The sequence below is a fragment of the Saccharopolyspora sp. NPDC049357 genome, assembly GCF_040677225.1.
In the GTDB taxonomy this organism is placed as follows: Bacteria; Actinomycetota; Actinomycetes; order Mycobacteriales; family Pseudonocardiaceae; genus Saccharopolyspora.
This window is the reverse complement of record NZ_JBFAQJ010000005.1, coordinates 112,527-169,480: the sequence shown is the minus strand read 5'-3', so window position 1 is coordinate 169,480 and position 56,954 is coordinate 112,527. Positions and strand designations below refer to the sequence as shown.

Below are 56,954 nucleotides of genomic sequence, written 5' to 3'. Positions count from 1 at the left end.
TCGGCGGCAAGGACAAGCTCGTCGCCGCCTACCTCTCCCAGCGCGATGAGCAGTGGCGGGCCGACTGGGAAGCGGCCATCGCCGAGGCCGACGACCCCCTGCTGGCCCTGTTCGACGCCCTGGAGCGGTGGTGGACCACCACCGGCCACCGCCGCGGTTGCGCGCACGTGGACGCGGCGGTGGAGCTCACCGACCCGGATCACCCAGCGCTCGCCGTCATCGCCGAGCACAAGCACCACCTGCTCCACCGGCTCACCGAAATCGCCGCCGCCGAGGGCTTTTCAGCCCCCGGAGAGATCGCCGCGGACCTCCTCCTGGTCTACGAGGGCACCCTCAGCGCACTCCTGCTGAACATCACCCCCGACCCGTTCACGCAGGCCCGGCGCCTCGCCGCAGCACGCACCTCGCGCTGAGGCGACGCGGATTCCTACCGGCTCCTCACCCGGACACACGCGTGACCAAATTATTGAAAACGGTTATCGTTGTTACTTGAGAGGTCGTACCCGGATGAGGAGGACGTCGAGATGGAGTCCGTGACCAGTGCGGTGGGATTCACCGCGGTGCTGTGCGACGACTGCCAGGGGCTTCCGGTTCTCGATGCGCTGCGGGAGACCGTGCGCCGGACTCCGCACGGAGTGCTGGTGCGCGCGCCTTGTCAGCTCGGGAAGCTCTGGTGCAGTGCGCGGACCAAGGCGTCCGGGGCCAGCGGGACGGTCGTCCTGGTGCAGCCGTGCGACGTGGAGCGGCGGCCCACCGGACCCGTGATCCCCGTCGGCCCGATCCGAACCCGGACCGACCTGGCGGCGCTCACCGGCTGGATGACGGCCACGCCGCTCACCGCGGACTCGCTGCCCGCGCGGCTGCGCACGCGCGTTCCCAGTGCTCAAGCCCGGAACAACTGAGGGGAGGGGACGGCATCGATCCGACGCCGTCCCCTCCCCCGTTTCGCGTCAGTGACCAGCCAGGGGCGTGGCGATCTCGTTCGGCGCATGGGGGAGCGCGCCCGTCGCGGTCCTCTGGCCGGAAGCGATGTCGATCGCGTGGATCTCCCGCTTGGCCGGATCGGTCACGTACGCCGTGCCACCGCGGACGAACAGCGCCGGCCGCGGCTGCTGCCACTCCAGCGGCTCCTCCCACTGGCCGATCACCGGGATGCTGCGAACCACGCGGGCCTGGACCGGGTCGATCACGTGCAGCTGACCGTCGGTGCCCAGCACCAGCGCCTCACCGGCCGGGCCGCGCCCCAGCGAGCGGAAGGTGTAGCTGGTGCCGAGGTCGACCAGCTTCAGCGAGGAGTTCGCGGTGTCGACCAGTGCGATCTGCTGCGGGCGTTCGAGTTCCGCGTGCTCGTCCTGCTTGTAGTCGCCGAGCACGACCGGCGAGTGCTCGCTGCCCGCCTGGTTGCCGATCCGCCCGTACGGCGTCGGGCTGGTGATCTTGGTGATCGCGCCGTCGCGGTAGACCAGCGCGCCGTTCTCGCAGCCGATGACCACGGCCTCGCCCTGCGCGACGGCCTCGCCGTGCACGCCGGGGCAGTCCTCGTTCCGGGTGATCTCGTGGCGGTGCTCGTCGAGGACCGCGATGCCGGTGCGGTCCTCCTCGTTGCCCAGCGACAGCACCATCTGGCCGTTGGACAGCTCGATCGCGACGCCGTGGTGGGCTTCGGCGGCCGTGTGCTTGTCGGTGGCCGGCTTTCCAGCAGCGAGCTCGGCGGTGTCGAACGAGGTCACCTCACCCGTCCCGTCGGCGAACAGCACCGTGCGACCGGCGTTGCGCACCACGTGACCCGGCTTGGGCGCCGGGAACTGCACGTCGGTGAGCTGGGCGCGCACGGCGTTGAGCGCCTGGAAACCCGTCGAGGTCGACACCATGACGTGCTCGGCGTCGCCGGCCGGGTTCAGCCGGTTGAAGCCCGGCAGCGGAATGTCCTCGGCCACGGCCAAGGTCTTCCCGTCGAGCACCAGGACACCGCCGTCGTAGGTGGTCACGATCGGGTCGGGCACGGCGGGGCCGGGCGCGGTGGCCTGCTGAGCGCCGGAACCGCACGCGGTCAGGGCCAGCGCGATCGTGGCGACGGCCACCGGTAAGCGAACCGGTTTCAACATGGTTTTCTCTCCTTCTCCGAGGGTGATCAAGCGCCGAGCCCGGAGGCGATGGCCTCGGTGTTCGCGCGGGTCATCTCCAGGTAGGTGGTGGCGCCCCCGCCCGGCTCGCTCAGCGATTCGGTGAACAGCGGTTTCACGCGGACGTCGAGGCCGGCCTGCTCGGCCAGCACCCGCGCCAGCCGGTCCGGCTGCGAGGAATCGGCGAAGATCGTGCGCACGTTCGCGCGACGGACGGCGTCGGCCAGCGACGACAGGTCGGAAGCACTGGGCGAGGCCAGCGTCGTGCCGCTGGGGATCACGGCCCCGATCACCTCGAACCCGTAGCGGTGGGCGAGGTAGCCGAACACGTGGTGGTTGGTGACGAGCTTGCGCCGCTCGGGCGGAATGCGCTCGAACCGCTGCGCCGCCTCGGATTCGACCGCCAGCACCTGCTGCCGGTACTGCGCGGCGCGGGTCCTCACCGCCGCCGCGTCGATGCCGTCGACGTGGGCCACGACCTGGTCGGCGATCAGGTCGACGGCGCGGGCGACTCGCGACGGGTCGGTCCAGAAGTGCGGATCCGGTTGGGAGTCCGGTCCGGCGATCTTCAGCGGGTCGACGTGCTCGGCGACCGCGAAGGCCGGAGCGCCTTCCGCGACCGCGGCCTGGACGTTGTGCTGCACGCCCTCTTCCAGGCCGAGTCCGTTGTGCACCACGAGGTCGGCCTGTTCGAGTTCGGCGGCCTGCTGCGCGGAGATCCCGAACGAGTGCGGGTCGGCTCCGGGCGTCATCAGCACCGACACCGGGACTCCGTCGCCGACGATCTGCCGCGTGATGTCGCCGAGGATGTTGGTCGTCACGACCACGCTGGGCCGCTGCTGCGCCCCGGCGGAGCAGGCGGTGAGGGTCAGCAGTGCGGTGATCAGCGCGAGGACCGCGCGCGTTGCGGTGCGCTTCATCGGCCGGTCTCCACCACGTGCGCGGCCTGTCCGCCCAGCCGGAAGCTGCGGGCGATGCGCAAGCCGTCGTTGTAGTCGATCTCGTGCACCGTTCCCGCGGCCACGTCGTTGACGTACGCCCGCGACGTGTCGACCTGGATGCTCGGCGGCGGACCGCCGGGCGGGATGATCTGGTTGCGGGCGATCTCCGTGCCGTCCTCCCGGTAGGCGCGCATCGTCCCGTCGGTGCCGACGGCGAGCAGCGACCCGCCCGCACCGACGGCGTTGACCGCCGCCACCGGTCCCGTGGGCACGTGCTTCCAGGACCGCTTCGACAGGTCCAGCAGCCACGCGCCGTCCTCGCCCGCCAGCGCGGCCAGGGTGTCGCTGCCGGGACGCTGGTGGAACTCGCCGGCGCGAGGTGCCGCGCCCGGCGGGTAGGCGATCTTCTCGCCGCGGAACGGCCCGTCGTCGGCGGTGACGAGCAGCGCTCCGTCGGCGCACCCGAACACCACGCCGCGACGCGTCACCGCGGTTCCGGCGGGTTCGGGGCACGACTCGGGGATCCGGGCGGTTTCGGCACCGGCGCGGTCCAGGACGCGCACCGCGTCGCCGGACGTGGCGAGGACGTGCTGCTCGAAGGGCACGGCGACGGTCCCCGGTTCGACGCGCAGGTCGGCCGCGCGCTCGATCCGGCCCTTCTCCAGCGGTTCTCGGTTCAGCAGCACCGTCGCGCCGTCGGCACCGGACAGCGCGACCACCGCCTTGTCGCTCTGCGCCTGCACCGGTGTGGCGAGCGGGACCTCCCCCAGCTCGCGGATCTCCGCGCGGTAGTGGTGGATGTGGTCGCCGTGATCGACCGTCCACGCGCCGCTGTCGACGACGTGCACCGAATCCGCGTCCGACACGAAGCCGAAGCGGCCGTCGGTGACGACGTCCCGGATTCCCGGAACGGGCTGGAGGTCCCGGGTTTCCTCGGTGAGCAGGTCCAGCACGCGCAGCGCTCCCCCGCTCTCCGCGACGATCAGCCGGGACTGCGCTTCGGCGGTCTCCTCGGCACCTTCGACGTAGCCGTGCGGCACCGGTGGCGGCGGCGGTGGTGGCTGCGAGCAGGCACCGAGCACGAGCGCGCCCAGTGCGATCGAGAACAGTTGTAATCGGCGACGTTTCACGCGACCGGCTCCTCCGTCTTCGAGACGTTCTCTGTTCGGGTGGTCAGCGCCCGCCCCCGGTCGCGCAGCGCGGACAGCAGGGCGGACAGGAAGAACAGCGCGACCGAGGTGGCGGCGATGCTGGCCCCGGCGGCGGTCCCCCAGTGCCACGAGGCGAGCAGCCCGAGCACCGTCGAGGCGGCGCCGAAAGCCGCGGCACCGGCCATCACCAGCGGAACCCGGTCGGCCCACAGGGTCGCGGCGGCGGGCGGGGCGATCAGCAGGCCGAAGACCAGCAGGGTGCCGACGACCTGGAAGCACATCACCATCGCCAGCGTCACCAGCCCGGTCATCAGCAGACCGGCCAGGCGCGGGCGCATTCCCAGCGTGTGGGCCTTGCGCGGGTCGAAGGTCAGCGCCAGGAGAGGACGGTAGGCGGCGACCGACACCACGACCGCGACCACCAGGGCGACCGCCAGCCGCACCAGGTCGCCGTCGGTCACGGCGAGCACGTCGCCGAACAGGAAGCCGGTCAGGTCCACGGCGAAGGACTTCGAGTGCGACACGACGATCACACCGGTCGCCAGCATCCCCACGAACAGCAGCCCGATGCCGGTGTCGCGCGACAGCCACCGCGACCGGTCCAGCACCGACACCCCGGCGGCCATCGCGCCGGCGCTCAACGCGGCTCCCAGCAGCAGATCTCCGCCCAGCACGGACGCGATCGCCACGCCCGGCAACATGCCGTGGGACATCGCGTCGGTCAGGAAGGCCATGCCCCGCAGCACGACCCAGGTCCCGGCCAGGGCGCAGATCACCGACACGAGCACACCGGCCCACAGCGCGCGCTCCACGAAGGAGACCCCGAACGGGACGAATAGCCAATCCATGACGGACAACCTATAATGGAAATGATTGTCGTTCTCATCATCGTGGCGTGACTTCGCCCACTGACCCGGAGAGGAAATCGTGAGCAGCGTGCCGCGAACCGCCGTCGCACTCCGCCGTTTGAAAGCTGGCCACCAGGGAAAACAGGTGCTCGACATCGAGTCGGCGGAGATCCCGGCAGCCCGGTGGACCGCCGTGGTGGGCCCCAACGGCGCGGGCAAGTCCACACTGCTGGCCGCGCTCGCCGGCACGTTGTCCAGCAGCGGTGTGCAGCGCAAGGACTACGAGGGGCGACCGGCGTTCGTGCCGCAGCACAGCGCGATCCCGGAAGCCCTGCCCTGCACGGTCTTCGACGCCGTGGCGATGGGCCGGTGGGCCGAGCGCGGACCGTGGCGCAGGCTCAACGCGGCGGACCGCGCGGCCATCGATGACGCGATGGACCGACTGGAGGTGAGGCGTCTGGCCGAGCAACGCATGAGCGCGCTCTCCGGCGGTCAGCGGCAGCGCGTCCTGGTCGCGCAAGGACTCGCCCAGCACGCGGAACTGCTGCTGCTCGACGAACCCGACGCGGGCGCCGACCCGAAGGCCCGCGGTCTCATCACCGACGCCGTCCGGGCCGAGACGCGATCCGGCCGCACGGTCGTCCAGGTGTCGCACGACCTCGCCGAAGCGCGCCAGGCCGACCACTGCGTCCTGCTGCACCGAGGCAGCGTCCACGCGGCGGGAACCCCGGACGAAGTCCTCACCCCCGCCACGATCAACGAGGTCTGGTCGCCCTCCTGACCAGTGCGCACCGTCGAGCCGAGCAGCCGCGGACGACGATCAAGACTTCTGGGCGCGTGTGAAGTCCTCCAGCCAGGCGTAGTTGGGGGCGGCCTCACCGTTGGGTTCGGGCTGCACGGTCGCGGAGGCGTAGAGGCTGTTGAGCAGCCACGGGGTGCTCTTCGCATCGAAATCGTCCCCGGACATGGCCGCGTCCTGGCCGATTCCGTAGGTGGCCACGGCGAGTTTCCCGGTGGCGCGGAACTTCGCCATCTGCTCGCTGAGGTAGTGCTTGTTGTCCTCGAACCACGGGCTTTCGCGCAGCAGGTCGTACCATCGCTGCTTCGGGAAAGGCTGCTTCAGCGCGTTGCGGATGACCTGCCAGACCTCGGTGCCCGCCGGAACCCCGTACTTCTCGGCGTAGGCGGCCGGGATCTTGTCGGTGAGGTGGTTCTTCCACAGCTGCACCAGGGAGAACTCGGTGACGAGGAACTTCTTGTCGCCGAGCTCGGGCAGCACGTAGTCGAGGTACGCCTGGGCACCGTCGGGCTCGTCGACGTGCGGGTGGATGTCGGTGCCCTCGATCTCGGGCGTGTCGCGGACGTACTTCATCCAGCGATCGGTACCGCTGTTGATCCACTCGTCGGGCTGGTCGAGGTGGTTCAGCGAACCCATGTAGAGGACCGTCTTGCACCCCTCGGGGAAGTTCTTCGCCCGGTAGTCGATGACGTGCTCGGCCACGGTCTCGTAGAAGTCGTTGATCGCGCCGTTGGTCCAATCAGCCTTCGGGCATTCGATGAACGGCTCGTTGCCGATGACGAGAACGTCGACCTCGCCCATCACCTCGGGCAGCACTTTGTCGACCCTGGCCAGGTCCTTTTTCATCTCCTCGGTACCCGGGCGGGGAATTCTGTCGTGCGAACGCGGAAAATAGGGGAACTTCAGCGAGAGCACGGCACCGTACTTGCGATCCACCGCCTCCAGCAGGGTTTTGATCGCCCGGTTGTCGGCCGGGGCCCCCTCGTCGAGGTCGGGCATGGCCGCGAAGCCGCGCACCCAGGTCGCCTCGGCGCGCTCCAGCCCTGCCCAGGTCATGATGCTCGGGTCACCGTTGAAGTTCGCCCCGAGAACACCGGTGGGGGAGCTCAACCGCGCGGCACCGGCGGCCTGGTCGGTGGCCGGCCGCGCGCTGCAGGACGCCGCGCCGAAAGCGGCGGCACCGGCCGCTGCCGACAATTGGAGCAGTCGCCGTCGCGAAAAGGAACTCATGCGTCCACGTATACGCGACGTCCACTTCGCTCACTCGCCATTCCGAAAAGCGCAGGCATGATCGATACCACGTCGACTTGACGATCGAATGCCGCCGAAGCAGGATTCCCGATCACCATCCGAAATCGAACACAGGAGTTGACTCGGGTGAAACTGCATCGTTCAAGCAGCGTGCTGGGCGCCGCGCTGCTGGTCACCGCGGGCGCGGTCGTGCCCGTCGCGGGCGCCGCCCCGGCCGAGCCGCCTTCGCGCTGCGCGAGCGACGACACGTGGGAGATGTCGACCGACCGGTTCGACCCCGCCTACACCGCGCACGCCTTCGTGGGCAACGGATACCTCTCGCAACGCGTGCCGCCGACCGGGGCCGGCTACGCCGCCACCGGCGAGAAGACCGGGTTCCCGCTCGAAACCCCTCGCTACGACGGCGCTTTCGTCACCGGCCTCTACGGTGAAGGTCCCAGTTCGCAGACCGACGTGCCCAGGCACGCCATCGCGGCCATCCCGACCTGGTCGTCCCTGACCGTCCGCGCGGGCGAGCACACCTTCTCGCCGCAGACGCCGCCGGAGCAGATCTCCCACTTCCGCCAGTCGCTGAACGTCCAGTGCGGTGTCGTGTCGACGTCGCTGACCTGGACCGCACCGGACGGCAAGGTCACCGACCTCACCTACGACGTCGTGGCCGACCGGACCAACCCGCACGTCGGAGCCGTCCGCGCGCGGGTCGCTCCGCGCTGGTCGGGACAGGTCGAGGTGGCCGGTGCGATCGAGGGCGCGGGCGCCCGCCGGATGCACCCGACCGCGGGCAAGGCCGAGGGCGAGACCGTGCGCGTCGGTTTCGAGACCGACGGCGTCGGCGCTCGCGGCACCGTCGCGTCCACGCTGGTCGGACCCGACGACGTGCGCACGACCTCCCAGCAGCGCGTCGACGGCCTCGACGCCGAGCAGAAGGTCGGCCTCGAGGCGCAGCGGGGCGAGACCTACGAGTTCGGCAAGTTCGTCGGCGTCGACACCGCGCTGACCACGCCGGATCACGAGGCCGCCGCCGTCAGGGCCTCGCAGGAAGCCGCCGAGCGCGGTTGGGACGACCTCTTCGACGCCCACACCGCGGCGTGGAACGAGCTGTGGGAGAGCGACATCCGCGTCACGGACCGCCCGGACCTGCAGAAGTCGTTGCGCTCCAGCAAGTACGCGATCCTGTCGAGCATCCGCGAAGGACAGGACACCAGCGTCGCCCCCGCAGGGCTGAGCAGCGACAACTACGCGGGCCTGAACTTCTGGGACACCGAGCTGTGGATGTACCCGAGCCTTCTGCTGCAGCACCCCGACATCGCCAAGTCGGTGGTGGCCTACCGCGAGAAGACGCTGCCCGCCGCGCGTGCCAACGCGCGGTCCATCGGCCAGCAGGGCGCGTTCTACCCGTGGACCAGCGCCGACAGCGGTGACCTGCAGAAGGACTGCCACAGCTGGGATCCGCCGCACTGCCTGACCCAGAACCACCTGCAGAGCGACGTCGCGCTGTCCACCTGGCAGTACTACCTGGCCACCGGCGACCGGGCGTGGCTGCGGGAGCACGGCTGGCCGGTGTTGCGCGGCGTGGCCGAGTACTGGGCCGGGCGCGTGACTCCCAACGCCGACGGCACCTTCTCGATCAACAACGTCGCAGGCCCGGACGAGTACAGCAACGGCGTCAACGACGGGGTGTTCACCAACGCGGGCGCGGCCACCGCGCTGCGGCACGCCACCGAGGCCGCTCAGGTCCTCGGCGAACCCGCTCCCCCGGAGTGGAACGCCATCGCCGACTCGGTGCGGATGCCCTTCGACCAGCAGGCGCAGGTGTTCCGGCAGTACGACGGGTACGCGGGTCAGCGGATCAAGCAGGCCGACGCGGTCCTGCTGCAGTACCCGCTGGAGTGGCCGATGCCCGAGCACGTCGCGCAGAACACGCTCGACTACTACGCGCCGCGCACCGACCCCGACGGGCCGGCGATGACCGACTCCGCGCACGCCATCGACGCCGCCGCCATCGGCGAACCCGGCTGCGCGACCAACACCTACCTCGACCGGTCGATCCGGCCGTTCGAGAAGGACCCGTTCGCCCAGTTCTCCGAGGCGCGCGGCGAGCGGGCCGGTGAAGGGGCGGGCGCTCCGACGTTCAACTTCCTCACCGGTGCCGGCGGCTACACGCAGGTCTTCACCCACGGGCTGACGGGCATGCGCTGGCGCGGCGACAAGGTCGTCCTCGACCCGACGCTGCCGCCGCAGCTCGGCGAGGGCGTCGAGCTGACCGGGCTGAAGTGGCAGGGCCGCACGTTCGACGTCCGCATCGGCGGTCACCAGACGACGGTGCTCCTGCGCAGCGGTGACCCGTTCACCGTGCAGGCCCCGAACGGCGAGCACGTGGTCAGCGAGGCGCAGCCGCTGATGCTCAAGACCCGCAGGCCGGACCTGACGCCGACCGACAACCTGGCGCGCTGCAAGTCGGCGGAGGCCACCAGCGAGGAGCCCGGTCGCTACGCCGAAGCAGCCGTCGACGGCAACGCGGCCACGCCGTGGCACCTCAACGGCCCGCAGGGCTCGGCCACCGTCGACCTCGGCGCAGCGCAGCGGATCTCGCAGATCACGCCGCGCTGGAGCGAGATCGCCCCGAGCTCGCACCGCCTGCTGACCTCGGTCGACGGCCGCACGTTCACCGAGGTCCCGGCGGAGCTGCCGGAGGGCCACCTGGCCCGCTACGTCCGAGTCGAGCTCACCGGCCCGGAGAGCCCGGAGCACACCGGAGTCTCGGAACTCGAGGTGCGCTGAGCGGGGACCCACCCCGTGGGTGCCACCGGCGGAGGCCTCCCTCCGCCGGTGGCACCACGAACAGCCCGCGCGCGGCCGTGCACGAATTGGCGAGGAGGAGTGCGCGGATTGGTGATCGGGTGGGCTGTTCAGGCGGTTGTACTGGCCGTGACGACGGAGTCACGGAGGTATCAATGCCGATCACCACCCGCACATCCATCATTCGCCAAGTCCCCGGGACCTACGAGACGGTCGAGGTCGAGCTCGACGATCCGAGGCAGGGCGAAGTGACCGTCAAGCTGGCGGCGTCGGGGTTGTGCCATTCCGACGACCACGTCGCCACCGGTGACGTGCCGGTCGGCGTCCACCCCTACGCAGGCGGTCACGAGGGCGCCGGGGTCGTGACCGCGGTCGGGCCGAACACCCCCGCTTTCGAGGTCGGCGACCACGTCGTGTTCTCCTTCCTGCCCGCCTGCGGCAGGTGCGAGTTCTGCGCGCGCGGCCTGTCGAACCTGTGCGACCTGGGCGCATCGCTGCTCACCGGTGCGCGCGCCGACGACCCGTCGAGCTTCCGGATGCACCTCGACGGCGAGCCGGTCGGCCAGCAGTGCGGCATCTCGACGTTCAGCGAGCACACCACGGTGTCGATCGACTCCGTGGTGAAGATCGACAAGAGCATCCCGCTGCGCTCCGCCGCGCTGGTCGGCTGCGGCGTGCCCACCGGCTGGGGTTCGGCGGTGCGGTCGGCGAACACCCAACCCGGCGACACCGTGATCGTGATGGGCATCGGCGGCATCGGCGTCAACGCGCTGCAGGGCGCGGCGCACTCCGGGGCGACGACGATCATCGCCGTGGATCCGGTTGCCGCCAAGGCGGATTGGGCCAAGCAGTTCGGTGCCACCCACTTCTTCACCGGCATCGACGAGGCCGCGGAGCACGCTCGGTCGGTCACCAACGGCCAGGGAGCCGACGCCACGATCATCACCATCGGCGTCGTGCGGGGCGAGCACATCGGCGAGGCGCTGGCCTCGATCCGGAAGGCGGGCACGGTCGTGGTGACCGGGCTGGGCGACATCACCGCCGTCGGTGCGCCCATCGCGCTCGGCGACCTGACGCTGATGCAGAAGCGGCTGCAGGGATCGCTGTTCGGCGAGTCCAACCCGCGCCGCGACATCCCGAACCTGCTGCGCATGTACCAGAACGGCCAGCTCAAGCTCGACGAACTGGTGACCAAGGCCTACACGCTCGACCAGGTCGCCGAGGCGTACGAGGACATGCACGCGGGCCGGAACCTGCGCGGCGTCATCGTCTTCGACTGAAAGCCCTTCTGATGAGCGGCTTGCTCGGCGGTGCGGGTAGCGGAACCTCAGCGGCCCTCTGGGGCCCGCACCTGGAACAGCTGCTACCGCCGCGGACTGAAGCGGATCAAGAGTCCCGAGGAGTTCCCCTTGCGCACTGACATGTTCATCAACGGGAAGTGGACCGGTGGCGACGGCACCACGTTCCCGACGCACAACCCGGCGAACGGCGAGATCATCGCCGAGCTACCGGAGGCGACGGCGTCCGATGTGGACACCGCGGTCGAGGCCGCTCGGGCGGCGTTCGGGTCGCCGGAGTGGGCCGGGTTGCTGCCCGCCCAGCGCGCCCGGCTGCTGTTCAAGGCCGCTGACCTGCTCGAAGAGCGGGCCGACGAGTTCGCCCGGCTGGAGACCACCGACCAGGGCCAGCCGCTGGCGATCAGCGCCGGGTTCTCGGTGCCCAACGCCGTGGAGCACCTGCGGTACTACGCGGGCTGGACCACCAAGATCACCGGTGTCACCACTCCCCTGTCGGTCCCCGACGTCGACCACCGCACCCGGCGCGAACCCCTGGGCGTGTGCGGGCTGATCACGCCGTGGAACTTCCCGCTGATGATCCTGGTCTGGAAGCTCGCCCCGGCCCTGGCCACCGGCAACACGGTGGTCGTCAAACCTGCCGAGCAGACCCCGCTGACCGCCCTGCTGCTGGCGGAGGTCCTGGAGCAGGCCGGGTTTCCGGCGGGCGTGGTCAACGTCGTCACCGGCGGCTCGGAGGCGGGCAAGGCGCTGGTGCGCCACCCCGGGGTCGCCAAGATCTCCTTCACCGGGTCCACCGCTGTCGGCCGGGAGATCGGCGCGGAGGCCGGTCGCGCGTTGAAGAAGGTGTCCCTGGAGCTGGGCGGCAAGGCGCCGAGCATCATCGCCGCCGACGCCGACATCGACGCGGTCATCGAGGGCAACCTGATGTCCGGCCTGCTCAACTCCGGTCAGGTGTGCGCGGCCGCGACCCGCTACTACGTCGACAGCAGCCGCGCCGACGAGTTCGCGGAGAAGATGGCCGGCGCGGCAGGTTCCATGCAGCTGGGACCCGGGCTCGACGAGTCGACGCAGTTGGGACCGGTGGCGTCGCTGGAGCAGCTGGAGCAGATCCAGCGCTACGTGGACATCGGCAAGTCCGAGGGCGCGCGGCTGCTCACCGGTGGCAGTCGTGCCGAGGGGCACCTTGCCAACGGCTACTTCTTCGAGCCGACGGTGTTCGGCGGGGTCGGCCAGGACATGCGGATCGCCCGCGAGGAGATCTTCGGGCCGGTGCTCACCGTGCTGCCCTACGACGACCCGGAGGAGCTGGCGCCGCGCGCCAACGACACCGAGTACGGGCTCGCCGCCTACATCTGGAGCCACGACATCGGCACCGCGAACCGGCTCGCGCACCAGGTCAAGGCGGGCACGGTGTGGATCAACATGCCACCGCTGCTGGACGCGGGTGCCCCGTGGGGCGGGATGAAGTCCTCCGGCTCCGGCCGGGAGATGGGCTGGGACGCGATCGAGGCCTTCACCGAGGTCAAGAGCATCTGGACCAGCCTGGCGTGAGGGGGTGTCCGGCGGGCGGCTACCGCGTCGCCCGCCGGATCTCCGCGGCGGTCAACCCGAACTCGGCCTTGAGCGCACGGCTGAGGTGGGTGGCGTCGAGGACGCCCCAGCGGGCGGCGATCGCGGCGGCGGTGCGGTCGGCCAGCGCCGGGTCGGCGAGGTCGCGGCGGATGCGTTCCAACCGCTGCCTGCGGATCCACGCCGACAGCGTCATCGACCGCCCGGCGAACAGCTTGTGCAGGTAGCGCACGGAAACGTGATGTGCGCGCGCTACGGATTCCACCGTGAGACCCGGTTCGGCGAGGCGGGCGAGGCAGTGCGCCAGCACGCGGTCGGCGAAGTCCTCGCCGGGCTCCGGGCGCAGTTCGGCGAGCTCGGAGATGACCATCGACACCAGCGCGTCGGTGAGGTGCCTGCCCGCGTCTCCGCTGAAACCGGCGGTGTCCTCGCCCAGCACGTCGGTCATGGTGCGGAAGAACCCGCCGACCACTCGCTGCACGCCGCGCGAGGTGGGCACCGCGACGGCGCTGCGCGTGGCGAGGGTGTCGACGTGCCCGCCGAGCAGGGACTTCGGGACGGCGACCACGGTGATGTCGTAGGGGTCGGGGAAGTTCAGCTGGTAGGGCCGGTCGGTGTCGTAGTTGACCAGGTCGCCGGGCGTGAGCACGCAGCGCCTGCCGTCCTGCTCGACCTCGCCGCGACCCGCGGTGAGCATGGTGACCTTCACCAGCTCGCGGTCGCCCGAGCCGATCAGCCGGGGCGTGCGCCGCACCTGGCAGGGCGCGCACTTGATGCGGGTGACGGCCACGTCACCCGCGGAGGTGGCGCGCAGCGAGCTCCGGAACGGTCCCGGCCGCAGCGGCCGGATGCGCAACGGGGCGAAGACCGTCGAAGCCGAGGCCTCGAACGACTCGATTTCCTCGTCCAAGCTGACCGACGCCATTGTCCGTCCTTACCGATCGTTCAGTAACGGCAAACCATACGTCCCGACCAGCACCGATCGCAACGATTCCCCACTCCGAGTCCCGGTCGCGGCAGTACGCCGAGTCCGGAGGCGGGGACCTGGAGGATCCGGAAAACTCCGGTAATCGGGGACCGGAATACGGGAGTAATCCGTCCACCTCGGTCAAGAACCGGCACTGGCGGGAGAACGATCCGAGCTGGTTTAGTACCTGCCTCCGAACTGCGTGCGTGGCGACGCATCAGGAGCGGTGCGCGGATGGCGTCTCAGGGGCCGCCACCCGCACCATCACGCAGGACGACCTCGGAGACATTCCCTCGACGTCGAGGAGGCGCTCATGGCTTTGCCGCCGGTCGCGTTCGCGACTGAATCCGTGCTGGCGTGGCAGCGGGTGGTGTCGTCCTCGTTCGTGCCGCTGGTCGTCGACGACCTCAGCGACGGCCGGTTCGCCGCCACCATCCGGGGCAGGGTCATCGACGGGGTGTTCTTCTCCCGCCTGAAGGTCACCCCGCACGAGGTGCACCGGACTCCGGCGCTCATCGACGCCTCGCACAGGCTGTTCTACAAGGTGACGCTGATGCTGGAGGGCACCGCCGAGCTCGTGCAGGACGCCCGGACGGCGCTGATGCCGCCCGGCAGCGTCAGCGTCTACGACACCGCGGCCCTACGACCTGCGATTCCCCGACCCGATCGACGCCGTGGTGCTCATGCTCCCGCGCGATCTGATCGACCCCAGCCCCGAGCACGTCCGCGCGATCACGGCGACCTCGCTGGGCCCGGAGGAGTCGCTGACCAGGCTCGTCACTCCCCTGCTGACCGAGATCTCCAGCGACTTCGCCTCCCTGGAGGGACCGGCCTCGGCGCGGGTGGTGCGCACCGCTGTGGAGCTGATCTCCGCGCTGCTGAGCACCGCCGCGCTCGCGCGCACCGACGACCACGACCGGGAGCACCTGTCGCTGATGCTGCGCATCCGCGAGCACATCCTCAACAGCCTCGGCGACAGCGAGCTCAGCCCGGACAGCGTCGCGCGCGCCGTGTTCATCTCCACCAGGCACCTGCACGGGCTGTTCCAGCAGCAGGGCACCACCGTGTCGGCGTGGATCCGCGAGCAGCGGCTGGCGGCGATCCGCCGGGAGCTGAGCGATCCCCTGCACGCGCACCGGCCGATCTCGGAGATCGCGACCTGCTGGGGTTACCCGGACGCCTCGCACTTCTCGCGGACCTTCCGCCAGCACGTCGGCGTGGCGCCCAGCGCCTATCGCCGCGCCGCGCTGGAACGGGCGCGGCGCGGCAGCGCGGATCAGCGGCTGACGACCGGGTAGTCGAGCACGACGGCGCCGCCGGTGGCGTAGTTCGGCACGTCGGCCTGCACGGCCTCGCCTTCCGGCGACGCCAGCGCCGCTGCCATCGTCTCGGCGTCGGGGAAGTCGGCCTCGAACACCGCGAAGTACGGGCTCTCCGGCTCGGCGTGGACGTTCAAGGAGTACCGGAAGTCCAGCATTCCCGGCAGCTTCGCCGCCAGCGGGATGTGCGTGCCCTCGTAGTGGGCCTCGAACGCCGCCGGATCGGTCGGGTGCGGGTAGAGGACCAGAAGTTTGTGCATCAGGAGGCCTTTCCATCGGTGGGGTCGGTGCCGAGCGCGGCGTGCCGGGCGATCGCGGCGTCCACGCGTTCCGGGGTGGCGACCATGTCGCCGTTGCGGTGCGGGTAGCTGAAGTTCTCGGTGAACTCGTCGCACAGCGTGCGCATCTGCGACATCGCGCCGAGCAGCTTCTGCAGGTGCGGCGGCGTCGGTGTGGCGATCATGGTGTTGACCCAGGTGCTGAGGCCGTCGACGCGTTCGCGGCGGCGCAGCGCGACCTTCTGCGCGAAGCGCTCGTCGACCACCCCGTCCTCGATGATGGCGTCGGCCGCGACCTGCGCTTCGAAGGAGGCCGAGTTGGCGCCCTGCCCGGTCACCGGATCCACGGTGGAGTGCGCGTCTCCCAGCGCCAGCACCACGGTTCCGTCCGGCAGCAACCGGTAGTCCTCGCGGACGACCGGGCGGACCGCGCCTTGCAGGATGTCCCCCGGGCGCATCAGCTTGAACCGCGCCTCGTCGATGCGCTCGTGAACCGTCGGGTGGTGCTCCTTGAGCTTGTCCAGCGTCAGCCGGCGGTAGGCCTCGGGATCGTCGGCTTCCTTCTGCGTCATCAGCGCTTCCAGGTCGCCGCCCGGGACGTTCTCGCACAGCAGCGCGCTGGCCCAGCCGTCGAAGGTGGTGATCGGCAGGTCCAGGAGTTCGCCGTGGCCGGGCGAGATGCTCATCGTGACCGCGCGCGGTTCGGTCTGCGCGACGCCGTCCCAGAAGCCCACCGCCAGGTGCCGCTGCGGCTTGGCGTAGGGCGACACGTCCGGGCGTTCGCCGAAGTACTCGGCGAAGGAGCGCTTCCCTGCGGCGACCACGATCAGGTCGTGGTGGCGGGCGAGCTGCTCGAAGTCGCCGGGTTCGACGGAGCGCTGCTCGATGGTGCCGCCGCGCTCCTCGTACTCGGCCATCAGGCGCGGCAGGTAGATCCGGTAGTCCAGGACGCGCGAGGGCCGCAGGAAGTCACCGCGGAACACCGGCGGACCGTCCGGGACGTTCAGGTGGTGGTAGTGGACCTGGTAGCCGTACTCCTCGACCGGCCAGAAGTTCACGCCCATGGCGTTCTCGCGGGCGATGGTGGGCGCGTGGTGCGAGACGCTGTTCTGCGGCCGCCCCGACGCCACCTGCTCGGCGGTCTGATTGGTGTAGATCCGGGTGGTGACCCCGGCCTGCTGGAGCAGCAGGGCGAGGTGCAGGCCCGCGGTCCCTGCTCCGATGATTCCGATGTTCGGCATCTGCGTCTCCTCGTTGAGGCGTGCCCGGTCACGGTCATCGTGGCCCGCCGCGGGCGGTCGCGGGCGGTGCCGCGAGCCGGTGTTCGCTGAGGTGCAGGTCTGCTGCGCTGAGGGTCAAGTGCCCGCCCCGACACTGCCGGAGGAGGGCTGCGCGGCGCTGTCCACCGAGCGCACGGCTCTGTGCAGCCGGAGCACGGCGTCGTGCGGCCGTTGCTGGTGCTCGGGGCCGATCCTAACGTCGATCGGTACCGGAGCGGCTCGTTCCGCGACGCCGATGTCCAGGAGCGACGCGGGAGTCCGCACCGCAGAGCAGAGCGACCGCGCAACAGTTCTCAGGGAGCGATCGACGATGACCGCAACTTCGGCCCAGTCCCGGAATCAGGTGTTGCGCGGTTGCCTGGGGCGGTTCGCCACCGGCGTCGCCGTGGTGACCTTCGACGGCTTCGCCGACGGGACGGCGAAGCGGCACGGGCTGACGATCAACTCCTTCACCTCGGTATCGCTGGACCCGCCGCTGGTGCTGGTCGCGATCCAGCGCTCGGTCCGGGCGCACGCGCTGCTGCACGGGAGGCCGTTCGCCGTCAACGTCCTCGGAGCCGAGCAGCGCGGTCTCGCCACGCACTTCGCGGGCAGGCCCCACGCCGACCCCGACTGGGTCGAGGGTGCCCACGCACCTCGCCTCGCCGGGTCGGTCTCCTGGTTCGAGTGCACCCCGTGGAGCGAGCACGACGGCGGCGACCACACCCTCTTCCTCGGCAAGGTCGAGCGCTTCGGCCACCGTCCGGGTCCCTGCCTCGGCTTCGCCGACGGCTCCTTCATCACCATCCCGGAAACCACCCCCTGACCGACGTTCCCGCTCCGGAGGTCCCCGATTTCCACTGAAGTCGGGGACCCGAATTCAATGGAAATCAGGTGTCCGATTTCCACTGAAATCCGGTTCAGGGTGACGGGACCGCCCGTTCGGGGTGCGTCGTCGGGTGACGCGTGATGATGGCGTTGAAGAACGCGGCTAGGTCGTCGCGGGCGTCGAGGGGCAGGACGTGGGAGACGTAGTGGTCCGGGCGGACCACGACCAGCGCTCCTCCCCGGCTGATGTTCCGGGCGAAGATGTCGTCCGCCGGGTCGGCCGCGTAGACCTTCTCGTAGTCGATGATCTCGAAGGGGCCGACCTCGGGCTTGTAGGCGGCGGGGACTCGGCCGAGATCGATCTCGGTGTGCGGCTGCTGGTAGACGACCTTGACGTCGAAGCAGGCGTCGACGTCGCGGTCCGCCGGGGTGTGGGACAGCACGGGCGAGTCCGGATCCGTGGTGATCCACTCGGCGAAGTCGGTGACCTGGGACGGTTCTCCCGGGCCGGGCCGGTCGGCGAAGACGTAGATGCGCCAGCGGCCGTCGGCCCGGTGGTGGTGGCCGAGGTGGACCGGGTTGCCGTCGCAGACCCGGGTCACGGGGTGGGACTTGAACCGCTTGCCGATCGGGAATCCCGCGGCCAGGTCCTGGTGCGCGGCCTCGGCGGTGATCATCGACGGCTGGTACTGCGTCATGAGACCGGCCGGGAACTCCGCGGTCTTGACGTAGAAGTCCTCCAGCTCGGTCGGGTCGGAGAGCTCCTCGGGCTTGGCGGCCATCAGCTTCGACCAGCGGCGGTCGAAGTCGATGAGGTTCTGGGCGATGACCTGGCGCTCGGCGGAGTAGGTGTCCAGCAGCGCGGGGTCCGCGCGGCCGTCGAGGACGTGCGCGACCTTCCAGGCGATGTTCCAGCCGTCCTGCATCGAGACGTTCATGCCCTGACCTGCTTTGGCGCTGTGGGTGTGGCAGGCGTCGCCGGTGATGAACACGCGCGGGTGCCGCACGCCCACGAGTTCGGCGGGCACGTCGTCGAACTTGTCGGTCAACCGGTGCCCGACCTCGTAGACGCTGCGCCACGCCACGTGCTTCACCGTCAGCGTGTACGGGTGCAGGATCCGGTTGGCGCGCGCCTCGACCTCCTCCTGCGTGGTCTCGCGGACCTTGCCGTGATCGGCCTCGGAGATCTCGCCGAGGTCGACGTACATCCGGAACAGGTGGTTTCCCTCGCGCGGGATGTGCAGGATGCTGCCGCCGTCGTGGGACTGGATGGCGCACTTGGTGCGGATGTCGGGGAAGTCGGTCTCGGCCAGCACGTCCATCACGCCCCAGGCGTGGTTGGCCCGGTCACCGACCAGTTCCCGGCCGATCGACTCCCGCACACCGCTGCGCGCGCCGTCGCACCCGATCACGTACTGGGCGCGGACGGTGCGTTCGGACCCCTCGTCGGGCCCGGCCGTCCGGCGCAGCCGCACGTTCACGCCGTCGTCGTCGACGTCGAGACCGATGAACTCCCACCCGTAGTCCGGTTCCAACCGGCCGGGGGCGTTGCGGGCGGCCTCGGCGAAGTAGTCCAGCACGCGGGCCTGGTTGACGATCAGGTGCGGGAACTCGCTGATGCCGGTCGGGTCGTCGGGCGCACGCGCGGCGCGCACGATGTTCTCCGGGTGTTCCGGATCGGGCTTCCAGAAGGCCATTTCGGTGATCCGGTAGGCCTCCTCGGTGATCCGCCCGGCGAAGCCGAACGCCTGGAAGGTCTCGACGCTGCGAGCCTGGATCCCGTCGGCCTGACCGACTTCCAGCCGTCCCGGCCGACGTTCGACCAGCCGGGCCGTGATGTTCGGGAACTGCGCCAGCTGCGCGGCGGCGATCATGCCGGCCGGGCCGCTGCCCACGATGAGAACGTCGACCTCACCCGGCAGCTCCTCGGGGCGGTTGAGACCCACGCCGGCTGCGGGCTGAACTCGCGGGTCACCGGAAACGTATCCGTGGTGGTGGAACTGCAACGCGCTCTCCTCACTCCGTCGTGAGTTCAGCGGCTTCCCCGCTCAGAGCGAGGTGCCGAGTTTGAATCCCTTGTCCTCGTCGCCCTTGCGCGTGTAGGAGAAGCCGTCGGCTCCCACCGTCACGGCCATCTCGCTGCTGTCGGTGCGCTCCTGGAGGGGCTGGGGGTTGCCGTCGAGGTCCAGGACCGGGGAGGCCTCGGTGTACCAGGACGGCACGACCGGGTTGCCCCACCAGTCGCGGCGCTGGTTGTCGTGGACGTCCCAGGTCACGACGGGGTTGTCGGGGTCGCCGGTGTAGTAGTCCTGGGTGTAGATCTCGACCCGGTGCCCGTCGGGGTCCCGGATGTAGAGGTAGAACGCGTTGGACACGCCGTGGCGTCCCGGGCCGCGCTCGATGACGTCGGAGAGTCGCAGCGCGCCGAGCTTGTCGCAGATCGACAGGATGTTGTGCTTCTCGTGCGTGGCGAAGGCGATGTGGTGAAGCCGCGGACCGTCGCCGCCGGTCAGGGCGGTGTCGTGGACGGTGTCCTTGCGCCGCAACCAGGCCGCGTAGGTGGTCCCCTCGGCGTCCTTGATGTCCTCGGTGACGCGGAAACCCAAGTCCTCCAGGTATTCCCGTCCTTTCGGCACGTCGGGGGTGACCTGGTTGAAGTGGTCCAGGCGCACCAGCGCACCTGGGGTGTGGAGGTCGTAGCGCCAGGCCAGCCGCTCGACGTGGGCGACCTCGTGGAAGAACTCGTACGGGAACCCGAGCGGGTCGGTGACCCGGACCGAGTCACCGATGCCCTTGGCGAAGCCGTTTCCGCGGCGTTCTGTGCGGTAGCCGCGCGCGGCGAACCACTCCTCGGCCCGGTCCACGTCCTGCGGGGTCCGCACGCGGTAGGCGAAGGCCGCCGCGGCGGCCACCGGTCCCTTGCGCAGCACCAGGTTGTGGTGGATGAACTCCTCCAGCGTGCGGAGGTAGATCGTCTCGTCGTCCTCCTCGGTGACCACCAGGCCGAGGACGTCGACGTAGAACTCCCGCGCCCTGGCCAGGTCGGTGACCACCAGGTCGAGGTACGCGCAGCGCAGGATGTCCGGCGGGGTGAGGTCGGCACTCATCGTTGAACGCTCCTTCACTTCAGTCGTCAGGCGCCGAACTTCGGGGTGTGCACGGGGGCCAGCGAGATGTGCATGGCCTGCTGGTCGGAGTAGAAGTCCAGCGACCGGTAACCGCCCTCGTGCCCGAGCCCGGAGGCCTTCACGCCGCCGAACGGGGTGCGCAGGTCGCGAACGTTGTGCGAGTTCAGCCAGACCATCCCGGCGTCCACGCGCTGCCCGAAGGTGTGCGCGCGCTCCAGGTTCGCCGTCCACACGTAGGCGGCGAGCCCGTACTTGACGTTGTTGGCCAGCCGCAGCGCTTCCTCGTCGGTGTCGAACGGGGTGATCGCCACGACCGGGCCGAAGATCTCCTCCTGGAAGATCCGCGCGGTGGGCGGCACGTCCACGAACACCGTCGGCGCCACGTAGTTGCCCGATTCAAGGCCCTCCGGGCGTCCGCCACCGGCGGCGAGCGTCGCCTCGGTCTTGCCGATCTCGATGTAGCCGGTGACCTTCTCGTAGTGCTCGGGGTGCACCAGCGCACCGACCTCGGTGGCCGGATCGTGCGGATCGCCCACCTTGACGTTCTTCGCCCGCTCGACGTACCGGCGTACGAACTCGTCGTAGATGCCGCGCTCCACCAGGATTCGGCTCCCGGCGGTGCAGCGCTCGCCGTTGAGCGAGAACACGCCGAACACCGTCGAGTCGATCGCGGCGTCGAGGTCGGCGTCGGCGAACACGACCGCCGGGCTCTTGCCGCCGAGCTCCATCGACAACGCCTTGAGGGTCGGGGCGGCGTTGGCGAAGATCAGCTTGCCGGTGGCCGATTCGCCGGTGAAGGAGATCAGCTGCACGTCGGTGTGCTTGACCAGCGCGTCCCCGGCCTCCTCGCCGAGCCCGTTGACGATGTTGAACACCCCGTCCGGAACCCCGGCCTCGCGGAAGATCTCCGGCCACAGCCCGGCCGACAGCGGCGTGAACTCAGCGGGTTTGAGCACCACCGTGCACCCGGAGGCCAGCGCCGGGGCCAGCTTCCAGCTCTCCAGCATGAACGGCGTGTTCCACGGCGTGATCAGCCCGGCCACGCCCTTGGGCTTGCGGTTGACGTAGTTGACCTGCTTGCCCGGCACCTTGTAGGTGTCATCGGCCTGCGCCACGATCAGGTCCGCGAAGAACCGGAAGTTCTCCGCCGCCCGCTTCGCCTGACCCAACGCCTGGGTGATCGGCAAACCGGTGTCGAAGGTCTCCAGCTCCGCCAGCCGCTCGTTGCGGGTTTCGACGATGTCGGCGATCTTGTTCAGGACCCGAGCGCGTTCGCGCGGCAGCATCCCAGGCCACGGGCCCTCGTCGAAAGCTTCGCGGGCGGCCGACACCGCGCGGTCGATGTCGGGCTGCTTGCCCGACGAGGCCTCCAGGTACGGCTTGTTCGACACCGGGTCGAGGACCTCGAAGGTGTCGCCGTCGAGGCTGTCGACGAACTCCCCGTCGATGAAGTGCTGGATGCGCTTGGGCAGGTCGGCCGGCACGTGCTGGATCGTCATGTCAGTTCCCTCCCGCGATGGTGTCGTCGTCCTCGACCGGCGACAGGAAGTCGGCGCCCTCGGCGAGCAGCGCGCGGATCTTGTCCTTGCCCGCGTCGGTCGGCGTGATCAGCGGCGGCCGGACGTGCTCGGAGCGGATCAGGCCGCGCTGGGCCAGCACCCACTTCACCGGCGCCGGGTTGGTCTCCACGAAGATCAGGTCCACCAGCGGGTGCAGCCCGTAGTGGATGTCCAGCGCCTCGTCCATGCGTCCGGCGTGGAAGGCCTCGTACATCCGCTTCGTCGCACCGGGCGCGATGTTGGCCGTGGCGCTGACGAAACCCGTGCCGCCCAGCGCCAGCAGCGGCAGGCACAGCAGCTCGATGCCCGACCACACCAGCAGATCCCGGCCCGCGGCCTTGATCACCCGCGAGAAGTGCTCGAAGTCCTTGGTGGTCTCCTTGATCCCCACGAAGTTCGGCACATCGCGGTGCAGCCGCGCCACCGTCTCCGGCGCGATCTCCACCGCGGTCCGGGTCGGCACGTTGTAGGCGATGATCGGCAGGTCCGGGTACTCCTTCGCGACCGTGGAGTACCAGACGTAGAGCGCTTCCTGGGTCGGCTTCGCGTAGTACGGCGTGATGATCAGCGCCGCGTCCACACCCGCGTCGTGGGCCGCGCCGGTGAGCTCGATCGTCTCGTCCAGCTTCGCCGAACCGGTTCCCGGCACGACGGGGGCGCGGCCGTCGACGGTCTTGAGCACGGTGCGGATCGCATCCGCCCGCTCGTCGATGGTCTGCGCGCTGGGCTCGCCGGTGGAACCACCGATGGAGATCCCGTCGGAGCCCTGCTTGAGCTGCCAGTTCACCAGGTTGGCCAGCGATTCGTGATCCACCGCGCCGTCAGCGGTGAACGGGGTGATCACCGGAGCGATCGACCCGGTCAGCTCTTCCGGGCGGGTCCGCCAGTTCGTCATCGTGATCCTTCCTGGTCGCGCTCCGCCTCGTAGCGGCGTCGCCATTCACCGGTCAGCGGGTACAGCCCGTCCACGGCCGCGCCTTCGGCGACGCGGGCGGCGATCCACTCCTCCTCGGCCTCCTGCTCGATCGCGGCGTCGAGCACCTGGTCGAGCAGCGCGGGCGGGATGACCAGCACGCCGTCGTCGTCGCCGACGATGACGTCGCCGGGCTGCACGGTCGCCCCGCCGCAGGCCACGGTGATGTCGTTGTCCCACGGCACGTGCCTGCGCCCGAGCACCGCCGGGTGCGGACCGCCGGAGAAGGTGGGGATGTCGAGCTCCTTGACCGCGCTGTGGTCGCGCACTCCCCCGTCGGTGACGATCCCGGCCGCGCCCAGCACCTGCGCGCGCAGCGCGAGGATGTCGCCGACGGTCCCACTGCCGCGCTCACCGCGCGCCTCGACCACCAGCACGTCTCCGGGCTTCAGCGAGTCGAAGGTGCGCTTCTGCGCGTTGTACCCGCCGCCGTGGCTGCGGAACAGGTCTTCGCGCGCGGGCACGAAGCGCAGCGTCCGGGCCCGGCCGATGATCTTGCTGCCGGGCTTGTCGGTGCGCACGCCGTCGATGGACAGCTGGTTGTAGCCGTGCTTGCGCAGCTGCGCCGACAGCGTCGCGACCGCCACCTGGCGGAGCTTGGCGATGCGCTCCTCGGTGAGTTCGAACAGCGGCTCCAGCCCGGCGGCGTCGCGGCTGCCCCACGCCTCGGCCCGCTGGACGTCGTCGACCGACGGTTGCGCGCTGAACTCCGGCAGCGACCGGGTGCCTTCGGCGACGCTGGTGCGCAGCCGTCCGGTGCTGTGCTCAGTGCCGGGAACGTCGACCTCGACCTCGACGACGTCGCCGGGCTCGACCACCGACGACCCGGCCGGGGTGCCGGTGAGCACGACGTCGCCGGGTTCGAGGGTGATCAGCTGGGAGAGGTCGGCGACCAGCTCGCCGAACGGGAAGACCACGGTCGCCGAGGAGTCGTCCTGGGCGAGTTCGCCGTTGACCCAGGTGCGCACGCGCAGCGACGCCGGATCGACCTGGTCGGCCGGGATGCTCGCCGGGCCCAGCGGGGTGTAGCCGTCGCCGCCCTTGGAGCGCAGGTTGGCGCCCTTGTCGGCGGAGCGGAGGTCGTAGACGCCGAGGTCGTTGGCGGCGGTCACGGCGGCGACGTGCGACCAGCCGTCCTCGCGCGCGACCCTGCGGGCGGTCGTGCCGATGACCAGCGCGATCTCGCCTTCGAAGGCCAGCAGCTCGGTTCCGGGCGGTCGCTCGACGGTCTGGCCGGTGGTCGCCAGCGACGTCACCGGCTTGAGGAAGTACGAGGGTCTCGACGGTGCCCGGCCGCGCTGGGCGATGCGCGACGGGTAGTTCAGGTGCAGCGCGATGACCTTGCCCGGCCGCCCGACGAGCGGGTGGTGCGCGAGGTCGTCAGCCGTTGAACGAGCGGCATCGGTCGTCATGACCGAGGATCGTATACGATGCCATATCTGATTACAATGCGGAGCGCGGCAGGCGCCGGAAGCGGATCGCGCCTCGGGCAAGATGGACCGCCACGTCAGCGAATCGAGGAGCGATGACCACCGAAGCAGCGGACGACCGCACCGCCACCAGCAAGTCCCAACTGGCCTACGAGTGGCTCCGCGACCGGATCGTCTCGCACCGCTTCACCCCCGGCTACCGCTTGGTGCTCAGCCAGCTCGCCGCCGAACTCGGCGTGAGCACGGTTCCGGTCCGCGAAGCCATCCGCCGGCTGGAGGCCGAGGGTCTGGTCACCTACGAGAAGAACGTCGGCGCGCAGGTCGCCCTGGTCGACGAGGGCGAGTACGTGACCACCATGCAGACCCTCGCCGTGGTCGAGGGCGCCGCGACCGGGTTCTCCGCTCCCCTGCTCACCGCCGAGGACCTCGCCAAGGCGCGCGCGATCAACCAGCGCATGCGCGACACGCTCGAGCACTTCGACCCGCGCCGGTTCACCGAGCTCAACGAGGAGTTCCACGCGGTGCTGTTCCTGCGCTGCCCCAACGAGCACATGACCGACCTGGTCCGCCGGGGCTGGAGCAGGCTGCGCATGCTCCGCGACTCCACCTTCGGCTTCGTGCCCGGCCGCGCGGTCCAGTCGGTGGAAGAGCACGACCACCTGATCCACCTGATCGAAACCGGAGCCGACTCCATCGAGATCGAGCTCGCGGCGCGGCAGCACCGCACCGCCACCCTGGACGCGTTCCTCACCTCCCAGCACGCACCGCGCCGCCCCTGACCGCCGGACCGGCGGGAGATCAACCGGGTCAACCGCGGACGGGAGCGATGCTGGGGCGGATCACCAGCTCGCTCGGGAGCCGCTTCTCCCTGCGGCGCAGGCGTTCCGCGGAGTTCAACCGCGTGTGGAGCATCTCGACCGCGCACTTCGCCAGGTCGTCGAGCTGATGACGGACCACGGTCAGCGGCGGCGAGGTCAACGCCGTCCACTCCGCGTCGTGGAAGACGATGACCGACAGGTCCTGGGGCACCGAGATTCCCGCGGAGCGCAGGTGCGTGATGACGCTCGCGGACACGGCGGTGTTGCCGACGATCAAGGCAGTGGGCGGCTGCGGCAGCGCGAGGACTCCGGACAGCGCGGTCTCGGCTTCGACGTGGCGGAAGGCGAGCTCGACGACCAAGGCCGGGTCTTCGGCGATGCCGTGCTCCTGGAGCGCCCGCCGGTGGCCTGCGATGCGCTCACGGCCGGTCGAGGTCTCACTCGACCCGCTGACCAGCGCGATCCGCCGGTGCCCTCGTTCGATGAGCGCCGTGGTCGCCGAGTGCGAGGCGTGCTCGTTGTTCATGCCGACCACGTCGATGCCCGGGATGCGGTCGATGAAGCGGTCCACGAAGGTGAGCTCGACACCGGTCTCGCGCATGTGCCGCCACGCCGCGGCGTTCTCCGTGCCCGGTGCCGCGATGACGCCGCCCACGCGCTTCTGCAGCAGCAGCTCGATGCTCTTGAGCTCCATCGCCGGATCTTCCTGCGTGGTGGTCAGCAGCACGCCCAGACCGACGTCCGCCGCGTGCCGCACGATGTGGTCGGCCAGCTGTGAGAAGAACGGGTTGGCCACGTCGGCCAGCACCAGGCCGATCGTGTTGGTGGTGCGGGTGCGCAGTTCGCGCGCGGCGCTGTGCGGGCGGTAGCCGAGCTCCGCGATGGAGGCCAGCACCCGCTCCCGGGTCAGCTCGGCCACCGAGCCGTTGGCGTTGACCACGCGGGACACCACGCCGGGCGAAACGCCCGCGTGCTCCGCCACGTCCTTGACCGTGGGTTCGCGACCTCGCGCCATGTTCCCCTCTCTCGTCGGTCGCTCCGCGGGTTGACAGCGGAGCGACCGGATGACACAAAGTACAACGTTACACCCGGAGTATAACGTTATACATGACTGACGAAGGAGTCAGCATGAACGGCATCGGAGTCACCCGAACCCCCGCGATGGCCCACGAACTCGGGACAACGGAGGTGCGGAGATGAGCACGCAGGACGCCGGCTTGCCCGCAGAGCAGGCACGATTGCCCGAAGTACCACCGGAACTGGCCAAACGACGCCTCAGCCTCGGCACGATCGTCAAGTTCTTCGGCCCCGGTGCCATCATCGCCTCGCTGACCGTGGGCAGCGGCGAAACCGTCCTCGCGTCGCGGATGGGCGCGGTGTTCGGGTTCGCGGTGCTGTGGGTGGTCGTCGTGGGTGCCGTGGCCAAGGCGGCGGTGATCTACTCCTCCAACCGCTACATCGTGCTCACCGGAGAACACCCGATGCGCGGCATGGCGCGGGTGATCCCGGGACCGCGCGGCTGGTTCCCGATGCTCATCGGCGCGCTCGCGGTCCTGTCGTTCCCGTTCGTGGCCAGCGCGCTGGCCTCGGGAATCGGCGGTTACCTCAACCGAGTCGCGGGCGGCCCGGCCATCGCCTGGGGTCTCGTCCTGCTCGTGCTGGCCGCGGCGATCGCCTGGTTCGGGTGGTACGCGCTGCTGGAACGCGCGCAGATCGCGATCGTCGCGCTCAAGGTCACCCTGGTCGTCGTCGCGGTGTTCGCGGCGAATCCGCAGTGGCTCGACGTGCTGGCGGGATTCGTCCCGCAGCCCTTCGCCTACGAACCCTTCGTGCACGTCGAATACCCGGACATCGCCGCCGAGTCGGCGTGGGTGGAGGCCGTGGTGTTCATGGGCGGCCTCGGCGGCGGCATGTACGACTACATCGGCTACTCGGGCCTGATGCGCGAGAAGCGCTGGGGCGCGCTCGGTTTGCCCGGTCGCGGGGACGACGTCCCGGTCGTGGAGCCGCTGGCGCTGCCCGACACCGACCAGGAACGACGCCGGGCGCGGGGATGGGCTCGCGCGCCGCTGGGCGACATCGTGCTCAGCTTCGCCACGATGGCGCTGACCGCGGTCGCGTTCATCATCACCGGCAAGGAGATCCTCGGAGCCGCGCACAACGTGCCCAGCGGCAACGACGTCCTGACCTACCAGGGCGACGTGCTGGGCGTGATCCACCCGCTCTTCCGGTACTTCTACATCGTCGCGATCATCATGGTCTTCCTCGGCACGATGTACGCGATCTGGGAGGTCTACACCCGCACCACGCACGAATCGCTGTCCGCGGTGTCCAAGCGCGTGCACGCCGGCGGCGTGGGCCGCACGCGGCGCTGGGTCTACGGCTACGTGCTGCTCGGCGGCATCGCCCTCATCCTCACCGGCGGCGACCTCGTGAAGCTGATCAGCCCGGCCAACATCGTCGGCGGAACGGTGGCGGTGGGCGCCTACGGCTTCGGCCTGCTCGCCCTGGAGAAGCGGGTGCTCCCGGCGAGCTTCCGGATCAGCCGCGCGGGCAGGGCGCTCATCTGGGCGTCGTCGCTCGTCCTGCTGGGCTCCGGCCTCATCGCGCTGGCGCAGTACGTGGGGCTGGTCCAATGAGGACGATCACGCCGGGGTACGCGATCGGAACGGGCTGCTTCCTGCTGCTCGCCGGCTACCGGCTGACCGAAGGCCGGTGGGTGTGGGCGCTGGTGTTCGCCCTCGCCGCGGCCTGCCAGGTCTACTTAGGACTGCGCGCCGCCCCGGCCACCACGACGCACGAGACGTCCACGCCCACCGACCGCGAACGGCGCAACTGGCGATTGCTGGCAATCTCCTCGTGCGCCCTGACCGCCGGGCTCCTGGTCCTGCAACCGGTCCTCAGCCCGATCGCCGCAGGTGTCGGGATGTACTGCCTGTGGAGGCTCGGACGCCGCCGTCCCGCATGAGTCCACGAGAACGCGATTTCAGTGGAGTTCGGGGTTCCGATTTCAATGGAAATCGGAACCCCGAATTCAGTGGAAGTCGCGTCCCGGATCAGAGCTGTCCCTTGGTCTGGTGCCCGCACGGCAGAGCGGACATCGTCACCACCTCCGGGGGCGACTGGAGCAGTCCGGCCGCTTCGGCGTTGAGGCGGGCGACGGCGTCGGCGCGCTGGTGAGCGGCCAGGAGTTCGCGGGATTCCCACTTCTCGATGAACACCAGGGTGTTCTCATCCGCCTCGTGGAGGGCGTAGAGCAGACAACCGGGCTCCTCGTGCACGTCCGGGATGACCGACTTCAGGACCGCTTCCAGCGCTTCGCGCTTGCCCGGAACGAGGTGGAAAACCGCGGTGACGACGACTTCTTGCGACATTGCGCTCCTCTCGGTGGCGCCTACCCCGTTCGGGGTTCGGCGGTGCTCGAACGTTCCAGGAACTCCGCCGCCACGCGCACCTGGCGCGGACCGGGCGGCAGCTTCTGCCGCATCCGCGCGTGCACCAGATCCACCGAGTGCAGCGCGAGCATGTCGATGGGCTGGCGGACGGCGGTCAGCGGCGGTCGGATCAGCTCGGTCCACGGGTTGTCGTCGAAGACCACGACCGACAAGTCGTCCGGGATGGACACCCGGCCCTGCGCGAGCATCCGCAGCACGACCCGCACCTGAGCGGTGTTGGCGACGACCACCGCGGTCGGTGGTTCGTCCAACGCGAGCATCTGGGCCATCACGTCGGCGCCGCTCTCCCCCCGGAACGGCACCGGCCGCACCAACCGGTCGTCTCGGACGACGCCGCGTTCGGCCAAGGCCCGTTCGTAACCGCGGACGCGCTCGATCCCGGTGGTGGTGTCCAGCGGACCGGGGACGAGCCCGATGCGCCGGTGCCCGCGGTCGAGGAGATGCCCGGTCGCGGTGGCCGCCGATTCGGCGTTCTCGATGCTGACGACGTCGACCTGGTCGAGCCCTTCGATGGCCCGGTCGACGAAGACCACGGGCATCTCCAGGTTCGCGAGCTTCTCCCAGTGCTCGACGTTGTGACCGGTCGGCGTGCCGATCACGCCACCGACCGAGCGGTCCAGCAGCGTGCGCAGGGCCTGTTCCTCCAGGTGCGGGTCCTCCTGCGTGGTCATCAGCACGACCTGCAGCTCGCGGGAACGGGCTTCGGCGACGACGCGGTCGGCCAGGCGGGCGAAGAACGGGTTAGCGAGGTCGGCGAGCAGCAGACCGATGGTGTCGGGTCGATCTTGGCTCAACTGGCGGGCGGCGGCCTTCGGCCGGTAGCCGAGCTGCTCGATCGCCGCCAGCACCTGGGCGCGCTTGGGCGGCGCCACCGGGCCGGTGTCGTTGAGGACGCGCGACACCACGGACACCGACACGCCCGCGTGTGCCGCGACGTCTCGAATGGTGGCCGCCTTCTTCATCGCGTCTCCTCTCCGGACTGCGTCGGACCCTAATCGACGGCTGGCTGGAGTGATCGGGGCGTTGACGCCGCTGAAACCGCAGTGGTACAAAACTGGAACCGATACCACATGCTACCAGCTGGGAGTTTCCGGTGAACTTGCACGATTTGCTGCTGGCCCGCGAGAACGACGGCAAGCCGATTCGCGTCGGTGTCATCGGCGCCGGCCGGTACGGGACGATGTTCCTCGCCCAGGTCCGGAACACCCCGGGCATCCGGGTCGCGGCCATCGCCGACATCAACCTGGACCGGGCTCGGCAAGCGCTCAAGCTGGTCGACTGGCCGCAGGACGCGGTCACCGACGACGTGGACGAAGCGTGCTCCGCCGACCGCACGGCCGTGGTCGCCGACGCCACCGAACTCTTCCGCGAGGACATCGACGTGATCGTGGAGGCCACCGGCAATCCCATCGCCGGCGCCTCACATGCCTTGCGCGCCTTCGACTCCGGGCAGCACGTGATCATGGTGACGGTCGAGGGCGACGCGCTCGCCGGCCCGGCACTGGCCAAGCGGGCGGCCGAACGCGGGCTGGTGTACTCGATGGCCTACGGCGACCAGCCCGCGCTGATCATGGAACTGGTGGACTGGGCACGCACCTCGGGCTTCGACGTGGTGTGCGCGGGCAAGGGCGCCAAGTACCTCCCCCACTACCACGAGATGAACCCCGACAACGTCTGGGAGCACTGGGAGTTCTCCCAGGAGCTCACCGATTCCGGCCAGCTCAACCCCTACATGCACACCGCGTTCCGGGACGGCACGAAGGCCGCCATCGAGATGGCGGCCGTCGCCAACGCAGCGGGACTGACTCCCTCGGACGAAGGACTCACGTTCACCCCCGGGGACCTCGAGGAGATCGCCACCGTCTGCCGCCCGAAGACGGTCGGCGGCGTGCTCGCGCACGAGGGCTCGGTGGACGTGATGTCGAGCGTGACCCGCGAGGGCGAGTGGATTCCGCACAACACCCAGGAAGGCGTGTTCGTCGTCGTCAAAGCCACCAATGACTACGTCTCCGGCTGCTTCGCCGAATACCCGTGGCACCCGGACCCGTCCCAGAACTACGCGGCGCTCTACCGCCCCTACCACTACGTCGGCCTCGAACTGGGGATCTCCATCGCCAACGCCGTGCTGCGCGGCATTCCGACCGGCGCTCCGAAGGGGTTCTACGGCGACGTGGTCGCCACCGCGAAGAAGGACCTGCGCGCCGGTGAGGAGCTCGACGGCGAGGGCGGCTACTCGGTGTGGGGCAAGCTCGTCTCGGCACGCGCGTCGGTGGAACGCGGCGCGCTGCCGATCGCGCTGGCCCACCACGTGAGGCTGCGCCGCGACATCCCGAAGGGCGCCACCCCGACCCTCGACGACGTCGAACTCGACGAGCGGTTCGACCAGGTGCTGGAGCTGCGTGGGGAGACCGTGGAGCTGCTCGGCCGATGATTCCGTCCGATGGGGTGTCGTTGCTCGGGCTCGGCCCGATGGGTGAACCGATGGCGGCCAACCTGATCCGCGAACTGGGCTCGCTGACGGTGTGGAACCGGACTCCCGAACGCGCTGAGCGGGTCGTCTCGCTCGGCGCCCGGCAGGCCACGTCGCCCGCCGAGGCCGCCGGCGCTGTCGTGCTCACCGTGCTTCCAGACCTGCCTCAGGTCGAGGCGCTGCTGCCCGGAACCGACGGGCTGCTGGCCGGGTGGCGCACCAACGGGGTCGAACGCCCGGTGCTGGTCGTGCACGGCACCGTGTCTCCGGTGGCGGTGCGGGAGTTCGCCGCCCGCCTCGCCGCCGAGCACGGCGTGCGGGTCGTGGACGCTCCGATGAGCGGCGGCGTCCCCGGAGCCGAACGAGGCGCGCTGAGCTTGATGGTCGGCGGCGATCAGCCCACCGTCGACTCCCTGCGGCCGGTTTTCGACGCCGTGGCGCGGACAGCGGTGCGGATGGGCGAGGCGGGATCCGGTCAACTCGCCAAGGCGTGCAACCAGATCGTGGTGGCGGGAACCATCGCCTCGCTCTGCGAGGCGCTGACCCTGGCAGAGCGGCACGGCTTGTCCCGGGCCGACCTGTTGACCGCGCTGGGCGACGGCCTGGCCGGGTCGGAGGTGCTGCGGCAGAAGTCCGAGCGCTGGCTCACCGCGGACTACAGCGGTGGCGGCAGCGCCCGGAACCAGCTCAAGGATCTCGTCTTCGCCCGCGACGCGGCGGAGGACGCCGGAGCTCCCTCCGACGTCGTCGACCTGGTCCTCTCCCAGTTCGACCGCATGGTCCGCGCCGGCGATGGCGACCTCGACCACTCCGGCCTGCTCAGGACGATCACCCACCCCTGACCACGTCAGGACACCGGGACCTCCCGCGAGGCGGGCGGGCGCGCGCCCGCGACGACCCGTGACCGGATTTCAGTGGAAATCAGAACCCCGATTTCAGTGGAAACCAGGGCCCCGACTTCAGTGGAAATCCGTCCACGATTTCCACTGAAATCCGGTCGGTGGGGTGCGGGAGCGCAGCCGCGGGCGGGTCAGGGGGTGTAGAAGTCGGGGCGTTCGGCGAGGTCCACTTCTGCTCTGGTGCCGGTGGTTTGGGCCTGGACTCCTGCTTCGCATGCTGCTGCGGCGGCGTAGCCGTCCCAGGTGGTGGCTGCGTTGGGGTCGATGCCGCCCCGGTGGGCAGCGTCGACCCAGCGCTGGAACTCCCGGTCGAAGGCGGCGCCGAAGCGGTCGCGGAAGTCGTCGCTGATCGTGCCGCCCCAGTGGCCCGAGCGGTGCACGAGAGGGCCGCCGTCCGCGCCGATGAGGGCGGTGCCCCGCTCACCGACGGCCTCGCAGCGGACCTGGTAGCCGAAGCCGCAGTTGACGAAGATCTCCACGTCGACCAGTGCGCCGCTGGTGGTTTCGATGGTGACCATCTGCGGGTCCAGCAGGCCGTCCGGGGCCGACGAGCTCGACTTCGGAGCGCGGACGGTGACCGCCGCGATCTCGCTGCCGAGCAGCCAGCGGGCCGTGTCGAACTCGTGCACCACCGAGTCGTAGATCATCATCTCGCTGGTGAAGCCGGGCGGGGTGGCCGCGTTGCGGTGCACGCAGTGCAACATCAGCGGTGCGCCCAGCTCGCCGGCGTCGAGCAGCCGCTTGAGCTGGGCGTACTCGGCGTCGAAGCGGCGCATGAACCCGACCTGCACGAGGTGCTTTCCGCGCGCCTCCTCGGCTTCCACCACGCGCAGCGAGGACTTCGCGTCGGGTGTCAGCGGCTTCTCGCACAGTACCGGCACACCGCGTTCGATGGCCGCGAGCAGCAGCCCCTCGTGCGCGGAGCCGGGCGAGGCGATCACCAGGGCGTCCACGGCGGAGTCGTCGATCACCTCGAAGGCGTCGGCCGTGGCGCGGGCGCCGAAACCCCCCGCGACCTGCTGCGCCCGGTCGAGGTCGGGATCGGCGATCGCCGCCAGCCGCACCCCGCTGATGCGTTCGTGGAGCCGGAGCGCGTGGTCGGCACCCATCCTGCCCGCGCCGATGAGCCCGACGCGAAGTTGCTGTTCCTGCACGGGAAATTCCCTTCCTCTGATGTCTTTCAGCGCTTGAGCTCGCGGGTGATCCGGTCGAGCATGAACTTCGACGACTCCACGGCGCGGTCCTCCCAAGCGAACACGCACGCCGTGGCGATCCCGTCGAAGTTCAACTCGCGGAGCGTGGCGAAGAAGGCGTCCCAGTCGACTTCCCCCTGGCCGACGTCCAGGTGCTGGTGGATGCGCGCAGGAGTGCCGGGCGGGTTGAGGATGTAGCGCAGCCCGGAGGACGCCTTGTGGTTGAAGGTGTCGGCGATGTGCACGTGGGTCAGCTTGTCGCCGGCGTAGCGCAGCATCGCGGGGATGTCCGCGCCGGTGTCCTCGCCGGAGAGGTGGAAGGTGTGCGGCGCGCAGTACAGGTAGTTCACCCACGGCTCGTTGATCGCCCGCACCAGGTCCACCGCAGGCGCGTTGACCTCGCAGAAGTCGTCGGGGTGGGCCTCCAGGTTCAGCGCGATGCCCTCGCGCTCGAACACCGGCAGCAGCTCCTCCATCGACCGCCAGAACGCGGCCTCGCTCTCGGCGGGGAGTTCGGGGCGTCCGTTGAACTCGGAGTTCATCTGGGTGCAGCCGAGTTCGGCGGTCACCTCGATCATGCGCTTCCAGTAGCGCACCGCCGCCTGGCGCTCGGTCTCGTCGAGCCCGGACCAGCGGTAGAGCGGCAGCACGCTGGCCAGCTGCACACCGGTCTCGCGCAGCGCCGACTTGAGCTCGGCGACCCGCTCGTCATCGGCGCGCGGGTGCACGAAGAAGGGCATGAAGTCGTCCCGCGGGGACAGCTCGATGTGCTCGTACCCGATCTCGGCCACGGTGCGCACCATCTCCCCGATCGGGAGCGTGCGGAACATGTGCGGATCGATTGCGATCTTCATGACGAGTCCTCAGTGGAGTTTCAGGAGTAGCGGACGCGCAGCTCGGTTTCCAGTGTTTCCAGCGACTTCCCACGCGTCTCCGGGACGAACTTGGCCACGAACGCGATGGCGAGCACGCCGACGGCGACGAACACCAGGAACGTGGTGGCGATGCCCAGCGCGTCGACCAGGATCGGGAAGGTCAGGCCCACGGTGAAGTTCGCCGCCCACAGCATCAGGCTCGCCAGCCCGAACGCGAAACCGCGCATCTTCAGCGGGAAGATCTCCGAGAGCATCAGCCAGGTGACCGGCGAGGTCGCGCCCTGCTGGAACGCCAGGAACGTCACGGTCAGCGCCAGCACCAGCACGCCGCGCAGCAGCCCTTCGGGCACCGTCATCGACACCAGCGCGACCAGCAGCAGGGCGATCGCCGTGCCCGCCTGACCGACCAGCAGCATGGGCCTGCGGTTGACCCGGCCGAGCAGGTAGATGCCCACGAACGTGGCCAGCACCGAGATGACGCCGTTGGCGATGTTGGCGACGATGGCCCCGTTGGCGGAGAAACCGGAGCTCTTCAGGATCTGCGTGCCGTAGTACATGATCGTGTTGACGCCGCTGACCTGCTGCACCACGGCGATGCCGATCCCGACGATCAGCAGCCGCCGCACCCACGGCACCTTCAGGTCGGCCCAGCCCCCGGCGCGCTGCTGCTGGTCCTGCTCCGCGAGCCGCTGCACCTCGGCGAGCTCGGACTCCGCGCGCTGCGCGGTGCGGACCTGCCGCAGCACCTCCAGAGCCTCGCCGAGACGGCCCCGGGAGGCCAGCCAGCGGGGGCTCTCGGGCATCACCAGCATGCCGAACCACAGCACCACGGCGGGCAACGAGGCGATGACCAGCATGTATCGCCAGACGTGCGCGGATTCGCCGAGCGCCCCGGCGATCGCGGCGTTGAAGGTGAAGGCCGCGAGCTGGCCGCTGACGATCATCAGCTCGTTCTGCGTGACCAACCGGCCCCGCCGCTCGGCGGGCGAGACCTCGGCGAGATAGGTCGGCACGGTCACCGAGGCACCGCCGACGGCTAAGCCGAGCACGAAGCGGGCGATGACCATGAACGTGGCGCTGGGCGCGAACGTGCAGGCCAGAGCGCCGACGAGGAAGATCCCCGCGAGCCAGAGGATGGTGCGTCGGCGTCCTCGCGCGTCGGCCAGCCTGCCGGCGACGAAAGCGCCGATCGCCGCGCCGAACAGCAGCGAACTGGTGACCAGTCCCTCGGTGAGCGGAGTCAGCCCCAGGTCCGCCTGCATGTAGGGCAGGGCGCCGTTGATGACGCCGGTGTCGTAGCCGAACAGAAGTCCGCCGAAGGTCGCCACGACGGTGATGACCTTCAACCTGCGGGACTGAGCACCGGTTCTCGGTTCGGCGGGGGCGGGCACGTCACTGTGCACTTCGGACATTCGTACGGTCTCCTTCGTCGTGCGCCCTGCGGGCGCGCTGCGGATCCCCAGGGGTGGTGGTCACCGGGTCTGCGGGCGCCGGGTTCCGCTCAGGCCGCATCCGCCGAGGTATTCGCGGGTGCGCACGGCGATGGGCAGCGGCACGTCCGGTGCGCACGGGTAGAGGTCCTGCTCCACGATCACGAACATCTCCGCGTCCAAGGTGGACAGCTCGCGCACGATCTCGCCCGGGTCGGGCACACCGGCCGGGGGTTCGACGCACACGCCGCGCTTGACGGCCTCGCCGAACGACAGGTCCTCGGCGGAGACCTGCGCGAGCACGTCGGGGTCCATCTGCTTGATGTGCACGTAGCCGATGCGCTCGGCGAAGCGCCGGATCAGATCGAGGTTGTCGCCCCCGCCGTAGGCCACGTGCCCGGTGTCCAGGCAGAGGTTGGCGTAGCGGGAGTCGGTGGCGTCCAGGAACCGCTCGATCTCCGGCTGGGTCTGGACGTGGCTGTCGGCGTGCGGGTGCAGGCACAGCCGGACGTCGTGCTCCTCCAGCAGGATCTTGCCGAGCTCGTTGGCGGCCGACCCGAGCGCGCGCCACTGGTCGGCGCTCAGCTGGGGGGATTCGGTGAAGGCCCCGGTCTTCTCGTCCCGGAACATCGGCGGGATGAACACCAGGTGGTGGGCGCCGACGGCGGCGGTCAGCTCGGCGACCTCGCCGACCTCGGCGAGCATCCGCTCCCACTCCTCCGGCCGGTGCAGCGCGCCGAAGGTCGTGCCGCCGGAGACCTGCAGACCCCGCGAACCGACCTCGTCGGCGAGTCGCTGCGGGTCCAGCGGCAGGTATCCGGGCGGGCCGAGCTCCAGCCAGCCGTAGCCGGATTCGACGAGTTCGTCGAGGAAGCGCGTGTAGGGAACCTGGTGCTCGTCCTCGGGGAACCACACGCCCCACGAGTCGGGCGCGGAGCCCAGGCAGAGATTTCCCGCCACGGTGCGCGGGGTGGTCTCGGACGTCGTCGTCATCGAACCCTCCTCGGTTCCCGGCGTGTCCGCCGGTGGGTGTCGATCGCCGGAATCGGCGAGAAGTCGGCCCTGGCGCGCCGACTAGCGCGCTCTAGTCCCGAACACTATGTTGGCGGTCACATCAATATGTCAAGACGTTCTGCCAAAGTCATCTGCGGTGGGGATGAGGAAGGATCGGCGAGGTGATCGACGACTCCACACGCCCTGGCGGCAACGGTCGCCGGCCGACCATGGCCGACGTCGCCCGCGCCGCAGGGGTTTCCCGCGCGCTGGTCTCGCTGGTGTTCCGCAACAAGCCCGGAGCGGGCGAGGAGACCAGGCAGCGCGTGCTGCAGGCCGCGGACCGGCTCGGCTACCAACCGGACACCGCGGCCCGGATGCTGGCCAGCCACCGCAGCCGCACGCTCGGCGTGATGCTCACCGTGCACCAGCCGTTCCAGGCCGACCTCGTCGAGGCGATCTACCCGGAGGCCGAACGGCTCGGCTACGAGGTGCTGCTGTCGGCCACCGCACCGTCGCGCGACGAGCGGAAGGCGGTGGAGGCGCTGCTCAGCCACCGCTGCGAGGCGCTGATCCTGCTCGGGCCGCGCGCCGAAGCGGACCTGCTCGACGAGCTGGGTCGTCGAGCCGTGGTCACCGCGATCAACGCGCGCGAGGAGGCGACCCGGATCGACAACGTGCGCACCGCCGACGAGGCGGGGATGCGGCAGGCCGTCGATCACCTCGTCGACCTGGGCCATCGCGAGCTCGTGCACGTCGACGGCGGCGACGAGCCCGGATCAGCCGCGCGCCGCGAGGCCTACCTGCGCGCGATGGACGCCCACGGGCTCGGCTCGCGCGCGCGGGTGCTCCCGGGCGCGCACACCGAGCAGGCGGGGCAGGACTCGGCCCGCCGACTGCTCGACGAGGCGGTCCTGCCGACCGCCGTGCTGGCGGGCAACGACCGCTGCGCGCTCGGGCTGCTGCGCGTGTTCGCGCTGGCCGGCGTCGACGTCCCCGAGGCGATCTCCATCGTCGGCTACGACGACAGCCACGTCTCGCACCTCGCACCGGTGGCGCTGACCACCATCCGCCAGGACGCCGAGCAGATGGCCCGGCACGCCGTGCGGCTGGCGGTCGAGCGCCTGGAGGACACCTCGCGGAACCCGCAGGAGGTGGTGCTGGACCCCAGGCTGGTGTCCCGGGGCAGCACCGCACCCCCGCGCTGAGTGCTCAAAACCTGTTCCTCAACTCAACGTGCGTGGCGGTGCGGGTAGCGGAACCTGAGACGCCGTCTGGACTCCGTGCGCCACTCCTGATGTATGCCATATGCACGGCGTCGCGGCGTACTCGCCAGACGACGTCTCAGAACCCGCGGCGGTGCCAGTTGCTGGGGTGGGGCCAGGAGAAGGCGGCTCCGCCGCCTGCAAAGGGCAATTCAGCTGTTGCTGGGGAAACCGAGGTCGACGCCGCCGTCGCTGGGGTCGGGCCAGCGGGTGGTGATGACCTTGCCCCGGGTGTAGAAGTGCACGCCGTCGTTGCCGTAGATGTGGTGGTCGCCGAACAGCGAGTCCTTCCAGCCGCCGAAGGAGTGGTAGCCCACCGGCACCGGGATCGGCACGTTCACGCCGACCATTCCCGCCCGCACCTCCATCTGGAAGCGTCGGGCCGCGCCGCCGTCGCGGGTGAAGATGGCGGTGCCGTTGCCCCAGCGGGATCGGTTGATCAGCGTCAGCGCCTCCTGGTAGTTCTCCGCCCGCACGACCGCCAGCACCGGGCCGAAGATCTCGTCGGCGTAGACGTCCATCTCCGGGGTGACCTGGTCGACGAGGCTGACCCCGGTGAAGAACCCGCCCTCGTGGCCCTCGACGACCAGGCCGGTCCCGTCCACCACGACCTCGGCGCCCTGCTCACGGGCCCGGGGCACGTAGGAGGCGACCTTGTCGCGGTGCTCCGCGGTGATCAGCGGGCCCATCTCGGACGCCGGGTCGTTGCCCGGTCCGATGGTCAGCGCGCGGGCGCGGTCGGCGATCTTGCCGACGAGCTCGTCGCCGATCGGGTCGACCGCCACGACCACCGAGACGGCCATGCAACGCTCCCCCGCACTGCCGTAAGCGGCGGAAACGGCCGCGTCGGCCGCCTGGTCCAGGTCGGCGTCGGGGAGCACGAGCATGTGGTTCTTCGCTCCGCCCAACGCCTGCACCCGCTTGCCGTGCGCGCCCGCGGTGTCGTGGACGTGCTTGGCGATCGGGGTGGACCCGACGAAGCTCACGGCGTCGACGTCCGGGTGCTCCAGCAGCCGGTCCACCGCGGTCTTGTCGCCGTGCACGACGTTGAGGACGCCGTCCGGAACGCCTGCCTCGTGGGCGAGTTCCACCAGCCGCAGCGTCGCCGACGGGTCCTTCTCGCTGGGCTTGAGCACGAAGGTGTTACCGCAGGCCAGGGCCACCGGGAACATCCACATCGGCACCATCGCCGGGAAGTTGAACGGGGTGATGCCCGCGACGACGCCGACCGGCTGGCGGATCGACTCCACGTCCACGCGGGTCGAGACCTGGGTGGAGGTCTCGCCCTTGAGCAGCTGCGGGATGCCGCAGGCCAGCTCGACGATCTCCAGTCCGCGCGCGATCTCGCCGAGCGCGTCGGAGTGCACCTTGCCGTGCTCGGCGGTGATCAGCTCGGCGATCTCGTCGCGGTGGGCGTTGACCAGCTCGCGGTACTGGAACATCACCTGGGTGCGCTTGGCCAGCGAGGTGGTGCCCCAGCTCTCGAAGGCCTTGGCAGCCGCTGAGACTGCGGTGTCCACTTCGGGGACCGAGGCGAGCGGGACCTGCCCGGTGGCCTCGCCGGTGGCCGGGTCGGTGACCGTGCCATGACGGCCGGAGGTGCCGTCGGCGTGCTTGCCGTCGATGAAGTGCTGGATGGTCTTCACTGCTTCCTCTCACAGGTGGTGGCGGCGCGCGGCTACCTGGTCCTCGTAGCGCTTGCGGGCCTCGCGGGTCGATTCACGAGTGGCGATCTCGGCGACCGGGACGTCCCACCACGCTTCGGGTGGCAGCTGCGCCTTGGCGGGGTCGGTTTCGACGTAGACCGCCGTGGGCCGGGGGTCCTCCCGGGCGTCGCGGAGGGCTCGTCGCAGTTCGTCGTTGGTCTCGGCGCGCAGCACGCGCATGCCGAGGCTCGCCGCGTTGGCGGCCAGGTCCACCGGCAGCGGTTCGCCGGTGAAGGTGCCGTCGCCGGTGCGGTAGCGGTAGGCGGTGCCGAAGCGCTCGCCGCCGACCTTCTCGGAGAGCCCGCCGATGGAGGCGTAGCCGTGGTTCTGCACCAGCACCAGGTTGATCTTGATGCCTTCCTGCACCGCGGTGACCAGCTCGGTCGGCATCATCAGATAGGTGCCGTCGCCGACCAGCGCGAACACCTCGCGCGAGGGGTCGGCCAGTCGGGCGCCGATCGCGGCCGGGATCTCGTATCCCATGCAGGAGTAGCCGTATTCGACGTGGTACTGCTGAGGGTCCTTGGCGCGCCACAGCTTGTTGAGGTCCTCCGGCAGCGAACCGGCCGCGTTGATGACCACGTCCCGTTCCCCGAGGACCTCGTCGAGGACACCGATGACCTCGGCCTGGCCCGGTCGTTCCGCACCGGCGCCGCGCGTGACCGAGTCGATGACCTCGGCCCAGCGGCGAGCACCCGACCTGGCCCGCTCGGCGTGGTCGTCGGCGACGCGGTGGCCGGACAGGGCCTGCGACAGCTGCCGCAGGGTGGTGCGCGCGTCGCCGATGACCGGCGTGGCGGCCTGCTTGTGCGCGTCGATCGAGGCGATGTTGACGTTGACGAACCGCACGTCCGGGTCCGCGAACAGCGTGCGCGACGCGGTGGTGAAGTCCGAGTAGCGGGTGCCGACACCGATGATCAGGTCGGCCTCGCGGGCGAGGTCGTCGGACACCTCGGTGCCGGTGTGCCCGATCGAGCCCATCGCGCACGGGTGGTCGTGGCGCAGCGAACCGCGTCCGGCCTGCGTCTCGGCCACCGGGATGCCCGTGCGCTCAGCGAGGTCGGACAGTTCCCGCTCGGCTCCGCTGTGGTGCACTCCCCCACCTGCGATGATCAGCGGTCGGCGCGCTCCCCGGATCGCCTCGACGGCGTCCGACACCGACTCCGGGTCGGCCACCGGGCGGTGCACCCGCCAGACGCGCTCGGCGAAGAACTCCTCCGGCCAGTCGAACGCCTCGGCCTGCACGTCCTGCGGCAGCGCCAGGGTCACCGCGCCGGTCTCCACCGGGTCGGTGAGCACCCGCATCGCCTCCAGCGCGGAGGGGATGAGCGCCTCGGGCCGCCAGATGCGGTCGAAGTAGCGCGAGACCGGACGCAGGCAGTCGTTGACCGAAACATCGCGCGCGTGCGGCACTTCCAGCTGCTGCAGGACCGGATCGGCCGGTCGGGTGGCGAACACGTCGCCGGGAAGCAGCAGCACCGGCAGGTGGTTGATGGTCGCCAGCGCCGCGCCGGTGACCAGGTTCGTCGCGCCCGGACCGATGGAGGTGGTGACCGCGTAGGTCGACATCCGGTTGCGCTGCCGGGCGAACCCGACCGCCGCGTGCACCATCGACTGCTCGTTGCGCCCCTGCAGGTAGGGCATCCGGTCGCCGGACTCCAGCAGCGCCTGGCCCACACCGGCGACGTTGCCGTGCCCGAAGATCCCCCAGCACCCTTCGACCAGCCGATGCCGCACCCCGTCGCGTTCGGTGTGCTGCTGGGCCAGGAACCGCACCAGGGCCTGCGCGACGGTCAGCCTCCGCGTCGTCATCGTGCCTCCACTTCGGACGGAGCCGGGTAGAACGGCAGCCGGGCGTCGACCGGCTGGTCGGCCCAGGTGCCGCGCACCCACGCGTGCGCGGGGTCGTCGCAGATCAGCCAGGCGCGGTCCGGCGAGGGACCGGCCATGACGTTGAGGTAGTACATGTCGTAGCCGGGCACCGCCATCGACGGTCCGTGCCAGCCGTCCGGGATCAGCACGACGTCGCCGCTGCGCACCTCGGCGAGCACGTCGGTGGCGCTGTCCGGGCCCGACGGGTACACGCGCTGGTAGCCGACGCCGGGAGTGCCGTGCGCATCGGCGATCTCGAAGTAGTAGATCTCCTCCAGCCGCGACTCGCCCTCGCGGTCCTCGTCGTGCTTGTGCGGCGGGAACGAGGACCAGTTGCCCGCCGGGGTCAGCACCTCCACCGCGATCAGCCGGTCGGCCTCGAACACGTGCGCCGCGCCGAAGTTGTTGACCTGCCTGCTGGCCTGGCCCGCACCCCGCAGTTCCACCGGCACGCCCGAGGCCGGTCCGTAGCGCGCGGGAAGCCGGCTCTCGCAGCGCGCACCGGTCAGCGCGAACCGCCCGCCGCGGCTGCTCTCGACGCGCACCGAGGCGTCCCTGGGCACGTAGGCGAAGTCGGTGACGCCCGCGAAGACGCTCGCACGGCCCGCGAGCTCGAAGACCTCGCCGTCGCAGGAGACCGTGCAGGAACCGCTGAGCGGCAGCACGATCCACTCGCTCTCACCGGTGTCGAACTCGCGCGACTCACCGGCCGCCAGCTCCAGCACCCGCAGCGAGGAATACCCCCAGCCGGCCGAGTCCGGGTCGACGAAGGTGCGGTACCCGGCACGCGCGGAATCCCCGTCGGCGAGGTGAAAACCCTTGTTGCTCACCACTTCTCCCTCTCTACAGCAGTGCGACCGCGGCGTCGACCGCGCCCGCGACGTCGTCGTCGTGCGGGTACAGCAGACTCCGGCCCACGACCAGCCCGCGCACGTTGGGCAGCTGCAGCGCCTTGTGCCACCTCTCCTGGGTGGCGGCCGGATCGTCGGGCACCTCGCCGCCCAGCAGCACCGTGGGCAGCGTGGTGGTCTCCAGCGCCCGGCCGATCTCGTCGAGCTCGTCGACCACCGGCACCTTCAGCCAGGTGTAGGCCGAGGTTCCTCCCAGCCCCGAAGCGATCGCGATCGAGCGCGCCACCGCCTCGGCCGAGATGTCGTTGCGCACGTTGCCCTCCACGCGCCGGGACAGGAACGGCTCGACCATCGCGATCAGCCCGCGCTCCGCGAGCTCGTTGATGGCGTGGGCCGCTCCCTGCATGGTGTTCAGCGACCCCGGGTCGTTCAGGTCCAGCCGCAGCAGCAGCTTCCCCGCGTCGAAGCGCATCCGGTGCAGGTCCTCGGCGCGGTGGCCGGTAAACCGGTCGTCGAGCTCGAACGCCGAGCCCGCCAGGCCGCCCCGGTTCATCGAGCCGATGACGACCTTGTCCTCCAGCGCGCCGAGCAGCAGCAGGTCCTCCAGCACGTCGGCGGTGCCCAGCACCCCGTCCACGCCCGGTCGCTGCAGCGCGGTGCACAGCCGGTCCAGCAGGTCCGCGCGATTGGCCATCGCCAGTGGATTCCCGCCCGCCGCCAGCGCACCGCGCGCGGGGTGGTCGGCGGCGACGATCATCATGCGACCGGACTCGCCGAGCAGCGGCCGTCTCACGCGCAGCGCGGCGGCCTCGGCGATGGCCTCAGGACGCGTCGCGCGCACCTCGAACAGTTCGGTGATGCTCAATGGGGACACCCGGATCTCACTTTCCGCCGTGCTCATGCGCTCAGCGCCGAGCCGGAGTTCGTCGACAACGTCTCCTCGACCTCGTGCGCGTAGGGCATCGCCGAGGAGCACGCGAGGCGGCCGGCGACCAGCGCGCCGGCCGCGTTGGCGAAGCGCATGGTCCGCTCCAGCGCCCAGCCGTGCAGCAGTCCGTGGCACAACGCGCCGCCGAAGGCGTCTCCGGCTCCCAACCCGTTGACGACGTCGACCGGGACCGGTGGTGCCACCGTCCTCTCCTCGCGCGTGCGCGCGAGGACGCCGTTCGGCCCCTGCTTGACCACCGCCAGCTCCACCCCGAGCTCCAGCAGCCGCTCGGCGGCCTCCTCCGGGTCACGGGTGCCGACCGCGGTCTCGACCTCGTCGAGGTTGCCGACCGCGACCGTGACGTGGGCGAGCGCTTCCTGGTACCAGCGGCGCGCCTCGGCCTGGTCCGGCCAGAACATCGGCCGCCAGTCCAGGTCGAAGACCGTGGTGCCGCGCTTGGCCCGGTGCCGCAGCGCCGCGAGCGTCGCCGAGCGGCTCGGCTCCTCGGCCAGTCCGGTACCGGTCATCCAGAAGATGCGGGCGTCCTCGATGGCCTGCAGGTCCAGTTCGTCGACGTGGATCTCCAGGTCGGGGGCCTTGGGTCGGCGGTAGAAGTACAGCGGGAAGTCGTCCGGCGGGAACAGCTCGCAGAAGGTGACCGGGGTCTGGTACTGCTCGACGGAGCTCACCCACCGATCGTCGACGTCGAAACCGCGCAGCGCCTGGTGGATGTACTCGCCGAAAGGATCGGCCCCGGTCCGGCTGATGACCGCGCTGCGGTGGCCGAGCCGGGCGGCGGCGACGGCCACGTTGGTGGCGGTACCGCCGAGGTACTTGCCGAACGTCTCCACCTGCGGCAGCGGCACGCCGGTCTGCAGCGGGTAGATGTCGACCCCGATCCGGCCCATCGTGATCACGTCGAACCGATCCCTCATGGCAGAAGCCCCTCCAACGGACGCGGCCGCTCGTTGCGGCCGGTGCACGGACGTCCCTTTGTCTACGTGGGCGCCACATCGCTGTCAAGACTTTGTCAGCACATACGGACTTATTTACGTCGTGTGTTCTTGATATCGTGAGCGGCGTGACCGCCATGCGACACCGATCCCAGGACCCCCGGTGGGATCCAGCCAGGCAGATCTCGGTCGACCACCGCAGCCCCGTCCCGCTGTACTTCCAGGTGGCGAGCCAGATCGAGGAGGCCATCACGTCCGGAGCGCTGCCCGTCGGCGCGCGCCTGGACAACGAGATCGAGCTGGCGGGCAACCTCGGGCTGTCCCGCCCCACCATCCGGCAGGCGATCGGGTCGCTGGTCGACAAGGGGCTCGTGGTGCGCAAGCGCGGCGCGGGCACGCAGGTCGTGTTCAACCACGTCAAGCGCTCGCTGGAGCTGAGCAGCCTCCACGACGACCTCACCGGCATCGAGGCGCACCCCACGACGCGCGTGCTGGTCAACGAGATCTGCCACCCGCCCGAAGAGGCCGCCCGCGCGCTCGGTCTGTCCGAACAGGACGAGGTGCTGCACCTGGAGCGCGTCCGCAGCGCGCGCGGCGAGCCGATCGCCCGGATGCGCAACTACCTCCCGGCCGCGCTGATCCGGCCCAGCGACGAGGACCTGAGCGAACGCGGCCTCTACCAGCTCCTGCGCGCGGCGGGCGTCCGCCTGCACGCCGCCCAGCAGACCATCGGCGCCCGCACCGCCACCGACGAGGAAGCCGCCCTGCTCGACGAGCCGCCGGGGGCCGCGCTGCTGACCGCGCAGCGCATCACCCACGACCACACCGGCGCCATCGTCGAGTACGGCACGCACGTCTACCGCGCCTCCCGCTACACCTTCGACCTCACCCTCCGCGGCGACACGTGACCCGCGAGACCTGCCGTCACCGCGAACGCACTAACGTGCTGGGCGTGATGCACGCTCGCCGAAGCCGTGATTCGTGAGGTTGCCGTGACCGAAGTGCCCGAGGGGGAACCGCGCGTTCCGCTGCGCGATCAGGTCCACGACGAGCTGCAGGCCCGGATCAGCGACGGGCGACTGCGGCCCGGCGACCGGATCTTCGAGCAGGAACTGGCCATCGAGTTCGGCATCTCCCGCGTCCCGGTGCGGGAGGCGATCCGGATGCTGCAGAGCGCGGGCATGGTCGAGGTCCGGCCGCGCCGGCGCGGCGTGTTCGTCCGCAGCCTCGACCGGCAGCAGCTCGAAGAGCTCTTCGACGTGCGCGAAGCCCTCGAAGCGCTGGCCGCGCGGCTCGCCGCCGAGCGCAGCGACTCCGCCGACGTGGAACGGCTGGGCGAGCTGGCGACCCGCGCCCGCGAGGCGCTGGACTCCTCCGACACCGACGCGATGTCGGAGGCCAACACCGAGTTCCACGACAAGCTCGTGGCGGTCTCCCGCAACGAGCTGCTGGCATCGATGCTCGAACCGCTGCACGGACGGCTGGCCGCCCTGTTCCGGCTGAACCTGGAGCCGGAGCGCGTCTGCGCCGAGCACGCGGAGCTCTACGCGGCCATAGCAGCCGGTGACGCCGAGCGGGCGTCGGAGATCGCCCGCAAGCACGTGCGCGCGAGCCGCGCGATGGTGCTCGAGCGCATGGTGCACTGAAACCCCGCTCGCCTCCCTTGACTGGCGCAACCAGCTCGCCATAGTTTACGTATACGTTCAAATATACTTTCGTATCGCGAAACTCGATCCCTCGTGATCGATGTTCGAGGGAGGTGCCGCGTTGGTCCGCTCAACAACGCCGTTCGACCTGGTCTTCCGGGCGCAGCGACTCATCGGCCCGCACGGTGAGACGTCCGGCAGCGTCGGCATCCGGGACGGCCGCATCGCCGCCGTCGAACCGCTCGACGCCGAGCTGCAGGGCGACCGGATCGTCGAGCTCGCCGACGACGAGGTGCTGCTGCCCGGACTCGTCGACACCCACGTGCACGTCAACGACCCCGGCCGCACCGAGTGGGAGGGTTTCGAGACCGCCACCCGCGCGGCGGCCGCCGGTGGGGTCACCACCATCGTCGACATGCCGCTCAACAGCCTCCCGCCGACGGTCGACACCGACGCGCTGGAGGTCAAGCGCAAGACCGCCCGGGAGAAGGCGCACGTCGACATCGGCTTCTGGGGCGGCGCGATCCCCGGCAAGCTCGACGAGCTGCGCGGCCTGCACGAGGCCGGCGTGTTCGGCTTCAAGTGCTTCCTGCTGCACTCCGGCGTCGACGAGTTCCCGCCGCTGGACTCCTCCCAGCTCGACACCGCGCTGCGCGAGCTGGCCGGGTTCGACGCGATGATGATCGTGCACGCCGAGGACTCCGACGCGATCGACGAGGCCCCGACCCCGCACGGCGAGGACTACGGGGACTTCCTCGCCTCCCGCCCCAAGGGCGCGGAGAACGTCGCGATCGCTCAGGTCATCGAGCTGGCCCGGCGCATCGGAGCCCGGGTGCACATCCTGCACCTGGCCTCGTCGGACGCCTTGCCGCTGATCGCCTCGGCCCGCGCCGAGGGCGTGCGGGTGACCGTCGAGACCTGCCCGCACTACCTGAGCTTCACCGCCGAGGAGATCCCCGACGGCGCCACCCAGTTCAAGTGCTGCCCGCCCATCCGCGAGGCCGCCAACCGCGAACTGCTGTGGAAGGCCCTCGCGGACGGCACGATCGACTGCATCGTCAGCGACCACTCCCCCTGCACGCCGGAGCTCAAGCGCTTCGACACCGGCGACTTCGGCGTCGCGTGGGGCGGGGTCTCCAGCCTGCAGCTGGGCCTGTCGGCCATCTGGACCCAGGCGCGCCAGCGCGGGTACGACCTGCCCGACGTGGTGACCTGGATGGCGCGCAAGCCCGCCGAACTCGCCGGGATGCGCAGCAAGGGCTCGATCGCCGTGGGCAACGACGCGGACCTGTGCGTGTTCGCGCCGGACGACGCGTTCGTCGTCGACGTCGCCAAGCTCCAGCACCGCAACCCGGTCTCGGCCTACCACGGCCGTCCGCTGGCCGGTGTCGTGCGCGAGACCTGGCTGCGCGGAACCCAGATCGCCGGTGACGGCGCGGACACCTCGCAGCGGCACGGCAAGCTGCTCACCCGCGGCGAGGTCTGAGCCGCGGGTGGTTCCGGTCCGAACCGACCCGGCAAGAGCGACATCGACCCCGGGCGGTTCGGACCAGAACCGCCGCCACGCATGGCAGAAGCCGGGCCTCCACGTCGGAGGCCCGGCTTCTTCACGTGGTTTCACACCATCACACCGGCGGCCAGTTCTTCAGCTCCTTCGGGCGCGGCGGGGCGTAGGTGCGCACCTTCGAGGTCTTCAGGCCGAGCCGGACGAGGGACTCCGCGATCGTCACCGCCGCCGTCACGCCGTCGATCACCGGAACGCCGGTGCGATCCACGACCCGCTCGGCGAGTCCGGACATGCCGCCGCAGCCCAGGCAGATCGCCTCCGCCCGGTCGTCGCGCACCGCGCTGACCGCCTGCTCCACGATGGCGTCCACGGCCGCCTGCGGATCGCGTTCCAGGTCCAGCACCGGCAGCCCGCTCGCGCGCACCGACGCGCAGCGGGCGCTGAGACCGGCCGCGTGCAACCGGTCCTCGATCAGCGGCACCGTGCGATCCAGGCTGGTCACCACCGAGTAGCTGCGGCCCACGAACTGCGCCGTGCTCGCCGCCGCCTCGGTGATGTCCACGACCGGGACGTCGAGGAGCTCCTGCAGCCCCTCGCGGCCGTGCTCGCCGTACCCGGCCTGGATGACCGCGTCGAACGGTTCCGGGTAGGCCCGCACGGCCTCCATCACGGCGACCGCCGCGAGGTAGCTCTCGTAGTTGCCCTCCACCGACTCCGCCCCGAAAGACGGTGTCAGCGGGACGATCTCGGTCCCGGGCGAGGCGACCGAGGCGGCCTGCTCACCGATGGAATCGGTGATGGACTTGGTCGTGTTGACGTTCACGACGAGAATGCGCATGAAACCGACTTTCTCCGAAAACCCTTGATCCGCGGTCTCATTCCGCGGCGACGGCGATGGTCTCCCCGTCCACGTCCCGCGCGTCCGGTTTGCGGTCGCCGATGACCGCGTAGATGATCGCGCCGAGGATCGCGCCGATGAACCAGGAGAACCCGCCGACCGAGCTGAAGGCCGGCACCAGCGCCAGCACCACGGCGATCGCCGCGGCCGGGATGAACGCCCAGACCGCCTTCGGATTGTATCCGCGCGTGTAGTGGTACTCGCCGTTGCTGTCCTCGGTGTAGAGCTCCGGGACGTTCACCCGCGTCTTCCGGATCAGCCAGTAGTCGGCCATGATCACGCCGAACAGCGGGCCGAGCAGCGCACCCAGACCGCCCAGGAAGTAGTTGACCACCACCGGGCTGTCGTAGAGGTTCCACGGCAGGATGACCAGGCCGATCACCGCGCTCACCAGTCCCGCGCGGCGGAAGTTCAGCCGCTTCGGGAAGAGGTTGACCAGCACGTAGATCGGGGCGACGAAGTTGGCCAGCAGGTTGACCGCGATCGTCAGCACGATCAGCGCGAGCGAGGCCAGCGCCAGCAGGTAGGTGTTGGGGATCGTCTGCACGATGTCGGTCGGGCTGGTGATCACCCGGCCGTTGATCTTGAACTGCGCCCCGCTGAGGACGACCACGATTCCGGCGAAGAACAGCATGTTCACCGGGATGCCGACCAGGTTGCCCAGCACGATCGACTGGCGGCTCTTGGCGGAACGGGTGAAGTCGCAGAAGTTCAGCACGAACGTGCCGTAGATGACCACCCACAGCGCGGCGCCCTGCAGGATCTGCAACCACATCGCCCCGCCGGTCAGCGGCTGGGCCGTGGACATCGAGATCGAGAAGTCCGCGCGGGCGAACATCCAGGCCGCGAGGCCCAGCATGGTGATCAGCGTGGTCGGCGCGGCCACCGCCATGTACCTGCGGATGACGTGCATGCCGTAGCTGACGATGAGGACCTGGACCGCCCACAGCGCCAGGAAGGTGATCCAGCCGAGCAGCGAAAGACCCAGCACCGACTGGTCTTCCAGCGACCTCAGCCCGGGGAAGATCGCGACCAGCAGCGCGTCGAGCACCGAGGAGGCGAGGTAGGTCTGGATGCCGAACCAGGCGATGGCCACGACCCCGCGCACGGCCGCCGGGATCTGCGCGCCCTTGGTGCCGAACGCGATCCGGCTCATCACCGGGAAGGGCACGCCCGCCTTGTGCCCCATGTAGCCCGACATCGTCAGCAGCAGGAACAGCAGCGCCGAGGCCAGCACGAACGCGGCCAGGATGCCCCAGACGTTGAGCCCGAGCGCGAACAGGCCGATCGCGAAGGCGTAGTTGCCGAGGCTGTGCACGTCGTTGGCCCAGAGCGTGAAGACGTTGTAGGCGCCCCAGCGGCGCCCCTCCTTCTTCGTGGGAGCCAGGTCGTAGCTGTACAGCCGCTCACTTGAGGCGGGCGGGAGGTCCACATCGGATTGGTCGTTCGTGGCAGTCACTGGCCGCCTCCAAGCTCCACCCCGCCACTCTGCGAGATGGGTCATTTCCGCGATGCGAAAGTATACGTGCGAGTTGGAGAAGACGGTAAGGCGCGCGCAGGCGTCCGTCAATACTGCCCGGTAGCGGAGTCCGATGTGATCTCGGCGGCGGGCGCGGGGGCTTCCGCATCGGGCCGAGGTTGCCTATCCTGCTCCTCAGGCGCCCTTTTGTATACATGAATTTCGCAGGTCACGGGCGTCGGCTAGGTCGGGTTTCCCGTCGAGGAGGAGTCAGCTTGAACACGCCGTCGTACTTCGCTCCTACCGGTGGTCTGCCGCCGCAGACCGATCTGCTCACCGACCGGGCGATCGTCACCGAGGCCTACACCGTGATCCCGCGCGGCGTGTTGCGCGACATCGTCACCAGCAACTTCCCCGGCTGGACCCGCACCCGCGCCTGGGTGCTGGCCAAGCCCGTCCAGGGCTTCGCCACCACCTTCGCCCAGTACCTCGTCGAGATCGCCCCCGGAGGCGGCAGCAGCAACCCCGAACCCGAACCCGGCGTCGAATCCGTCGTGTTCCTCATGACCGGCGAACTGGACCTGACCATCGCCGGCACCCGCCACCACCTCGAACCCGGCGGCTACGCCTACCTGCCCGCCGGAGCCGACTGGTCGGTCAGCAACCCGGGCGACTCCCCCGCGACGTTCTCCTGGGTGCGCAAGCCCTACGAGTTCGTCGACGGCATCTCCGCGCCCGAGCCGTTCGTGACCCGCGAGCAGGACATCGCGCCGACACCGATGCCCGACACCAACGGCGCCTGGGCGACCACCCGCTTCGTCGACCCCGACGACCTCGCCCACGACATGCACGTCAACATCGTCACCTTCCAGCCCGGCGGCGTGATCCCCTTCGCCGAAACCCACGTCATGGAGCACGGCCTCTACGTCCTGGAGGGCAAGGCCGTCTACCGCCTCAACGGCGACTGGGTCGAGGTCCAGGAAGGCGACTTCATGTGGCTGCGGGCCTTCTGCCCCCAAGCCTGCTACGCGGGCGGACCCGGCCCCTTCCGCTACCTCCTCTACAAGGACGTCAACCGCCAGATCCGCCTCACCTGACGCCGCGAGACCGACCCCAAACACCAACCCCAGCCCACCCCACCAAAACCCGGATTACCCCGGTAATCGGACCCGAAGACCCCGTGACCCGACTACCGCGGTTTTCCGGGTCCCGCGGTTTTATCCCGGTATCCCGGCACCCGATTACCGCGGTTTCCCGGGGGTGGAGGGACCGTGCAGACGCGTGGTGGTCACCCGGGTTCCCGGATTTCAGTGGAAACCCGGGTTCCGATTTCCACTGAAATCCGACCACGGACTTCCACTGAAATCGGGAAACCCAGCTGGAGATGGGACACGACCACTTGCGCCGAAAACCCGACACTCCCGGGGGTGGATTACCGGGGCAACCCGGGGTGGATTACCGGGGGCAACCCGGGGATGCCGTGCGGAACGGGACGTGTGGAGCGGGACTTGGCGGATGGTGCTGGGGTTCACCGGGCGGTGCCGGGGCGGGAGGGTGTCGGTGTGGGGTTCGGTCACGTGGGTGTGGGGTTGAAGGCTTCGGTGCGGGGTGTGCCGTCGTAGTGGGTGGTGGGGAGGCCGAAGAGGGTGGCGAGGGTGGGGGCTACGTCCATCGTGGTCGCCGGTGCCGGGGTCGTGGTGCCCCGGCGGACTGCGGGGTGGCCTCCGGTGATGAAGAACGGGATCGGTTCCGTGACCGGGTGCCCGTGATTGCCCGGGATGGGGTTGGAGACCAGCTCCGGGTCGGTGAAGCGCCAGCCCTCTTCGCAGTAGGCGACGAGGTCGCCCGCTTCGGGGCCCAGGCGGAGTTCGGCGGGATGGTGGACGGACAGCACGCCCTCGGTTGCCTCCGCCAGCTCGCGCATGCGCTGCACGGCCGCGGGGCGCTCGGCGTCGGGGCCGGTGAAGTACAGCAGTTCCGCGCCACCGTTCTGGGCGATCTCGGTGCGGCCCGCCAGCGCCGGGTCGGAGTCGAGGACCGGGCGCAGCGAGATCACGCGATGCGGCAGCGACCAGTCCATCGAGTGGTCGGCGAGGATCAGCAGCACGCTGGACTCCCAGCGCCCCGTGCTGCGCAGGTGGTCGACGAAGCGGCCCACCTGGGCGTCCGCGGAGGCCAGCGCCGCCGCGCGGGCGGCGTGCAGCGTGGTGCCGGTCAGGTCGGTGTGGCCGACGCGGTCGACGTCGCCGAAGTTCGCGAACACCAGGTCCGGATCCGCGCTGTCCACCACGGACACCAACGCCTCCGCGGTGAACGCGTCCGGTGCGTGGCCGCTGATCGGCACGATCGGCTCCGGCTCCCAGCGGACGGTCGCCCGGGTGCCGAAGATGCCGTGGAGGTACTCCTTGCTCAGCACGCTGCCGGTGACCTTGCCGTGGCCGCGCAAGAGCTCCAGCAGCGTCTCGGCCCGCAGGTCGGAGGAGCGGTCGAGGGTCCGGACCTGGCCCTCGGCGCGGTCGAACACCGAGTTGGCCGGGACGCCGGTGCGGTCCGGGCGCACGCCGCTCATCATCATCACGTGGTTCGGGATCGTCTCCATCACCGGCAGCGATCGCGCCGCCGGGAACGACGTCCCGCTCTCGCGGAGCTCGTGCAGCCGAGGGGTGAGCACCGGACTGATCTCCTCGGGCCGGCACCCGTCGACGACCAGCGCGTAGGCGCGCAGCTGCTTGGCGTCCGCCGCCCAGGCGGCGGGGGACGATGCCGACAGCAGCACACCGGCACCTGCGGCGCGCAGGAAGCTGCGGCGGTTCAGCGAATTCACCGGATTCCCTCCGAAACCTGGTGCACCTGCTGACTTCCCGCGGGCACCTCGAACGAGACGGTGCGCTGGGCACCGGTGGACGGCCGGGTGCGGTCGTCCAGCGCGAACCAGTCCATCTGGACGCGTTCCGCGGTGACGTCCAGGACCGAGAAGCCGTGCGAGTCGAAGTCCAGGTGCTTCACGTGCGGGTTGTTGGCCCGGATCGCCGCCTCCACCGCCAGCGAGGCGGTGCGCGGCGGGACGCGGAGGATGTCGTCGAGGTTGTCACTGGTCACGGATGTGCACACGAGCTCGGTGCCCACCGAGTTGCCATCCAGCGGGTAGGTGGCGGGTGAGAAGGGCAGTTCTGCCGCCCACGCCGAGTGGATGTCGCCGGTGAGGAAGACGGTGTCGGTGATCCCCCGCTCGTGCAGCACGCCCAGGACCTCGTCGCGGTCGGCGGTGTACCCGTCCCACTGGTCGACGTTGTAGGGCAGTCCCTGGATCTCCGGGGTGCCGGTGAGCTCGCCGATCGCGCGGCGTTCCTCGATCGACAGCGTCGAGGGGAACCGCACCGGCGCGATCATCACCGGGTTGCCGATCAGCTTCCACTGGGCCGTGGAGTTCGCGAGACCACCGGTCAGCCAGCGCATCTGCTCATCGCCGGTGATGGTGCGCGCCGGATCGCCGATCCCCGGGTCCAGCGGCGTGGAGACCTGCTGGCTCCGGTGGCTGCGCAGGTCCAACATGGACAGTTCGGCCAGCGTGCCGAACCGCAGCCGCCGGTGCAGGAAACCTCCGGGTTCGTAGCGCACCGGCATCCACTCGGCGTAGGCGCGCTGCGAGGCCGACCTGCGGTCGGTCCAGGAACCTTCGGCGCCCTCGGTGTGGTTCTCGGCTCCACCCGACCACGCGTCGTTGGCGGACTCGTGGTCGTCCCAGGTGACCACGAACGGCACCGAGGCGTGCAGATCGGCCAGGTCGGGGTCGGTCTTGTACTGGGCGTGGCGGCGCCGGTAGTGCTCCAGGGTCGTCATCTCCACCGGCGGGTCGTGCGGGCGCACCACGACGTCGCGGGCCTGGAACTCGCCGGGCGCGTACTCGTACAGGTAGTCACCGAGGTGCAGCACCGCGTCGAGGTCGCCGCGCGAGGCCAGGTGGCGGTAGGCAGCGAAGTGCCCGGCCTGCCAGTTCGAGCAGGACACCACGCCGACTCGCAGCCGCTGCAGCGGCGCGTCCGCCGCGGGCGCGGTGCGGGTGCGGCCGGTCCGGGACACCTCGCCCAGCGCCCGGAAGCGGTACCAGAGCCACTGCCCGGCGGGAAGACCGGCGACGTCGACCTTGACCGTGTGATCGCGCCACGCCCCGGTGATCAGCGAGCCGCGCGCGACCACGTTCGCGAAACCCTCGTCGGCGGCGACCTCCCAGTCGACGGCGCAGGCCGCGCCGACGCCGGAACCGGGCAGCGCGTCCGGCTCCGGAGTGACCCGCGTCCACAGCACCAGGCCGTCCGGGGTCGGGTCGCCGGAGGCGATGCCGTGGGCGAACACCGACCCCGTGGCGGATGCGGTGGTGGTCAGCCCACCGATGCTCATCGCACCGGCGAGCACCCCACCGGCCTTGATCAACGACCGACGGCGGATCTGCGACATGATCCGAAAAATGTCACCCCGACGAAGGCGTGTACACCCGTTCGGAGGAACGTTACCGACCTGTTCACAGACCGGCCGCTTGATCGACAACTCGGAACCTGGTCGCCACTCCAGGAAGGCAGCCTCGATCTCGACGAGCGTCGAGCGCGAGGACGCCGGACGAGGACGCCCGCCGTCGCCGCCACGTCCGCCGCTCCGGCGAGCGAGCGCGCCAGCGGAAGCCTCCCATCCACTTCACAACGGCGTTTGCGCGACGGAAACACCTGGTCACAGCACCCGTGGAGCGGCCGTCTCACCGGGTGAACGCAAACGCTTGCGCATGAGACTCAGGCCACAGTACATTCCTCGCGATCTGGACAGCGGGTCGATCGAGGGAGGGCGAGTGGTCGGCATCGAGGAGGTCGCGCGGCGAGCCGGCGTCTCGCCGTCGACGGTGTCGCGCGCGCTGCGCGGACGCTCCGGGGTGTCGGACCGGACTCGGCAGCGCATCGCCGAGCTGGCCGTGGAACTCGACTACTCGATCTCCCGCTCGGCCTCCGGGTTGGCGACCGGACGCACGCTGTGCATCGGCGTCGTCGTCCCGTTCGTGTGGCGGTGGTTCTTCGGGCAGATCATCGGCGGCGCCGAGCAGGTCCTGCGGGCCGCCGGTTACGACCTGATGCTCTACACCGCCGGGGACGTCGAGTCCCGCGAGCGGTTCTTCCGCGAACTGCCGTTGCGCGGGCGGGTGGACGCCGTGCTGGTGCTCTCGATGGACCTCACCGAGCGGGAAGCCGACCGGCTGCGCGGGTTGGACGTACCGCTGGGCCTGGTCGGGCACGAGGCCGAGGGATTCAGCTCGGTGCACATCGACGACCGGCTCGGCACCAGGCTGGCCGTGCAGCACCTGATCAACCTCGGGCATCGCGACATCGCGATGATCCAGGGACTGGAACCGAAACCGCTGGGCGCCGTCGCACCGGTGGTCCGCCGCGAGGCGTTCCTGCGAACCCTCCACGACAACGGCGTCGAACAGCGCCCCGAGTGGATGGTCCCCGGCGAGTTCTCCATCGCGGGTGGCGAGCGCGCGATGGACCGCCTGCTCGCCGAAAGTAACCAGCCCACGGCTGTTTTCGCCTACGCGGACGAGATCGCCATGGGCGCGTTGCGCTCGCTGCGCAGGCACGGGCGGTCGACGCCGGAGGACATGTCGATCGTGGGTTTCGACGACCACGAGATGAGCGAGTACGTGGACCTGACCACGGTGGCCCAGCCGGTGCGGGCGCAGGGAGCCACCGCCGCGCAATTGTTGATCGACCAATTGGATTCGAACTCCCGGAAAAGCACCGTCGTGCCCGTTCCGATCGAATTGGTGGTGCGAGGTTCTACGGCTCCTCCGCGCAGAAGCGCGGAACTGTGAGGAGATGAAGGAGGCTGGTAAGCGCAGGTGAGAACCTGCCGTTCGCTGGCGATCTGAAAGCGGGCGCATCGCGCCCGGCGCAATTCGAAGAATCGAAGGCAGAAACGACCGCACGATGCCACTGGATCGATCCGGTGCATCGCGCGGTGGAGACCCCGTGCGCTCGATGAGTCCTCAATGGAGAGTGACATGAGACAGAGAAACCGGTTAGCGATCGCCGCGGTGCTGACGTGCACCGCCGCACTGACCGCCGGCTGCGGCGGTTCGGCCACCAACGAGCCCTCGGCCGCGCTCGAAGGCCGGGGCCCGATCACCTTCGTGGCGGGCAAGGACGAGGAGAGCGTCAACCCCAAGATCGTCGAGGCGTGGAACAAGGCGCACCCCGACGAGCAGGTCCGCTTCATCGAGCTCTCCTCCTCCGCCGATGACCAGCGCCAGCAGATGGTGCAGAACGCGCAGACCAAGTCCGACGCGTTCACCGTGCTCGACCTCGACAACGTCTGGACCGCGGAGTTCGCCGCGAACCGCTGGATCACCGCGCTTCCCCGGGAGCAGTTCGGCATCGACGAGTTCGTGCCGACCACCGTCGAGACCTCGCTGTACCGCGACCGGCTCTACGGCGTCCCCGCCACCTCCGACGGCGCGATGCTCTACTTCCGCAAGGATCTGCTGGCCAAGGCCGGCGCTCAGCCCCCGACGACGTGGGACGAGATGCGGCAGACCTGCGACAAGGTGCTCGCCCTGCCGGAGGCCGCCGGGATGTCCTGCTTCGCGGGGCAGTACGAGAAGTACGAGGGACTCACGGTCAACTTCGCCGAGGCGGTGCACGGCGCCGGCGGCGTGATCACCGACCCGAACGGCAAGCCCAACGTCAACACGCCCGAGGCCAAGCGCGGTCTGGACGCGCTCGTCGAGGGATTCCGCTCCGGGACGATCCCTCGCGACGCGATCACCTTCAAGGAGACCGAGACGCGCCGCGCCTTCATGGAAGGCAAGATCGTGTTCAGCCGCGCCTGGCCGAACCAGTACTCGCACGCGGCCAAGACCGACGGTTCTTCGGGCGTGGCGGGCAAGTTCGACGTCGCGCCGCTGCCCGGCGTCGCCGGTCCCGGCGTGTCCAGCCTCGGCGGGCACAGCCTGGCGATCTCCTCGTTCGCCAAGAACAAGGCCACCGCGGTCGACTTCATCAAGTTCTCCACCGCCCCCGAGCAGCAGCGGCTGCGGCTGGACCAGGGTTCGCTGGCCCCGACCCGCAGCGCGCTCTACGACGACCCGTCGATGCAGGCCAAGTACCCGTACCTGCCGCTGCTGAAGCGGTCCATCGAGGGCGCCGAGCCGCGTCCCCGGGTGGTCAAGTACGGC

The 56,954-nt window shown here is 70.0% G+C and carries 49 protein-coding genes and 1 pseudogene (2 of these 50 cut by a window edge); 21 read left to right on the top strand and 29 right to left on the bottom strand.

From position 1 onward, the window contains the following. Positions 1-413: the 3' portion of a TetR/AcrR family transcriptional regulator gene (locus AB0J91_RS06585; RefSeq protein ID WP_363864810.1), read on the top strand. 142 nt of this gene lie to the left of the window's left edge; 413 of the gene's 555 nt are visible here — the last part of the coding sequence; the start codon falls outside the window, past its left edge; its stop codon occupies positions 411-413. 111 nt (positions 414-524) lie between these two features. Further along, positions 525-902: a hypothetical protein gene (locus AB0J91_RS06580; RefSeq protein ID WP_363864808.1), complete on the top strand. Its 378-nt coding sequence runs from the start codon at positions 525-527 to the stop codon at positions 900-902. Positions 903-950: 48 nt separating this feature from the next. Here the strand turns inward: AB0J91_RS06580 and aztD are convergent, their stop codons facing one another. From aztD to aztB, 4 genes are read right to left on the bottom strand one after another with little or no spacing between them, the layout of a single operon-like run. Beyond that, positions 951-2,105 carry a zinc metallochaperone AztD gene (aztD, locus tag AB0J91_RS06575; protein WP_363864807.1) on the bottom strand — a complete coding sequence of 385 codons (1,155 nt, stop codon included), beginning with the start codon at positions 2,103-2,105 and terminating at the stop codon, positions 951-953. Between the two features lie 26 nt (positions 2,106-2,131). After that, positions 2,132-3,043, bottom strand: coding sequence for a zinc ABC transporter substrate-binding protein AztC (aztC, locus tag AB0J91_RS06570; RefSeq protein WP_363864805.1), 912 nt, complete (start codon positions 3,041-3,043; stop codon positions 2,132-2,134). Then, a complete protein-coding gene (locus AB0J91_RS06565) occupies positions 3,040-4,194 on the bottom strand; it encodes a hypothetical protein (protein WP_363864803.1) in 1,155 nt (384 codons plus the stop codon). The genes aztC and AB0J91_RS06565 overlap by 4 nt, the downstream gene beginning before the upstream one ends. Beyond that, a complete protein-coding gene (aztB, locus tag AB0J91_RS06560; RefSeq protein WP_363864801.1) occupies positions 4,191-5,063 on the bottom strand; it encodes a zinc ABC transporter permease AztB in 873 nt (290 codons plus the stop codon). Before aztB ends, AB0J91_RS06565 begins: the two co-directional genes overlap by 4 nt. Before the next feature lie 79 nt (positions 5,064-5,142). Here aztB and aztA point away from each other — a divergent pair, with 79 nt between their 5' ends. Next, positions 5,143-5,844 carry a zinc ABC transporter ATP-binding protein AztA gene (gene aztA, locus AB0J91_RS06555; protein ID WP_363864799.1) on the top strand — a complete coding sequence of 234 codons (702 nt, stop codon included), beginning with the start codon at positions 5,143-5,145 and terminating at the stop codon, positions 5,842-5,844. A 39-nt stretch (positions 5,845-5,883) separates the two neighbouring features. On the opposite strand, the gene AB0J91_RS06550 is transcribed toward aztA, so the two are convergent. Beyond that, positions 5,884-7,092 carry a hypothetical protein gene (locus AB0J91_RS06550; RefSeq protein ID WP_363864797.1) on the bottom strand — a complete coding sequence of 403 codons (1,209 nt, stop codon included), beginning with the start codon at positions 7,090-7,092 and terminating at the stop codon, positions 5,884-5,886. Positions 7,093-7,239: 147 nt separating this feature from the next. On the opposite strand from AB0J91_RS06550, the gene AB0J91_RS06545 reads away from it, so the two are divergent. The 3 genes from AB0J91_RS06545 (at position 7,240) to AB0J91_RS06535 (ending at position 12,761) form a co-directional block, all read left to right on the top strand. Next, positions 7,240-9,894: a glycosyl hydrolase family 65 protein gene (locus AB0J91_RS06545; RefSeq protein WP_363864796.1), complete on the top strand. Its 2,655-nt coding sequence runs from the start codon at positions 7,240-7,242 to the stop codon at positions 9,892-9,894. Between the two features lie 173 nt (positions 9,895-10,067). Then, entirely contained in the window at positions 10,068-11,192 is a 1,125-nt protein-coding gene (locus AB0J91_RS06540; RefSeq protein WP_363864794.1) for an NDMA-dependent alcohol dehydrogenase, read from the top strand. 129 nt (positions 11,193-11,321) lie between these two features. Beyond that, positions 11,322-12,761: an aldehyde dehydrogenase family protein gene (locus AB0J91_RS06535; protein ID WP_363864792.1), complete on the top strand. Its 1,440-nt coding sequence runs from the start codon at positions 11,322-11,324 to the stop codon at positions 12,759-12,761. Positions 12,762-12,780: 19 nt separating this feature from the next. Here the strand turns inward: AB0J91_RS06535 and AB0J91_RS06530 are convergent, their stop codons facing one another. Then, on the bottom strand, positions 12,781-13,704 hold the full coding sequence (locus tag AB0J91_RS06530; RefSeq protein ID WP_363864790.1) for a helix-turn-helix domain-containing protein: 924 nt from the start codon (positions 13,702-13,704) through the stop codon (positions 12,781-12,783). 355 nt (positions 13,705-14,059) lie between these two features. Between AB0J91_RS06530 and AB0J91_RS06525 the strand changes: the two are divergent. Together AB0J91_RS06525 and AB0J91_RS06520 are read left to right on the top strand one after the other, a co-directional pair. Next, positions 14,060-14,371, top strand: a pseudogene (locus AB0J91_RS06525) (AraC family transcriptional regulator); the annotation flags it as partial. Positions 14,372-14,429: 58 nt separating this feature from the next. Continuing rightward, on the top strand, positions 14,430-15,044 hold the full coding sequence (locus AB0J91_RS06520; protein ID WP_363864924.1) for a helix-turn-helix transcriptional regulator: 615 nt from the start codon (positions 14,430-14,432) through the stop codon (positions 15,042-15,044). Here AB0J91_RS06520 and AB0J91_RS06515 read toward each other — a convergent pair. Beyond that, on the bottom strand, positions 15,023-15,325 hold the full coding sequence (locus AB0J91_RS06515; RefSeq protein ID WP_363864788.1) for an EthD family reductase: 303 nt from the start codon (positions 15,323-15,325) through the stop codon (positions 15,023-15,025). The genes AB0J91_RS06520 and AB0J91_RS06515 overlap by 22 nt on opposite strands. Beyond that, positions 15,325-16,584, bottom strand: coding sequence for a styrene monooxygenase/indole monooxygenase family protein (locus tag AB0J91_RS06510; RefSeq protein WP_363864786.1), 1,260 nt, complete (start codon positions 16,582-16,584; stop codon positions 15,325-15,327). Before AB0J91_RS06510 ends, AB0J91_RS06515 begins: the two co-directional genes overlap by 1 nt. A 349-nt stretch (positions 16,585-16,933) precedes the next feature. Here AB0J91_RS06510 and AB0J91_RS06505 point away from each other — a divergent pair, with 349 nt between their 5' ends. Further along, positions 16,934-17,428, top strand: a complete 495-nt coding sequence (locus tag AB0J91_RS06505; RefSeq protein ID WP_363864784.1) for a flavin reductase family protein — start codon at positions 16,934-16,936, stop codon at positions 17,426-17,428. 94 nt (positions 17,429-17,522) lie between these two features. On the opposite strand, the gene AB0J91_RS06500 is transcribed toward AB0J91_RS06505, so the two are convergent. The 5 genes from AB0J91_RS06500 to AB0J91_RS06480 are packed head-to-tail and all read right to left on the bottom strand — an operon-like array spanning position 17,523 to position 24,502. Further along, the gene (locus AB0J91_RS06500; protein ID WP_363864782.1) at positions 17,523-19,436 is read right to left on the bottom strand and encodes an FAD-binding monooxygenase; all 1,914 of its coding nucleotides are present in this window, start codon (positions 19,434-19,436) and stop codon (positions 17,523-17,525) included. 42 nt (positions 19,437-19,478) lie between these two features. Then, the gene (gene hpaD / locus AB0J91_RS06495) at positions 19,479-20,537 is read right to left on the bottom strand and encodes a 3,4-dihydroxyphenylacetate 2,3-dioxygenase (protein ID WP_363864780.1); all 1,059 of its coding nucleotides are present in this window, start codon (positions 20,535-20,537) and stop codon (positions 19,479-19,481) included. Positions 20,538-20,563: 26 nt separating this feature from the next. Beyond that, on the bottom strand, positions 20,564-22,057 hold the full coding sequence (gene hpaE / locus AB0J91_RS06490) for a 5-carboxymethyl-2-hydroxymuconate semialdehyde dehydrogenase (RefSeq protein WP_363864778.1): 1,494 nt from the start codon (positions 22,055-22,057) through the stop codon (positions 20,564-20,566). Between the two features lies 1 nt (position 22,058). Further along, the gene (gene dapA / locus AB0J91_RS06485) at positions 22,059-23,012 is read right to left on the bottom strand and encodes a 4-hydroxy-tetrahydrodipicolinate synthase (protein ID WP_363864776.1); all 954 of its coding nucleotides are present in this window, start codon (positions 23,010-23,012) and stop codon (positions 22,059-22,061) included. After that, positions 23,009-24,502, bottom strand: coding sequence for a fumarylacetoacetate hydrolase family protein (locus AB0J91_RS06480; RefSeq protein ID WP_363864774.1), 1,494 nt, complete (start codon positions 24,500-24,502; stop codon positions 23,009-23,011). The genes dapA and AB0J91_RS06480 overlap by 4 nt, the downstream gene beginning before the upstream one ends. Positions 24,503-24,615: 113 nt before the next feature. On the opposite strand from AB0J91_RS06480, the gene AB0J91_RS06475 reads away from it, so the two are divergent. Beyond that, positions 24,616-25,299: a GntR family transcriptional regulator gene (locus AB0J91_RS06475; protein WP_363787363.1), complete on the top strand. Its 684-nt coding sequence runs from the start codon at positions 24,616-24,618 to the stop codon at positions 25,297-25,299. Between the two features lie 28 nt (positions 25,300-25,327). Here the strand turns inward: AB0J91_RS06475 and AB0J91_RS06470 are convergent, their stop codons facing one another. Continuing rightward, positions 25,328-26,353 carry a LacI family DNA-binding transcriptional regulator gene (locus AB0J91_RS06470; protein ID WP_363864772.1) on the bottom strand — a complete coding sequence of 342 codons (1,026 nt, stop codon included), beginning with the start codon at positions 26,351-26,353 and terminating at the stop codon, positions 25,328-25,330. 181 nt (positions 26,354-26,534) lie between these two features. Between AB0J91_RS06470 and AB0J91_RS06465 the strand changes: the two genes are divergently transcribed. Beyond that, positions 26,535-27,977, top strand: coding sequence for an Nramp family divalent metal transporter (locus AB0J91_RS06465; RefSeq protein ID WP_363864770.1), 1,443 nt, complete (start codon positions 26,535-26,537; stop codon positions 27,975-27,977). Beyond that, a complete protein-coding gene (locus AB0J91_RS06460; protein ID WP_363864768.1) occupies positions 27,974-28,306 on the top strand; it encodes a hypothetical protein in 333 nt (110 codons plus the stop codon). The genes AB0J91_RS06465 and AB0J91_RS06460 overlap by 4 nt, the downstream gene beginning before the upstream one ends. An 88-nt stretch (positions 28,307-28,394) precedes the next feature. Here AB0J91_RS06460 and AB0J91_RS06455 read toward each other — a convergent pair whose 3' ends face one another. Continuing rightward, entirely contained in the window at positions 28,395-28,712 is a 318-nt protein-coding gene (locus AB0J91_RS06455; RefSeq protein ID WP_363864766.1) for a putative quinol monooxygenase, read from the bottom strand. Between the two features lie 20 nt (positions 28,713-28,732). Beyond that, entirely contained in the window at positions 28,733-29,755 is a 1,023-nt protein-coding gene (locus AB0J91_RS06450; RefSeq protein ID WP_363864764.1) for a substrate-binding domain-containing protein, read from the bottom strand. 131 nt (positions 29,756-29,886) lie between these two features. On the opposite strand from AB0J91_RS06450, the gene AB0J91_RS06445 reads away from it, so the two are divergent. Then, positions 29,887-31,224, top strand: coding sequence for a Gfo/Idh/MocA family oxidoreductase (locus AB0J91_RS06445; RefSeq protein WP_363864762.1), 1,338 nt, complete (start codon positions 29,887-29,889; stop codon positions 31,222-31,224). Next, positions 31,221-32,105 carry an NAD(P)-dependent oxidoreductase gene (locus AB0J91_RS06440; RefSeq protein ID WP_363864760.1) on the top strand — a complete coding sequence of 295 codons (885 nt, stop codon included), beginning with the start codon at positions 31,221-31,223 and terminating at the stop codon, positions 32,103-32,105. Before AB0J91_RS06445 ends, AB0J91_RS06440 begins: the two co-directional genes overlap by 4 nt. Positions 32,106-32,293: 188 nt before the next feature. On the opposite strand, the gene AB0J91_RS06435 is transcribed toward AB0J91_RS06440, so the two are convergent. Genes AB0J91_RS06435 through AB0J91_RS06420 form a run of 4 tightly spaced genes read right to left on the bottom strand, consistent with a single transcriptional unit; the run spans position 32,294 to position 36,653 of the window. After that, complete coding sequence (locus AB0J91_RS06435) at positions 32,294-33,316, bottom strand: Gfo/Idh/MocA family oxidoreductase (RefSeq protein ID WP_363864758.1); 1,023 nt, start codon at positions 33,314-33,316, stop codon at positions 32,294-32,296. A gap of 26 nt (positions 33,317-33,342) precedes the next feature. Beyond that, positions 33,343-34,209, bottom strand: coding sequence for a sugar phosphate isomerase/epimerase (locus tag AB0J91_RS06430; RefSeq protein ID WP_363864756.1), 867 nt, complete (start codon positions 34,207-34,209; stop codon positions 33,343-33,345). Positions 34,210-34,229: 20 nt separating this feature from the next. Further along, on the bottom strand, positions 34,230-35,642 hold the full coding sequence (locus AB0J91_RS06425; RefSeq protein ID WP_363864754.1) for a sugar porter family MFS transporter: 1,413 nt from the start codon (positions 35,640-35,642) through the stop codon (positions 34,230-34,232). A gap of 60 nt (positions 35,643-35,702) precedes the next feature. Next, the gene (locus AB0J91_RS06420; RefSeq protein WP_363864752.1) at positions 35,703-36,653 is read right to left on the bottom strand and encodes a TIM barrel protein; all 951 of its coding nucleotides are present in this window, start codon (positions 36,651-36,653) and stop codon (positions 35,703-35,705) included. A gap of 182 nt (positions 36,654-36,835) precedes the next feature. On the opposite strand from AB0J91_RS06420, the gene AB0J91_RS06415 reads away from it, so the two are divergent. Beyond that, positions 36,836-37,861, top strand: a complete 1,026-nt coding sequence (locus AB0J91_RS06415; protein WP_363864750.1) for a LacI family DNA-binding transcriptional regulator — start codon at positions 36,836-36,838, stop codon at positions 37,859-37,861. A gap of 209 nt (positions 37,862-38,070) precedes the next feature. On the opposite strand, the gene AB0J91_RS06410 is transcribed toward AB0J91_RS06415, so the two are convergent. The 5 genes from AB0J91_RS06410 to iolC are packed head-to-tail and all read right to left on the bottom strand — an operon-like array spanning position 38,071 to position 44,210. Continuing rightward, positions 38,071-39,564: a CoA-acylating methylmalonate-semialdehyde dehydrogenase gene (locus AB0J91_RS06410; protein ID WP_363864748.1), complete on the bottom strand. Its 1,494-nt coding sequence runs from the start codon at positions 39,562-39,564 to the stop codon at positions 38,071-38,073. 9 nt (positions 39,565-39,573) lie between these two features. Beyond that, positions 39,574-41,436: a 3D-(3,5/4)-trihydroxycyclohexane-1,2-dione acylhydrolase (decyclizing) gene (iolD, locus tag AB0J91_RS06405; RefSeq protein ID WP_363864746.1), complete on the bottom strand. Its 1,863-nt coding sequence runs from the start codon at positions 41,434-41,436 to the stop codon at positions 39,574-39,576. Then, entirely contained in the window at positions 41,433-42,329 is an 897-nt protein-coding gene (iolB, locus tag AB0J91_RS06400) for a 5-deoxy-glucuronate isomerase (protein WP_363864744.1), read from the bottom strand. The genes iolD and iolB overlap by 4 nt, the downstream gene beginning before the upstream one ends. A 10-nt stretch (positions 42,330-42,339) precedes the next feature. Further along, entirely contained in the window at positions 42,340-43,221 is an 882-nt protein-coding gene (locus tag AB0J91_RS06395; protein ID WP_363864742.1) for a deoxyribose-phosphate aldolase, read from the bottom strand. Between the two features lie 23 nt (positions 43,222-43,244). Next, entirely contained in the window at positions 43,245-44,210 is a 966-nt protein-coding gene (gene iolC, locus AB0J91_RS06390; RefSeq protein WP_363864740.1) for a 5-dehydro-2-deoxygluconokinase, read from the bottom strand. A 155-nt stretch (positions 44,211-44,365) separates the two neighbouring features. Here iolC and AB0J91_RS06385 point away from each other — a divergent pair, with 155 nt between their 5' ends. The 3 genes from AB0J91_RS06385 (at position 44,366) to allB (ending at position 47,360) form a co-directional block, all read left to right on the top strand. After that, the gene (locus AB0J91_RS06385) at positions 44,366-45,136 is read left to right on the top strand and encodes a GntR family transcriptional regulator (RefSeq protein WP_363864922.1); all 771 of its coding nucleotides are present in this window, start codon (positions 44,366-44,368) and stop codon (positions 45,134-45,136) included. A gap of 84 nt (positions 45,137-45,220) precedes the next feature. Next, positions 45,221-45,874 carry a GntR family transcriptional regulator gene (locus AB0J91_RS06380; RefSeq protein WP_363864738.1) on the top strand — a complete coding sequence of 218 codons (654 nt, stop codon included), beginning with the start codon at positions 45,221-45,223 and terminating at the stop codon, positions 45,872-45,874. A gap of 121 nt (positions 45,875-45,995) precedes the next feature. After that, on the top strand, positions 45,996-47,360 hold the full coding sequence (gene allB, locus AB0J91_RS06375; RefSeq protein WP_363864736.1) for an allantoinase AllB: 1,365 nt from the start codon (positions 45,996-45,998) through the stop codon (positions 47,358-47,360). A 139-nt stretch (positions 47,361-47,499) separates the two neighbouring features. Here the strand turns inward: allB and AB0J91_RS06370 are convergent, their stop codons facing one another. Together AB0J91_RS06370 and AB0J91_RS06365 are read right to left on the bottom strand one after the other, a co-directional pair. After that, the gene (locus AB0J91_RS06370; RefSeq protein ID WP_363864734.1) at positions 47,500-48,219 is read right to left on the bottom strand and encodes an aspartate/glutamate racemase family protein; all 720 of its coding nucleotides are present in this window, start codon (positions 48,217-48,219) and stop codon (positions 47,500-47,502) included. Positions 48,220-48,256: 37 nt separating this feature from the next. Continuing rightward, positions 48,257-49,738 carry an NCS1 family nucleobase:cation symporter-1 gene (locus tag AB0J91_RS06365; protein WP_363864732.1) on the bottom strand — a complete coding sequence of 494 codons (1,482 nt, stop codon included), beginning with the start codon at positions 49,736-49,738 and terminating at the stop codon, positions 48,257-48,259. 275 nt (positions 49,739-50,013) lie between these two features. On the opposite strand from AB0J91_RS06365, the gene AB0J91_RS06360 reads away from it, so the two are divergent. Beyond that, a complete protein-coding gene (locus tag AB0J91_RS06360; RefSeq protein WP_363864730.1) occupies positions 50,014-50,835 on the top strand; it encodes a bifunctional allantoicase/(S)-ureidoglycine aminohydrolase in 822 nt (273 codons plus the stop codon). Between the two features lie 476 nt (positions 50,836-51,311). Here the strand turns inward: AB0J91_RS06360 and AB0J91_RS06355 are convergent, their stop codons facing one another. Continuing rightward, entirely contained in the window at positions 51,312-52,562 is a 1,251-nt protein-coding gene (locus AB0J91_RS06355; RefSeq protein ID WP_363864728.1) for an alkaline phosphatase family protein, read from the bottom strand. After that, entirely contained in the window at positions 52,559-54,193 is a 1,635-nt protein-coding gene (locus AB0J91_RS06350; RefSeq protein ID WP_363864726.1) for an alkaline phosphatase D family protein, read from the bottom strand. The genes AB0J91_RS06355 and AB0J91_RS06350 overlap by 4 nt, the downstream gene beginning before the upstream one ends. A gap of 382 nt (positions 54,194-54,575) precedes the next feature. Between AB0J91_RS06350 and AB0J91_RS06345 the strand changes: the two genes are divergently transcribed. Continuing rightward, entirely contained in the window at positions 54,576-55,592 is a 1,017-nt protein-coding gene (locus AB0J91_RS06345; RefSeq protein ID WP_363864724.1) for a LacI family DNA-binding transcriptional regulator, read from the top strand. Positions 55,593-55,781: 189 nt separating this feature from the next. Then, positions 55,782-56,954: the 5' portion of an ABC transporter substrate-binding protein gene (locus AB0J91_RS06340; protein WP_363864722.1), read on the top strand. 117 nt of this gene lie beyond the right edge of the window; the window shows 1,173 of its 1,290 coding nt (coding positions 1-1,173); it begins with the start codon at positions 55,782-55,784; its stop codon lies off the right edge, out of view.

Coding starts and splice junctions, on each gene's coding strand:
- dapA (WP_363864776.1), bottom strand. CDS start 23,012: ATGACGAACTGGCGGACCCGCCCGGAAGAGCTGACCGGGTCGATCGCT.
- AB0J91_RS06520 (WP_363864924.1), top strand. CDS start 14,430: ATGCTCCCGCGCGATCTGATCGACCCCAGCCCCGAGCACGTCCGCGCG.
- hpaD (WP_363864780.1), bottom strand. CDS start 20,537: ATGAGTGCCGACCTCACCCCGCCGGACATCCTGCGCTGCGCGTACCTC.
- AB0J91_RS06580 (WP_363864808.1), top strand. CDS start 525: ATGGAGTCCGTGACCAGTGCGGTGGGATTCACCGCGGTGCTGTGCGAC.
- aztC (WP_363864805.1), bottom strand. CDS start 3,043: ATGAAGCGCACCGCAACGCGCGCGGTCCTCGCGCTGATCACCGCACTG.
- AB0J91_RS06460 (WP_363864768.1), top strand. CDS start 27,974: ATGAGGACGATCACGCCGGGGTACGCGATCGGAACGGGCTGCTTCCTG.
- AB0J91_RS06550 (WP_363864797.1), bottom strand. CDS start 7,092: ATGAGTTCCTTTTCGCGACGGCGACTGCTCCAATTGTCGGCAGCGGCC.
- AB0J91_RS06420 (WP_363864752.1), bottom strand. CDS start 36,653: ATGACGACGACGTCCGAGACCACCCCGCGCACCGTGGCGGGAAATCTC.
- AB0J91_RS06465 (WP_363864770.1), top strand. CDS start 26,535: ATGAGCACGCAGGACGCCGGCTTGCCCGCAGAGCAGGCACGATTGCCC.
- AB0J91_RS06440 (WP_363864760.1), top strand. CDS start 31,221: ATGATTCCGTCCGATGGGGTGTCGTTGCTCGGGCTCGGCCCGATGGGT.
- AB0J91_RS06470 (WP_363864772.1), bottom strand. CDS start 26,353: ATGGCGCGAGGTCGCGAACCCACGGTCAAGGACGTGGCGGAGCACGCG.
- iolC (WP_363864740.1), bottom strand. CDS start 44,210: ATGAGGGATCGGTTCGACGTGATCACGATGGGCCGGATCGGGGTCGAC.
- aztB (WP_363864801.1), bottom strand. CDS start 5,063: ATGGATTGGCTATTCGTCCCGTTCGGGGTCTCCTTCGTGGAGCGCGCG.
- AB0J91_RS06510 (WP_363864786.1), bottom strand. CDS start 16,584: ATGCCGAACATCGGAATCATCGGAGCAGGGACCGCGGGCCTGCACCTC.
- AB0J91_RS06540 (WP_363864794.1), top strand. CDS start 10,068: ATGCCGATCACCACCCGCACATCCATCATTCGCCAAGTCCCCGGGACC.
- iolD (WP_363864746.1), bottom strand. CDS start 41,436: ATGACGACGCGGAGGCTGACCGTCGCGCAGGCCCTGGTGCGGTTCCTG.
- AB0J91_RS06385 (WP_363864922.1), top strand. CDS start 44,366: ATGCGACACCGATCCCAGGACCCCCGGTGGGATCCAGCCAGGCAGATC.
- AB0J91_RS06475 (WP_363787363.1), top strand. CDS start 24,616: ATGACCACCGAAGCAGCGGACGACCGCACCGCCACCAGCAAGTCCCAA.
- AB0J91_RS06370 (WP_363864734.1), bottom strand. CDS start 48,219: ATGCGCATTCTCGTCGTGAACGTCAACACGACCAAGTCCATCACCGAT.
- AB0J91_RS06430 (WP_363864756.1), bottom strand. CDS start 34,209: ATGAAGATCGCAATCGATCCGCACATGTTCCGCACGCTCCCGATCGGG.
- AB0J91_RS06530 (WP_363864790.1), bottom strand. CDS start 13,704: ATGGCGTCGGTCAGCTTGGACGAGGAAATCGAGTCGTTCGAGGCCTCG.
- AB0J91_RS06350 (WP_363864726.1), bottom strand. CDS start 54,193: ATGTCGCAGATCCGCCGTCGGTCGTTGATCAAGGCCGGTGGGGTGCTC.
- AB0J91_RS06515 (WP_363864788.1), bottom strand. CDS start 15,325: ATGCACAAACTTCTGGTCCTCTACCCGCACCCGACCGATCCGGCGGCG.
- AB0J91_RS06480 (WP_363864774.1), bottom strand. CDS start 24,502: ATGACGACCGATGCCGCTCGTTCAACGGCTGACGACCTCGCGCACCAC.
- hpaE (WP_363864778.1), bottom strand. CDS start 22,057: ATGACGATCCAGCACGTGCCGGCCGACCTGCCCAAGCGCATCCAGCAC.
- aztD (WP_363864807.1), bottom strand. CDS start 2,105: ATGTTGAAACCGGTTCGCTTACCGGTGGCCGTCGCCACGATCGCGCTG.
- AB0J91_RS06450 (WP_363864764.1), bottom strand. CDS start 29,755: ATGAAGAAGGCGGCCACCATTCGAGACGTCGCGGCACACGCGGGCGTG.
- AB0J91_RS06505 (WP_363864784.1), top strand. CDS start 16,934: ATGACCGCAACTTCGGCCCAGTCCCGGAATCAGGTGTTGCGCGGTTGC.
- AB0J91_RS06425 (WP_363864754.1), bottom strand. CDS start 35,642: ATGTCCGAAGTGCACAGTGACGTGCCCGCCCCCGCCGAACCGAGAACC.
- AB0J91_RS06455 (WP_363864766.1), bottom strand. CDS start 28,712: ATGTCGCAAGAAGTCGTCGTCACCGCGGTTTTCCACCTCGTTCCGGGC.